The 55,352-nt window shown below is 52.0% G+C and carries 52 protein-coding genes, 5 tRNA genes and 1 pseudogene; 23 read left to right on the forward strand and 35 right to left on the reverse strand.

Annotated elements, in window-relative coordinates; translation table 11 throughout:
• Positions 1-140: 140 nt before the first annotated feature.
• On the reverse strand, positions 141-1,565 hold the full coding sequence (ascB, locus tag FTE26_RS09130; RefSeq protein ID WP_000110313.1) for a 6-phospho-beta-glucosidase AscB: 1,425 nt from the start codon (positions 1,563-1,565) through the stop codon (positions 141-143).
• A gap of 8 nt (positions 1,566-1,573) precedes the next feature.
• Positions 1,574-3,031, reverse strand: a complete 1,458-nt coding sequence (ascF, locus tag FTE26_RS09135; protein ID WP_001107856.1) for a PTS cellobiose/arbutin/salicin transporter subunit IIBC — start codon at positions 3,029-3,031, stop codon at positions 1,574-1,576.
• Between the two features lie 259 nt (positions 3,032-3,290).
• On the opposite strand from ascF, the gene ascG reads away from it, so the two are divergent.
• The 3 genes from ascG (at position 3,291) to hypF (ending at position 7,382) form a co-directional block, all read left to right on the forward strand.
• Positions 3,291-4,301 (forward strand): DNA-binding transcriptional regulator AscG, encoded by a 1,011-nt coding sequence (gene ascG, locus FTE26_RS09140; protein ID WP_001363554.1) that lies wholly within the window; start codon positions 3,291-3,293, stop codon positions 4,299-4,301.
• Positions 4,302-4,449: 148 nt separating this feature from the next.
• The gene (hydN, locus tag FTE26_RS09145) at positions 4,450-4,977 is read left to right on the forward strand and encodes an electron transport protein HydN (protein WP_001078777.1); all 528 of its coding nucleotides are present in this window, start codon (positions 4,450-4,452) and stop codon (positions 4,975-4,977) included.
• Positions 4,978-5,129: 152 nt separating this feature from the next.
• Positions 5,130-7,382, forward strand: a complete 2,253-nt coding sequence (hypF, locus tag FTE26_RS09150; protein WP_001107688.1) for a carbamoyltransferase HypF — start codon at positions 5,130-5,132, stop codon at positions 7,380-7,382.
• A gap of 127 nt (positions 7,383-7,509) precedes the next feature.
• Here hypF and norW read toward each other — a convergent pair whose 3' ends face one another.
• Both norW and norV read right to left on the reverse strand, forming a co-directional pair.
• Positions 7,510-8,643: an NADH:flavorubredoxin reductase NorW gene (gene norW, locus FTE26_RS09155; protein WP_000064749.1), complete on the reverse strand. Its 1,134-nt coding sequence runs from the start codon at positions 8,641-8,643 to the stop codon at positions 7,510-7,512.
• The gene (gene norV, locus FTE26_RS09160) at positions 8,640-10,079 is read right to left on the reverse strand and encodes an anaerobic nitric oxide reductase flavorubredoxin (RefSeq protein WP_000029622.1); all 1,440 of its coding nucleotides are present in this window, start codon (positions 10,077-10,079) and stop codon (positions 8,640-8,642) included. The genes norW and norV overlap by 4 nt, the downstream gene beginning before the upstream one ends.
• 186 nt (positions 10,080-10,265) lie before the next feature.
• On the opposite strand from norV, the gene norR reads away from it, so the two are divergent.
• Positions 10,266-11,780 (forward strand): nitric oxide reductase transcriptional regulator NorR, encoded by a 1,515-nt coding sequence (gene norR, locus FTE26_RS09165; RefSeq protein WP_000010779.1) that lies wholly within the window; start codon positions 10,266-10,268, stop codon positions 11,778-11,780.
• Here norR and gutQ read toward each other — a convergent pair.
• From gutQ to srlA, 7 genes are all read right to left on the reverse strand, one after another.
• A complete protein-coding gene (gutQ, locus tag FTE26_RS09170; RefSeq protein ID WP_001287410.1) occupies positions 11,777-12,742 on the reverse strand; it encodes an arabinose-5-phosphate isomerase GutQ in 966 nt (321 codons plus the stop codon). The two genes, norR and gutQ, sit on opposite strands and share 4 nt — an antisense overlap.
• Entirely contained in the window at positions 12,735-13,508 is a 774-nt protein-coding gene (srlR, locus tag FTE26_RS09175; protein WP_000804550.1) for a glucitol operon DNA-binding transcriptional repressor SrlR, read from the reverse strand. The genes gutQ and srlR overlap by 8 nt, the downstream gene beginning before the upstream one ends.
• 66 nt (positions 13,509-13,574) lie before the next feature.
• On the reverse strand, positions 13,575-13,934 hold the full coding sequence (gene gutM, locus FTE26_RS09180; protein WP_000252908.1) for a transcriptional regulator GutM: 360 nt from the start codon (positions 13,932-13,934) through the stop codon (positions 13,575-13,577).
• A 104-nt stretch (positions 13,935-14,038) separates the two neighbouring features.
• Positions 14,039-14,818: a sorbitol-6-phosphate dehydrogenase gene (srlD, locus tag FTE26_RS09185; protein WP_001077358.1), complete on the reverse strand. Its 780-nt coding sequence runs from the start codon at positions 14,816-14,818 to the stop codon at positions 14,039-14,041.
• Between the two features lie 3 nt (positions 14,819-14,821).
• Positions 14,822-15,193, reverse strand: coding sequence for a PTS glucitol/sorbitol transporter subunit IIA (gene srlB, locus FTE26_RS09190; protein ID WP_000216194.1), 372 nt, complete (start codon positions 15,191-15,193; stop codon positions 14,822-14,824).
• A 10-nt stretch (positions 15,194-15,203) separates the two neighbouring features.
• Complete coding sequence (gene srlE, locus FTE26_RS09195; RefSeq protein WP_000148875.1) at positions 15,204-16,163, reverse strand: PTS glucitol/sorbitol transporter subunit IIB; 960 nt, start codon at positions 16,161-16,163, stop codon at positions 15,204-15,206.
• A complete protein-coding gene (srlA, locus tag FTE26_RS09200; protein WP_000573321.1) occupies positions 16,160-16,723 on the reverse strand; it encodes a PTS glucitol/sorbitol transporter subunit IIC in 564 nt (187 codons plus the stop codon). The genes srlE and srlA overlap by 4 nt, the downstream gene beginning before the upstream one ends.
• Positions 16,724-16,978: 255 nt before the next feature.
• Between srlA and mltB the strand changes: the two genes are divergently transcribed.
• The 15 genes from mltB to luxS all read left to right on the forward strand — a co-directional run bounded on the left by mltB (position 16,979) and on the right by luxS (position 28,511).
• Positions 16,979-18,064: a lytic murein transglycosylase B gene (gene mltB, locus FTE26_RS09205; RefSeq protein WP_001295177.1), complete on the forward strand. Its 1,086-nt coding sequence runs from the start codon at positions 16,979-16,981 to the stop codon at positions 18,062-18,064.
• Positions 18,065-18,208: 144 nt separating this feature from the next.
• Positions 18,209-18,706 carry a nicotinamide-nucleotide amidase gene (pncC, locus tag FTE26_RS09210; RefSeq protein WP_000132231.1) on the forward strand — a complete coding sequence of 166 codons (498 nt, stop codon included), beginning with the start codon at positions 18,209-18,211 and terminating at the stop codon, positions 18,704-18,706.
• 79 nt (positions 18,707-18,785) lie between these two features.
• Positions 18,786-19,847, forward strand: a complete 1,062-nt coding sequence (gene recA, locus FTE26_RS09215) for a recombinase RecA (RefSeq protein WP_000963143.1) — start codon at positions 18,786-18,788, stop codon at positions 19,845-19,847.
• Positions 19,848-20,089: 242 nt separating this feature from the next.
• On the forward strand, positions 20,090-20,590 hold the full coding sequence (recX, locus tag FTE26_RS09220; RefSeq protein ID WP_000140506.1) for a recombination regulator RecX: 501 nt from the start codon (positions 20,090-20,092) through the stop codon (positions 20,588-20,590).
• A 127-nt stretch (positions 20,591-20,717) separates the two neighbouring features.
• Positions 20,718-23,348 carry an alanine--tRNA ligase gene (alaS, locus tag FTE26_RS09225; RefSeq protein WP_000047176.1) on the forward strand — a complete coding sequence of 877 codons (2,631 nt, stop codon included), beginning with the start codon at positions 20,718-20,720 and terminating at the stop codon, positions 23,346-23,348.
• Between the two features lie 234 nt (positions 23,349-23,582).
• Positions 23,583-23,768 (forward strand): carbon storage regulator CsrA, encoded by a 186-nt coding sequence (gene csrA / locus FTE26_RS09230; RefSeq protein WP_000906486.1) that lies wholly within the window; start codon positions 23,583-23,585, stop codon positions 23,766-23,768.
• A 315-nt stretch (positions 23,769-24,083) separates the two neighbouring features.
• Positions 24,084-24,176: transfer RNA gene (locus tag FTE26_RS09235), tRNA-Ser, on the forward strand.
• Between the two features lie 3 nt (positions 24,177-24,179).
• A tRNA-Arg gene (locus FTE26_RS09240) sits at positions 24,180-24,256 on the forward strand.
• Positions 24,257-24,453: 197 nt separating this feature from the next.
• Positions 24,454-24,530 (forward strand) — tRNA-Arg (locus FTE26_RS09245).
• 63 nt (positions 24,531-24,593) lie between these two features.
• Positions 24,594-24,670 (forward strand) — tRNA-Arg (locus tag FTE26_RS09250).
• 198 nt (positions 24,671-24,868) lie between these two features.
• Positions 24,869-24,945, forward strand: a tRNA-Arg gene (locus tag FTE26_RS09255).
• Positions 24,946-25,225: 280 nt separating this feature from the next.
• Positions 25,226-25,792: a fructose-1-phosphate/6-phosphogluconate phosphatase gene (yqaB, locus tag FTE26_RS09260; protein WP_000273305.1), complete on the forward strand. Its 567-nt coding sequence runs from the start codon at positions 25,226-25,228 to the stop codon at positions 25,790-25,792.
• Positions 25,789-26,217, forward strand: a complete 429-nt coding sequence (locus tag FTE26_RS09265; protein WP_001287457.1) for a YqaA family protein — start codon at positions 25,789-25,791, stop codon at positions 26,215-26,217. The genes yqaB and FTE26_RS09265 overlap by 4 nt, the downstream gene beginning before the upstream one ends.
• A 72-nt stretch (positions 26,218-26,289) precedes the next feature.
• Positions 26,290-27,846, forward strand: a complete 1,557-nt coding sequence (gene gshA, locus FTE26_RS09270; protein WP_000611802.1) for a glutamate--cysteine ligase — start codon at positions 26,290-26,292, stop codon at positions 27,844-27,846.
• A 149-nt stretch (positions 27,847-27,995) separates the two neighbouring features.
• Positions 27,996-28,511 (forward strand): S-ribosylhomocysteine lyase, encoded by a 516-nt coding sequence (gene luxS / locus FTE26_RS09275; protein ID WP_001130210.1) that lies wholly within the window; start codon positions 27,996-27,998, stop codon positions 28,509-28,511.
• 63 nt (positions 28,512-28,574) lie between these two features.
• On the opposite strand, the gene emrB is transcribed toward luxS, so the two are convergent.
• The 14 genes from emrB to FTE26_RS09345 all read right to left on the reverse strand — a co-directional run bounded on the left by emrB (position 28,575) and on the right by FTE26_RS09345 (position 42,591).
• Positions 28,575-30,113, reverse strand: coding sequence for a multidrug efflux MFS transporter permease subunit EmrB (gene emrB, locus FTE26_RS09280; protein WP_001295176.1), 1,539 nt, complete (start codon positions 30,111-30,113; stop codon positions 28,575-28,577).
• Positions 30,114-30,129: 16 nt separating this feature from the next.
• A complete protein-coding gene (gene emrA, locus FTE26_RS09285) occupies positions 30,130-31,302 on the reverse strand; it encodes a multidrug efflux MFS transporter periplasmic adaptor subunit EmrA (protein ID WP_001295175.1) in 1,173 nt (390 codons plus the stop codon).
• 126 nt (positions 31,303-31,428) lie between these two features.
• Entirely contained in the window at positions 31,429-31,959 is a 531-nt protein-coding gene (emrR, locus tag FTE26_RS09290; RefSeq protein ID WP_000378442.1) for a multidrug efflux transporter EmrAB transcriptional repressor EmrR, read from the reverse strand.
• A 90-nt stretch (positions 31,960-32,049) separates the two neighbouring features.
• Positions 32,050-32,385 (reverse strand): L-valine transporter subunit YgaH, encoded by a 336-nt coding sequence (gene ygaH / locus FTE26_RS09295; protein WP_000119767.1) that lies wholly within the window; start codon positions 32,383-32,385, stop codon positions 32,050-32,052.
• Entirely contained in the window at positions 32,375-33,112 is a 738-nt protein-coding gene (gene ygaZ, locus FTE26_RS09300; protein WP_000445658.1) for an L-valine exporter subunit YgaZ, read from the reverse strand. The genes ygaH and ygaZ overlap by 11 nt, the downstream gene beginning before the upstream one ends.
• 123 nt (positions 33,113-33,235) lie before the next feature.
• Positions 33,236-34,420 (reverse strand): MFS transporter, encoded by a 1,185-nt coding sequence (locus tag FTE26_RS09305; protein ID WP_000165722.1) that lies wholly within the window; start codon positions 34,418-34,420, stop codon positions 33,236-33,238.
• 191 nt (positions 34,421-34,611) lie between these two features.
• On the reverse strand, positions 34,612-35,604 hold the full coding sequence (proX, locus tag FTE26_RS09310) for a glycine betaine/L-proline ABC transporter substrate-binding protein ProX (RefSeq protein ID WP_001216521.1): 993 nt from the start codon (positions 35,602-35,604) through the stop codon (positions 34,612-34,614).
• A gap of 57 nt (positions 35,605-35,661) precedes the next feature.
• Complete coding sequence (gene proW, locus FTE26_RS09315) at positions 35,662-36,726, reverse strand: glycine betaine/L-proline ABC transporter permease ProW (protein WP_000774996.1); 1,065 nt, start codon at positions 36,724-36,726, stop codon at positions 35,662-35,664.
• Entirely contained in the window at positions 36,719-37,921 is a 1,203-nt protein-coding gene (gene proV / locus FTE26_RS09320) for a glycine betaine/L-proline ABC transporter ATP-binding protein ProV (protein WP_001297215.1), read from the reverse strand. The genes proW and proV overlap by 8 nt, the downstream gene beginning before the upstream one ends.
• A 354-nt stretch (positions 37,922-38,275) precedes the next feature.
• Complete coding sequence (nrdF, locus tag FTE26_RS09325; RefSeq protein ID WP_000777938.1) at positions 38,276-39,235, reverse strand: class 1b ribonucleoside-diphosphate reductase subunit beta; 960 nt, start codon at positions 39,233-39,235, stop codon at positions 38,276-38,278.
• 9 nt (positions 39,236-39,244) lie between these two features.
• Positions 39,245-41,389, reverse strand: coding sequence for a class 1b ribonucleoside-diphosphate reductase subunit alpha (gene nrdE, locus FTE26_RS09330; RefSeq protein ID WP_000246508.1), 2,145 nt, complete (start codon positions 41,387-41,389; stop codon positions 39,245-39,247).
• Entirely contained in the window at positions 41,362-41,772 is a 411-nt protein-coding gene (nrdI, locus tag FTE26_RS09335) for a class Ib ribonucleoside-diphosphate reductase assembly flavoprotein NrdI (RefSeq protein ID WP_000080947.1), read from the reverse strand. The genes nrdE and nrdI overlap by 28 nt, the downstream gene beginning before the upstream one ends.
• Complete coding sequence (nrdH, locus tag FTE26_RS09340) at positions 41,769-42,014, reverse strand: glutaredoxin-like protein NrdH (protein WP_001223227.1); 246 nt, start codon at positions 42,012-42,014, stop codon at positions 41,769-41,771. Before nrdH ends, nrdI begins: the two co-directional genes overlap by 4 nt.
• A gap of 247 nt (positions 42,015-42,261) precedes the next feature.
• Positions 42,262-42,591, reverse strand: a complete 330-nt coding sequence (locus FTE26_RS09345; protein ID WP_001295174.1) for a DUF883 domain-containing protein — start codon at positions 42,589-42,591, stop codon at positions 42,262-42,264.
• A gap of 151 nt (positions 42,592-42,742) precedes the next feature.
• On the opposite strand from FTE26_RS09345, the gene FTE26_RS09350 reads away from it, so the two are divergent.
• Positions 42,743-43,087 carry a DUF2002 family protein gene (locus tag FTE26_RS09350; RefSeq protein WP_000281321.1) on the forward strand — a complete coding sequence of 115 codons (345 nt, stop codon included), beginning with the start codon at positions 42,743-42,745 and terminating at the stop codon, positions 43,085-43,087.
• A 36-nt stretch (positions 43,088-43,123) separates the two neighbouring features.
• Here the strand turns inward: FTE26_RS09350 and alaE are convergent, their stop codons facing one another.
• Entirely contained in the window at positions 43,124-43,573 is a 450-nt protein-coding gene (gene alaE / locus FTE26_RS09355) for an L-alanine exporter AlaE (protein ID WP_000492656.1), read from the reverse strand.
• 667 nt (positions 43,574-44,240) lie between these two features.
• On the opposite strand from alaE, the gene stpA reads away from it, so the two are divergent.
• A complete protein-coding gene (gene stpA / locus FTE26_RS09360) occupies positions 44,241-44,645 on the forward strand; it encodes a DNA-binding protein StpA (protein ID WP_000115383.1) in 405 nt (134 codons plus the stop codon).
• Between the two features lie 46 nt (positions 44,646-44,691).
• On the opposite strand, the gene ygaP is transcribed toward stpA, so the two are convergent.
• Together ygaP and FTE26_RS09370 are read right to left on the reverse strand one after the other, a co-directional pair.
• The gene (ygaP, locus tag FTE26_RS09365; RefSeq protein ID WP_001229467.1) at positions 44,692-45,216 is read right to left on the reverse strand and encodes a thiosulfate sulfurtransferase YgaP; all 525 of its coding nucleotides are present in this window, start codon (positions 45,214-45,216) and stop codon (positions 44,692-44,694) included.
• 9 nt (positions 45,217-45,225) lie between these two features.
• Entirely contained in the window at positions 45,226-45,525 is a 300-nt protein-coding gene (locus tag FTE26_RS09370; protein WP_000137280.1) for an ArsR/SmtB family transcription factor, read from the reverse strand.
• A 182-nt stretch (positions 45,526-45,707) separates the two neighbouring features.
• Between FTE26_RS09370 and FTE26_RS09375 the strand changes: the two genes are divergently transcribed.
• Both FTE26_RS09375 and kbp read left to right on the forward strand, forming a co-directional pair.
• Positions 45,708-45,866 (forward strand): YqaE/Pmp3 family membrane protein, encoded by a 159-nt coding sequence (locus tag FTE26_RS09375; protein WP_000508177.1) that lies wholly within the window; start codon positions 45,708-45,710, stop codon positions 45,864-45,866.
• Between the two features lie 83 nt (positions 45,867-45,949).
• The gene (kbp, locus tag FTE26_RS09380; protein ID WP_000522424.1) at positions 45,950-46,399 is read left to right on the forward strand and encodes a potassium binding protein Kbp; all 450 of its coding nucleotides are present in this window, start codon (positions 45,950-45,952) and stop codon (positions 46,397-46,399) included.
• On the opposite strand, the gene csiR is transcribed toward kbp, so the two are convergent.
• From csiR to FTE26_RS09415, 7 genes and pseudogenes are all read right to left on the reverse strand, one after another.
• The gene (csiR, locus tag FTE26_RS09385) at positions 46,400-47,062 is read right to left on the reverse strand and encodes a DNA-binding transcriptional regulator CsiR (RefSeq protein WP_000156811.1); all 663 of its coding nucleotides are present in this window, start codon (positions 47,060-47,062) and stop codon (positions 46,400-46,402) included.
• A gap of 20 nt (positions 47,063-47,082) precedes the next feature.
• Positions 47,083-48,483 (reverse strand): GABA permease, encoded by a 1,401-nt coding sequence (gabP, locus tag FTE26_RS09390; protein WP_001295173.1) that lies wholly within the window; start codon positions 48,481-48,483, stop codon positions 47,083-47,085.
• A 310-nt stretch (positions 48,484-48,793) separates the two neighbouring features.
• Positions 48,794-50,074 (reverse strand): 4-aminobutyrate--2-oxoglutarate transaminase, encoded by a 1,281-nt coding sequence (gabT, locus tag FTE26_RS09395; protein ID WP_000097665.1) that lies wholly within the window; start codon positions 50,072-50,074, stop codon positions 48,794-48,796.
• Between the two features lie 13 nt (positions 50,075-50,087).
• The gene (gabD, locus tag FTE26_RS09400; RefSeq protein ID WP_000772837.1) at positions 50,088-51,536 is read right to left on the reverse strand and encodes an NADP-dependent succinate-semialdehyde dehydrogenase; all 1,449 of its coding nucleotides are present in this window, start codon (positions 51,534-51,536) and stop codon (positions 50,088-50,090) included.
• A 22-nt stretch (positions 51,537-51,558) separates the two neighbouring features.
• Positions 51,559-52,827 carry an L-2-hydroxyglutarate oxidase gene (lhgO, locus tag FTE26_RS09405; RefSeq protein WP_000271934.1) on the reverse strand — a complete coding sequence of 423 codons (1,269 nt, stop codon included), beginning with the start codon at positions 52,825-52,827 and terminating at the stop codon, positions 51,559-51,561.
• Positions 52,828-52,846: 19 nt separating this feature from the next.
• Positions 52,847-53,824 (reverse strand): glutarate dioxygenase GlaH, encoded by a 978-nt coding sequence (glaH, locus tag FTE26_RS09410; protein WP_000993087.1) that lies wholly within the window; start codon positions 53,822-53,824, stop codon positions 52,847-52,849.
• A gap of 335 nt (positions 53,825-54,159) precedes the next feature.
• A pseudogene (locus FTE26_RS09415) lies at positions 54,160-55,270 on the reverse strand (alpha amylase C-terminal domain-containing protein); the annotation flags it as partial.
• Positions 55,271-55,352: the final 82 nt, after the last annotated feature.

A 55,352-nucleotide genomic window follows, 5' to 3' on the forward strand; every position in this document is an offset into this window, starting at 1 on the left:
CGCCTGACGGCGCTGTGTCTGGCATGCCTGCAATCCGGGAAACCGGACCAGGAAAAAACTTGCAGGCCATAACAGTATCTACATGTCGCACGAACTATGTAGGCCGGATAAGGCGTTCACGCCGCATCCGGCACGGTTACTTACTCTAAATCTTCCCCATTACTGGCAATTACTTTTTTATACCACCAGAACGATTTCTTACGCGTGCGCGTCAGCGTGCCGTTGCCTGCGTCGTCACGGTCTACGTAGACAAAACCGTAGCGTTTGCTCATTTCACCCGTAGAGGCGGAAACTAAATCAATACAGCCCCATGTGGTGTAGCCCATCAGCGGAATGCCATCTGCAATCGCTTCGCCCATTGCGCGGATATGTTCGCGTAAATAGCTGATGCGATAGTCATCGTTAATCTCGCCATTGGCAGCAAGTTCATCTTTTGCGCCGAGGCCGTTTTCCACCAGAAACAGCGGCTTCTGATAACGGTCGTACATCATGTTCATGGTGATACGCAGACCGAGTGGATCAATACCCCAGCCCCAGTCGCTCACTTGCAGATACGGGTTACGCAGCGATTTCACTACGTTCGCCGCACTGCTATTGTTGGCGTTCATCTCCGCCGAGGCGCAGCGCGAGGCGTAATAGCTGAAAGAGACAAAATCGACGGTGTTTTTCAGGATTTCATCATCGCCCGGTGCTTTGTCGATGGTTACCCCTTTTTCGCGGAATACGCGGGCAGAGTAAGCCGGATACGCGCCCCGCGCCTGCACATCGATAAAAAACAGGTTTTCCCGGTCTTTCTCCAGCGCCGCCCAGACATCTTCCGGCTTGCAACTGTAAGGGTAGAAGTTACCGCCCGCCAGCATACAGCCCACCTGATTTTGCGGGTTAACCTCATGGGCGATTTTGGTGGCTAGCGCACTGGCAACCAGCTGGTGATGCGCGGCCTGATATTTCACCTGATCCTGATTTTCACCTTCTTCAAACACCAGACCCGCGCCGGAGAACGGGCTATGCAACATAATGTTGATTTCATTGAAGGTAAGCCAGTATTTCACCAGACCATCAAATGCTTCAAAGCAGGTCCGGGCGTAGCGGCTGAAAAACTCCACCAGCTTGCGGTTACGCCAGGAGCCATATTCGGTGACCAGATGCATCGGCACATCGAAGTGGCACAACGTGACCAGCGGTTCGATACCGTACTTTTTACACTCTTCAAAGACAGAACGATAAAAAGCAATGCCCTGCTGATTGGGCGTGATTTCATCGCCCTGCGGAAAGAGACGGCTCCAGGCAATTGAGGTACGGAAAACCTTGAATCCCATCTCTGCCATCAGGGCGATATCTTCTTTATAACGATGATAAAAATCCGTCGCCTCATGGCTGGGATAAAACTCGTCATCGCGCAACTGAAAACGTTTTTCCAGCCCCAGTTTCACCGCCATTCGATGCTCGCCGTGTGGGATCATATCGACAGTGGTCAGCCCTTTGCCACCTTCACGGAACGCACCTTCAGACTGGTTGGCGGCAAGCGCGCCGCCCCATAAAAAACCTTCTGGAAATACTGACATTTTCATCCTCAATTAAGACTTACTTCTTTGGCGACGGTCGGTTGTACGCTCTGATGCTTTCGCGCCTCGGCAGTCGCTTCCTCAACAGGAATATCCTCGAAGCCGAGCAACAGTGTGAGGATAAACGACAGCATGACCGCCAGCGCCATGACCGCGAACACCCAGACGATGCTCATTGGATTCGCCGGATCGAAGAACTGCACGCTGGTAAATAACCCCGGCGCTGCCATTGAGTGGCTGGCAAGCCCCGCCATACCGGCAACCGCGCCGCAAATAAAGCCGCTGATAAGACTGGCGATAAGCGGACGTTTCAGGCGGATCGCCACGCCGTATAACGCCGGTTCGGAAATCCCCGCCATAATGGCTGATGCCGCCGCAGCCAGCGCCGTCTGGCGCAGTTCCGGGTTTTTCGTTTTCCACGCCACCGCCAGTGATGAACCGCCCAGCGACAGGTTAGCGCCGATCTCTGACGGCATGACCATCCCTTCTTTGCCGGTTTCGGCAATGGTCTGAATGATGGTTGGCGTAAAGACGCGGTGCATCCCGGTCATTACCAGCAGAGGCCACAGCGCGCCCATAATGGCGACTGAAAGCCAGCCCAGATAACCATGAATGGTGTAAACCAGCGCCGAAATGGCGCTACCGATCCAGATACCAATCGGGCCAATCAGCAGGATTGCCAGCGGTGCGGCAATCAACACAATCAGCATTGGCTTGAGGAAGTTTTTGGTCACCGCCGGTGTAATGCGATCCACCCAGCGTTCGATATATGACAGGCACCAGGTCATCACCAGCGCCGGGATCACTGTGTAGGTGTATTTCACCGCGGTGACCGGAATCAGGGCAAATTCGACATGTTCACCCTGGGCCGCTTTCGCCATCAGTTCAATAAAACTCGGATGTACCAGCACACCCGCGATGGCAATCGCCAGCGACATATTGGTTTTAAATTTGATGGCGGCAGATGCCGCGACCATCAGCGGCAGGAAGAAGAAAGCACCGTCACCAATCACATTCAGAATGGTTAAGGTCGGCGATCCTTTTGTCAGCACGCCGCTCATCTCGAGGATCATCGCCAGCAGTTTGACCATCGATCCGCCGATAATCGCCGGGATCAGCGGTGACATGGTGCCGATCAGCGCATCGAGGATCCCTGCACCAATGCGACGCAGCGTGAGTTTGGGTTTACCCACGGGCTGTGCGGGCTGCATATCTCCCGGCAGCAGGCTGACGACTTCCTGAAAGGCTTGTGAAACGGTATTGCCGATAATCACCTGACACTGGTTGTCACTACGTACCACGCCGAGCACGCCGGGGATGGTTTTTAACGTCGGGCTGTCGATAAGCTGGTCATCTTTGATAACAAAGCGCAAACGCGTCATACAGTGCGTGACCGCCGAGATGTTATCAACGCCGCCCAGTGCCGCTATCACCGAGCGTGCCAGCGCCGCATAATTTTTGGCCATCGGATTTTATCCTGTTATCAGTAGGGTAGATGTAGTTGTTATCAGTCGACGTAACGGAAAAATGCCGATGCTGAAACGGAATTAGGAAACCGGTTTCACAAAATCATGAATAGTTGTCACTAAATAAGCAAGAGAGTTAATTGTTCATTTTTTATATTTGTGAAACCGGTCACCTGAATATTTTTCCCGCCGATTGCGCAAGGACAATCGGCAAACGGTGCAGTACACTGCGTTGATTGCGTGTAAAGGGATGAAAATGATGACGACGATGCTGGAAGTGGCGAAGCGCGCCGGGGTTTCAAAAGCGACCGTTTCCCGCGTGCTTTCAGGTAATGGCTACGTCAGCCAGGAGACTAAAGATCGCGTGTTTCAGGCGGTAGAAGAGAGCGGTTACCGCCCAAATTTGCTGGCCCGCAATCTGTCGGCGAAGAGTACTCAGACGCTGGGGCTGGTAGTGACCAACACGCTTTATCACGGCATTTATTTTAGTGAATTACTGTTTCATGCCGCGCGAATGGCGGAAGAGAAAGGGCGGCAGTTGCTATTGGCAGATGGTAAACACAGCGCCGAAGAAGAGCGCCAGGCGATTCAGTATCTGCTGGATTTGCGCTGCGACGCCATTATGATTTACCCGCGTTTTTTAAGCGTGGATGAGATTGATGACATCATTGACGCGCACAGTCAGCCGATAATGGTGCTTAATCGCCGCCTGCGCAAAAACAGCAGCCATAGCGTCTGGTGCGATCATAAACAGACCAGCTTTAATGCCGTGGCAGAGTTGATAAACGCCGGACATCAGGAGATTGCTTTCCTTACCGGCTCGATGGATTCCCCCACCAGCGTTGAACGTCTTGCCGGGTATAAAGACGCGCTGTCGCAGCATGGTATTGCGCTCAATGAAAAACTTATCGCTAACGGTAAATGGACGCCCGCCAGCGGGGCCGAAGGGGTAGAAACGTTGCTCGAACGTGGGGCTAAATTTAGCGCGTTAGTTGCCAGTAACGACGATATGGCGATAGGTGCGATCAAAGCGTTGCACGAGCGCGGCGTAGCGGTGCCAGAGCAGGTGTCGGTTATCGGATTCGATGATATCGCAATTGCCCCCTACACCGTTCCGGCGCTCTCCAGCGTAAAAATTCCGGTAACAGAGATGATTCAGGAAATTATTGGACGGCTGATTTTTATGCTCGATGGCGGGGATTTCTCACCGCCGAAAACCTTCAGCGGAAAACTGATCCGCCGCGACTCACTCATTGCCCTTTCGCGATAAACATTGTCATCACATGTCATCGTCACTAGTGTCGATGACATCTTTTTTCCTGCATTACAGAAATTAATTTCCTTAAATAACAGCAAATTAAAAACTGGCATGATTTGTGAATGTATCGGCGCATTAACTGTCATTGCTGGAGAATTTGATGAACCGTTTCATCATTGCTGACGCGAGTAAATGTATTGGTTGCCGTACCTGTGAAGTGGCGTGCGTGGTTTCTCATCAGGAAAATCAGGACTGTGCATCGCTGACCCCGGAAACCTTTTTACCGCGAATCCATGTCATTAAAGGTGTGAACATTTCCACGGCGACAGTCTGCCGTCAGTGTGAAGATGCACCGTGCGCTAACGTCTGCCCGAATGGTGCTATCAGCCGTGATAAAGGGTTTGTTCATGTGATGCAGGAACGTTGCATTGGTTGCAAAACCTGCGTGGTGGCTTGCCCGTATGGCGCGATGGAAGTGGTGGTACGTCCGGTGATCCGCAACAGCGGCGCGGGGCTGAATGTACGGGCTGACAAAGCTGAAGCCAATAAATGCGACCTGTGCAACCATCGCGAAGACGGCCCGGCGTGTATGGCGGCTTGCCCGACCCATGCGCTGATTTGTGTCGATCGTAATAAACTTGAACAACTGAGCGCAGAAAAACGTCGCCGTACGGCGCTGATGTTCTAAAAATCTTATAGAACTGTTCTGGCATCAAAGGAATTCCCGGAAATATTCGTAGAATACGGAGCTGGCGGTATCGCCGACCTGAGACTGCCGGATACGACGCAGTCGTGTCCGGCAGGGCGGGTTACGCAATTCATGATGGCGGGAATAACTCAATGGCAAAAAACACATCTTGCGGTGTCCAACTGCGTATTCGAGGCAAAGTGCAGGGCGTCGGTTTTCGTCCGTTTGTCTGGCAGCTGGCACAGCAATTAAATCTTCACGGCGATGTCTGTAATGACGGCGATGGCGTAGAAGTCCGGCTGCTGGAAGACCCGGAAACGTTTCTTGTTCAATTGCATCAGCACTGCCCGCCGCTGGCGCGTATTGATAGCGTCGAGCGTGAGCCGTACATCTGGTCACAACTGCCCACCGAGTTCACTATACGCCAGAGCACAGGCGGCACCATGAATACGCAAATTGTTCCCGATGCCGCTACTTGCCCTGCCTGTCTTGCCGAAATGAATACCCCAGGCGAACGGCGTTATCGTTATCCGTTTATCAACTGTACCCACTGCGGCCCGCGTTTCACCATTATTCGCGCCATGCCTTACGACCGCCCGTTTACCGTGATGGCGGCGTTTCCGTTGTGTCCGGCTTGTGACAAAGAGTACCGCGACCCGCTCGATCGTCGCTTCCACGCCCAGCCGGTGGCCTGCCCGGAGTGTGGCCCACATCTTGAATGGGTAAGTCATGGTGAACATGCAGAACAAGAGGCGGCATTACAGGCGGCTATCGCACAGTTAAAAATGGGCAACATTGTCGCCATCAAAGGGATTGGCGGATTTCATCTTGCCTGCGATGCACGTAACAGTAACGCGGTGGCGACACTTCGGGCGCGCAAACATCGCCCGGCGAAACCGCTGGCGGTCATGTTGCCAGTGGCTGACGGTTTACCAGACGCTGCGCGCCAGTTGCTTACCACGCCCGCCGCGCCGATTGTGCTGGTGGATAAAAAATACGTTCCTGAGCTTTGTGATGATATCGCCCCTGACCTTAACGAAGTCGGGGTAATGTTGCCTGCGAACCCGCTCCAGCATTTGCTGTTACAGGAACTGCAATGCCCGCTGGTGATGACCTCCGGCAACCTGAGCGGTAAACCACCGGCTATCAGCAACGAACAGGCGCTGGAGGATTTGCAGGGCATTGCCGACGGATTCTTGATACATAACCGCGACATCGTGCAGCGGATGGATGATTCGGTGGTGCGCGAAAGCGGCGAAATGCTGCGCCGTTCACGCGGGTATGTGCCGGATGCGCTGGTTTTGCCTCCGGGCTTTAAAAATGTTCCGCCTGTGCTGTGTCTTGGCGCGGATCTGAAAAACACCTTCTGCCTGGTGCGCGGTGAACAAGCGGTGTTGAGTCAGCATCTGGGCGATTTAAGTGACGATGGCATCCAGATGCAGTGGCGCGAAGCGTTACGCCTGATGCAAAACATCTACGATTTCACTCCGCAATACGTTGTGCATGACGTGCATCCGGGCTATGTCTCCAGCCAGTGGGCGAGCGAAATGAATATGCCGACGCAAACGGTGCTGCATCATCATGCCCACGCAGCGGCGTGTCTGGCAGAGCATCAGTGGCCGCTGGATGGCGGTGATGTCATTGCTTTGACGCTCGATGGTATCGGTATGGGGGAGAACGGCGCTTTGTGGGGCGGCGAGTGTCTGCGGGTGAACTATCGCGAATGTGAGCACCTGGGCGGCTTGCCTGCAGTGGCGCTTCCGGGTGGCGATTTGGCGGCGAAGCAGCCGTGGCGAAACCTGCTGGCGCAGTGCCTGCGCTTTGTGCCGGAGTGGCAGAATTATTCTGAAACAGCAAGTGTGCAACAGCAAAACTGGAGCGTGCTGGCGCGGGCCATTGAGCGTGGAATTAACGCGCCGCTGGCGTCATCGTGTGGGCGGTTGTTCGATGCCGTGGCGGCGGCACTGGGCTGTGCGCCAGCCACGTTAAGTTATGAAGGTGAAGCGGCTTGTGCTCTGGAGGCACTCGCAGCTTCGTGCCACGGAGTGACGCATCCGGTGACAATGCCGCTGGTGGACAATCAACTGGATCTCGCCACTTTCTGGCAGCAGTGGCTGAACTGGCAGGCACCGGTTAATCAACGCGCGTGGGCGTTTCATGATGCGCTGGCGCAGGGTTTTGCCGCGTTGATGCGTGAGCAGGCCACGATGCGTGGTATCACTACGCTGGTATTTAGCGGCGGGGTTATTCATAACCGTTTGCTGCGTGCACGTCTGGCGCATTATCTCGCTGATTTCACATTGCTCTTTCCACAGAGTTTACCGGCGGGTGATGGCGGTTTGTCTCTGGGGCAGGGGGTTATTGCTGCGGCGCGTTGGTTAGCGGGTGAAGTCCAGAACGGATAAAACGTGTTGCATTTGGACACCATTGCCGGATGCGGCGTAAACGCCTTATCCGGCCTACACATGCGTCCCCGTAGGTCGGATAAGACGCGCCAGCGTCGCATCCGACATTTTAGGCACAGTAGCCCACCTACATCGGCAATGTTTTCAACAATCCAAATGCCTCTTTCATCCGATCCTCACTGACCACAAAGGCGCGAAGCTGGTCAGCATCGTCAACACCGCGAGCCACCATTCCCTGGCGTTCGGTATTAATTTGCCAGCGTAAATCCTGACGCTGGGTTTCGCCTGCCAGATGCAGCGGTAATTCCGGCGTTTTGATTTTCACCAGCATCGCCGGTAGTTTCAGCGGCGTGTTATTGCCGAGAAGATTTTTTGCCAGCACCATCGCGCTAAGTTGAATCGGCTGCAGGAATGGCAGTACCTGACCGTTGATTTCCGCGCAATCGCCCAGCGCATAAATATCGTCATTACTGGTTTGCAGATAACTATCGACGCAAACGCCGCGATTAATCGTCAGCCCGGCGCGTCGTGCCAGGGCGGTTTCCGGGCGCAGTCCGGTGGCGGCAATTACCGCATCCACTTCGATGCTACGCTGGCGGTCCAGCGTTGCCAGAATGCCAGAATCCGTTTTTTCCAGCCCCTGTAACTGAGATTTCAACAGCAGATGAACGCCCATCTCCGTCAACCGATGCTGCAAGCGGCTGCTTACTTCCGGTGGCATTAACGACGCCAGAATACTGGCAGCGTTGTCGATTAGCGTGACCGCTTTGCCTGCACGACAAAAATCCATCGCCAGTTCGCTACCAATCAAACCACCGCCAACAATCAACACGCGTCGGGCATCCCGCAGTTGCGTTTCACAGGCGCGATACTCTTGCTGACTATTTAACGTCAGCATTAACTCACGCCCAGGCACAGGCGGGACAAAGGCACTGGCACCGGTTGCCAGTACTAGCTTGTCGTATTGCCACTGATTATTCTGGCTTTTCACCACACGGGCTTCGGCATCGATATCCGTCACCCAGGTTTGTGGAAACAGGTGCAGATTAAACTGCTCGGCAAATTCACCCGCCGTCTGGCGGGTAAGGTCATCGGCACGTTGCCCCTGACTGATAACATGGCTGAGGTCAGGTTTGTTGTACTCATCCATGCTGTCGGCGGCAATCAGGGTTAATGGAATAGTGGCGTCCTGTTTGCGAATATTTTTCACCAGTTGGCGGGCGGCGAAGCCCGAACCGATGATCACAATGCCGTTACTCATTTTGCCTCCGATGCCAGTTCGTCAAAGACGTCTTTGCCGAGGGAGCATTCCGGGCAGAGGAAGTTATCCGGGACTTCACTCCACGGCGTTCCTGGCGCAACGTCCTGCATTGGCTCGCCTTTTGCCGGATCGTAAATCCACTGGCAGACGCTGCACTGCATTCGTGGGCCGAGGTCAGCCGTCGTCGTGGCAGAGGTTTCTTCTTTAACTACCGTATTCACCGTGCTCTGCGGCAGCGGCGCGAGCGCCCACTGACGGGCGATTTCGCGACCGTGTTCACGGCATAACTCCAGAGCGTCCTGGTCTGGTCGCCATTTGGCTTTCAGGCTGAGCGACATTTCGAAACCCGCATCCTGCAGGCGCGTGGAAAGGCGATCCACCGCACCGCCGCTCCAGCCGTGAGAGCCGAAAGCACTGGCGCGTTTGTTACGGAAGCGTAAACCAGTCATCTCCTCCACCAGCCCGGCGATTTTCGGCATCATCACGTTATTCATCGTCGAAGTGCCGACCAGCACGCCTTTTGAGCGGAAGACATTAGTCAGGATTTCGTTTTTATCGCTTCGGGCGACGTTGAAAATTTTCACCGCCACGCGTGGGTCGGTTTCCGCAATCCCCTGGGCGATAGCGTCAGCCATCATGCGGGTGTTATTCGACATGGTGTCGTAGAAAATGGTGATTCTGTCTTCCTGATAATCAGCCGCCCATTTCAGGTACAGCTCGACAATTTGCGTCGGGTTATCGCGCCATACCACGCCGTGGGAAGTGGCTATCATATCGACTGGTAAGTTAAAGCCCAGGATCTCGGTAATTTTCGGCGTTACCAGGCGGCTGAACGGCGTCAGGATATTGGCGTAGTAACGCTGGCACTGCTCGAAAAGCTCCGTCTGATCCACTTCATCGTTGAACAGATGCTCGTCGCAGTAGTGCTGACCGAAAGCATCGTTACTGAACAGCACCGCGTCGCCTGTCAGGTAAGTCATCATGCTGTCCGGCCAGTGCAGCATTGGTGTTTCGACAAAAATGAGCTGTTTGCCGTTGCCGATATCCAGCGTGTCGCCAGTTTTCACCACATTAAAATTCCACTCCGGATGATGGTGATGACCATTTATCGAGTCGATAGCGTTGGCAGTACAGTAGATCGGCGTATCGGGAATTTGCGCCATCAGTTCGGTCAGCGCCCCAGCGTGGTCCTCTTCTGCATGGTTAATCACGATGTAATCGATATCCGCCAGATCGATTTCATTACGCAGGTTCTGCACAAATTCGCGGCTGAATTTATGGTCGACGGTGTCGATCAGCACGTTTTTTTCTTCGCGGATGAGATAGCTGTTGTAACTGCTGCCGCGCAGCGTTTTATATTCCGTGCCGTGAAAATCACGCACTTCCCAGTCACGTTGACCAACCCAATGAATGTTATTTTTCACCACAATAGACATAGCAACCTCAATTTATTCAGCGTGTTCTAAAAAGATGTCTTGCTAATTGCAGATTGCGTGCCAGTTTTTTATCTGATTGTTTTTACTATATAAATAAAAGTATGCTCATTAATGAGTAGTCAAAATGACTATCAATCAAATGGTCGATATGACAATATCTATAGTCAAATTGACAGTGAGGCAAAGATGAGTTTTTCCGTTGATGTGCTGGCGAATATCGCCATCGAATTGCAGCGTGGGATTGGTCATCAGGATCGTTTTCAGCGCCTGATCACCACGCTACGTCAGGTGCTGGAGTGCGATGCGTCTGCGTTGCTACGTTACGATTCGCGGCAGTTTATTCCGCTTGCCATCGACGGTCTGGCAAAGGATGTACTCGGTAGACGCTTTGCGCTGGAAGGGCATCCACGGCTTGAAGCGATTGCCCGCGCCGGGGACGTGGTGCGCTTTCCTGCAGACAGCGAATTGCCCGATCCCTATGACGGTTTGATTCCTGGGCAGGAGAGTCTGAAGGTTCACGCCTGCGTTGGTCTGCCATTGTTTGCCGGGCAAAACCTGATCGGCGCACTGACGCTCGACGGGATGCAGCCCGATCAGTTCGATGTTTTCAGCGACGAAGAGCTACGGCTGATTGCTGCGCTGGCGGCGGGAGCGTTAAGCAATGCGTTGCTGATTGAACAACTGGAAAGCCAGAATATGATGCCAGGCGATGCCACGCCGTTTGAAGCGGTGAAACAGACGCAGATGATTGGCTTGTCCCCTGGCATGACGCAACTGAAAAAAGAGATTGAGATTGTGGCGGCGTCCGATCTCAACGTCCTGATCAGCGGTGAGACGGGAACCGGTAAGGAGCTGGTGGCGAAAGCGATTCATGAAGCCTCGCCACGGGCGGTGAATCCGCTGGTCTATCTCAACTGTGCCGCACTGCCGGAAAGTGTGGCGGAAAGTGAGTTGTTCGGGCATGTGAAAGGGGCGTTTACTGGCGCTATCAGTAACCGCAGCGGGAAGTTTGAAATGGCGGATAACGGCACACTGTTTCTCGATGAGATCGGCGAGTTGTCGTTGGCTTTGCAGGCCAAGTTGCTGCGAGTGTTGCAGTATGGCGATATTCAGCGCGTTGGCGATGACCGCAGTTTGCGGGTCGATGTGCGCGTGCTGGCGGCGACTAACCGCGACTTACGCGAAGAGGTACTGGCAGGGCGATTTCGCGCTGACTTGTTTCATCGCCTGAGCGTGTTTCCACTTTCGGTGCCGCCGCTGCGTGAGCGGGGCGATGATGTCATTCTGCTGGCGGGGTATTTCTGCGAGCAGTGTCGTTTGCGGCTGGGGCTCTCCCGCGTGGTATTAAGTGCCGGGGCGCGAAATTTACTGCAACACTACAGTTTTCCGGGGAACGTGCGCGAACTGGAACATGCTATTCATCGGGCGGTAGTACTGTCGAGAGCCACTCGCAGCGGCGATGAAGTGATTCTTGAGGCGCAACATTTTGCTTTTCCTGAGGTGACGTTGCCGCCGCCAGAAGCGGCAGCGGTGCCCGTTGTTAAGCAAAATCTGCGTGAAGCGACAGAAGCGTTCCAGCGTGAAACCATTCGCCAGGCACTGGCACAAAATCATCACAACTGGGCTGCCTGCGCGCGAATGCTGGAAACTGACGTCGCCAACCTGCATCGGCTGGCGAAACGTCTGGGATTGAAGGATTAAATAATCCCGGCCTGATAGAAATCCTGCAAGTTAATTGCGCCGGTGAGTTTGCCGTTTTCATCTACCACCGGTGCGGCAGTGATTTTGCGCTTCATCAGGATCTCTTTGGCGTCGATGGCACGGCTTTGCGCCTGTAATGTGGTGCCGCCTGTCGTCATCGCTTCATTAACTGGCGTGGTGAGTGCGCCGCCGCCAACCAGCCAGCGACGTAAATCGCCGTCGGTAAAGACGCCTTGTACCTGTTGTTGAGCGTCACATACCGCCACCAGCCCCAGACCGGTGCGGCTGAGCTCCAGCATCGCATCCATCACGCTGGCGGCTAACGCTACCTGCGGGATAGCGTCATCACGGCGCATCAGATGATGCACTTTATTCAGCAAGCGAGCGCCCAGTGCCCCAGCTGGGTGGGAGCGGGCAAAATCTTCTTCATTAAAACCGCGCGCCTGCATGACCGCCATCGCCAGCGCGTCACCCATCATCAGGGTATTGACGGTGCTGGAGGTCGGCGCAAGGTGCATCGGGCAGGCTTCGCGTTCTACGGAGATATCCAGCACCGCTTTTGCCGCCAGGCCCAGCGGTGACGTCGGTTTGCCGGTCATCGCCAGCAGCGCGATAGATTTATCTTCCAGACGCGGAATAATCAGATCCAGTTCCTTCGCGCCACCGGAGTAAGAGATAAACAGCATCACATCGCGGCTTTCAATCATCCCCAGATCGCCGTGCAGTGCTTCTGCCGGATGGACAAAAAAAGCCGGTGTGCCGGTACTGGCAAGTGTTGCGGCGATTTTCTTACCAATGTGGCCCGATTTGCCAATTCCCGAAACCACCACTTTGCCTTCGCAGTGCAGGATGATATTGGCGGCGCGAACAAAATCATCGCCCAGACGTTCCGGTAAACGGCTTGCTTCCTGCAACTCCAGCATTAACGTCTGACGTCCCGCGTTCAGTAGTGCTTCACTCATTGCTCTCTCCGGTTATGATCACATCGATCCCTTTCTCTTCCAGCGCCTGACGAAACGCCGGATCGATACCTGCGTCGGTAATCAGCTTATCGACGCTTTCAAGACTGCAAACTACGTTGGGGCTTTTACGGCCAAACTTTGATGAGTCCGCCATTAAAATCACTTCGCGCGCGGCATTGCACATTGCCTTACTGACGGTATAGACCTCGTTGAAGGTGGTTACGCCCGCATTGAGATCGATGCCGTCAGTACCCATGAATAATTTGTCGAAGGTGAAATGCTCGAAGGCATTCTCTGCCAGTTGCCCGTGAAATGAGGCCGATTTTTTGCGAAATGTTCCGCCTGGCATCAGGATGGTTTGTTCGTTATCCAGTTCAGATAGCGCATTGACGATATGCAGACTGTTGGTCATCACCGTGATGTTATTAAAGCGCGAGAGCAGGGGGACCATCTGCAAAACGGTACTGCCAGCATCAAGAATTATTGAGTCGCCATCATGAATAAAACTAACGGCAGCTTCTGCAATCAGCTCTTTCTTGTGGGTGTTGATGAGCGTTTTATGATCGATAGGCGGATCGGATTCCTCTTTATTCAACACCACTCCGCCATAAGTACGAATGACGGTTCCGGCATGTTCCAGAATGACCAGATCTTTGCGAATGGTTGTGCCTGTGGTGTCAAAGTATTGCGCCAATTCTTCAACCGAGCATTTACCCTGCTTTTGCAGATACTCCAGAATGGCGGCCTGACGCTGACGAGGTTTCATGGGCGTGATTACCTGATTTAGGTTTCAAAATGATAACTTCGCAAGCAAGTAACATTCACAACGAAATTATCCACGTTTCAGTTTAAGCGCCAATGATAGAGCATTCTGTGATAGTGGATCATGGGGAAAGATCACATCGGGCTGTAAATCACCCGCATGCATACCGGTAATTGCGGGAATTTTTTGCGGTCGGGCGAAGACGGTCAGTCCTTTCATAAACAAGGTGTCGACGATGCGCTGCTGATCGTCCAGCGCGATGGCGACCACGACCCGCGGTTTAAAGCGCCCGCTGGAACGGCCCACGCCAACCCGCCCTTGCTGGCATAGTGTGTCGAAGGCACGGTTAAAACGAGAAATTTGCCAGCCGCCTAAGGCCAGTTGCGCACACCAGGCGATAACGGCGACGGTGATGAGTGCGGATACCATAACTTTTCCTTAATGTAGTGGCGGAAGTCCTGTATGCCTGATGAGCGTAGCGCATCAGGCATTCTATAGTCTCACGGAGATCCTTAATGGATCTCCGCTGTTGATCAGAACATCACCTGACCGCCGGTGACATTGATCGACTGTCCGGTGCAGTACGACGCCTTAGGACTGGCGTAGAACAGCAGCATATTCAGCACATCTTGATAATCGCAGCCGCGTTTGAGCGGTACTTTGTCGATGTAATACTGCTCGACTTGATCCGGTTTGATACCCAGCTTGGTCGCGTATTGTGGCAACAGTGACTGGAACATCGGCGATTTCAGCAGGTTACCGAGCATCAGTGAATGCACCGTAATGCCGTACTCCGCCAGATCCAGCGCCAGTGATTGAGTCAGCCCGACGCCACCAAATTTCGCTGCGCTGTAGCCAGAGTTGTGTTTGCTGCCCACTTTGCCGGATTTCGAGTTGATCTGAATAATGCGCCCCTGAATCCCGTCGCGGATCATCAAACGCGAAAATTCACGCGCACACAGGAAATAACCCACCAGATTCACCTGTAGCGAACGGTCAAAATCGCCGAGCTGGAAGTCGCTGATAAAGGCTGCTTTTGCTATTCCGGCGCTGTAGACCAGCAAATCCACGCGACCAAAGATTTCATCTACCCCACGAGAGAGCGCCAGAACGCTTTGCTCGCTAGTGGCGTCAGCACCAAAACCGTACGCCATACTTTCACCATATTCGGCGTTAATTTCTTGTGCCACATTTGCGGCTTTGTCGCTCTGAATATCGACAACCGCGACGCGATACCCCTCGGCAGCCAGACCGTGGCACAGGAACGCGCCTAAGGTTTGCCCACCACCGATGACAACGGCAACCTGATTCATTTTTTACTCCTTAACAGATTCAAACTTCAAAACCGATCCCGGCGCGATATCGTCGGGGACAGGGCCTGCCACATGGACAGTGCCCGGAAATTCCGCTTCGTTTAAACCATCGAAGCGCAGGGTGACATGACCCAGTTCGCGAAGGTTGTCTTCCGCCACGCTGCCAACAGCGGTCACCGGATAGCGATGCTGCCCGAGTGAAAATTGCAAACCGGGATGGAGTGCACCTTTCAACTCGCCGTGGCAATGAATGAAGCAATACTCTTCGAGGTCCGCAGGCGCGCCTTCACGAAAGGTGATGAGCATCTGGTCACTGAGGGCGTCAATGGCACTCGCGCCGATACGGGTGATGGTGGTCTGATAAATAACGGTCATGTTTCAGCCTCTATTGATAGATAAAACCGGAGACAAACCAGGCGATCAGTACAGTCGGCGCGCCGGTTAAAAAGCGGCTCACCAGTACAGAAGGGACACCGACGCGAACCGTGTCCTGACGGGCTTCCGCCAGCGACAAACCGACCGGGATGAAGTCGCAGGCCGCCTGCGCGTTGATGGCAAACAGTGCCGGTAAAGCCAGATGCGGCGGAATATTGCCGAGACCAATCTGCACGCCAATCAATACGCCGATAACCTGTGCGATAACTGCGCCTGGGCCGAGGAAAGGTGAAAGCAGTGGGAAGGAACAGATGAGCGCCAGCATGACCAGACCCAGTGGATGGCTCGCCAGCGGAGCAAGACCGTGGGCAATCCAGTCACCAAGGCCAGAAGCCATAATGATGCCAATGAGCGCCGAGACGAATGCCATAAACGGCAGAATGGTTTTTAATACAGTGTCGATGGTGTCACGACCAGATTGAAACAGCACCGCAACGGCGGACCCCATGCCCATTCCCACCTTCGCCAGTAAACCATCGCTTTGTTCGGTGATTTTCTTACTGGTGTCATAGTCACGGCCCACGGAAGAGGGTTGTGGTGTCGCATCACCTACTACAGTGATGTTTTCTTCTTTTACGCCAGAGACATAAATATCTTCCACAATGTACTGCGCCAGCGGACCGGACTTGCCCGTCGAGTGGATATTAATGGTGGGAATACGTCGTTTCGGATAGATGCCGCAGCGTAATGTGCCGCCACAGTCGATTACCGCGACACCAATTTCCGCCTCCGCGGGTTCACCTTCTTTAAATCCGTCAATAGCCTGCCAGCCAGTAAGCTGTGCCAGTTTGTCAACAATCGCAGGCCGGGTACCGGCGGTGATATAGACGATTTTTTTTCCCGGCGTGGCTTTCAGCTCAAGCGGGCCGCCCCAGCCACCCGTTCCTTTTTCGATCCGAATATGCGTCATGATGTTGCTCCTGCCAGGTGAACTTTTTGTTCAAGTTGAATGCCCATCTTTTTCTCAAAAATGGCGGTGGTCAGATCGGTCACCCAGCCGCGGAAGAAATTGGTGACCAGACCAACCAGCAGATAACTCACCGCCAGTGGGCCAAGTGGCAGGTTCAGCGTTGTCAGACCGCTGGCAATGCCAAGATAAACAAACAGTTCGCCAGGGTTGATATGGGGGAAGAGGCCATTCATTGAGTGGCAGCTATAAGAGGCCGCCGCGTAGTAGCTGGGTTTGTACTTTTCCGGCATAAAGCGACCCAGGCTTAGGGTCATCGGATTGCAAAAGACAAACGTGCCAATGCACGGTAACAGTAGGTAACGGGAAACAGGGTTACCGGCGCAACGTTGAGCAAAACGTTCAATACGATGCTGACCGATAAAATTAATCAGTGCGTTCATGATAACCAGCAGGCTAATCAACAGCGGAAGAATGCCGGTCACCATCCCGGTAAACACCTCTCCGCCCTTTTGGAACAGCCCGATAAACCACTCTGCACCATGAGTAATGGTTTCTATCATTGTTCTCTCCTTCAGGATTTATTGTTTTATTACCAAACGGCAACCTAATCTAATCAGATTGAAAGATTTAAAAGTGTTATTTTGATCGCAAAATGAAAGATAAATATTTTAATTTGAAAGTTTGAATAAAAGGATAGCGAGGGGAATGAGTTGAGTTATGTAAAGTCCGTATCGGGCAGTGACTACCGCTTCCTTGTGCGGGGCGTGATGCTTTACCATACTTGCCCCTGGTTGAATCTGTTAAATGGACCCCTCATGTTCAAGCGTCGTTATGTAACATTGCTTCCCCTTTTTGTGTTGCTTGCCGCCTGTAGCAGCAAGCCAAAACCTACTGAGACTGATACGACCACCGGAACGCCGTCTGGCGGCTTCCTGCTTGAGCCGCAGCACAATGTGATGCAGATGGGCGGCGATTTCGCTAATAACCCGAATGCCCAGCAGTTCATCGACAAAATGGTGAACAAACACGGTTTCGATCGTCAGCAGTTGCAGGAAATTCTCTCCCAGGCGAAACGTCTGGATTCGGTACTGCGGCTGATGGATAACCAGGCACCAACCACATCGGTGAAACCGCCATCAGGTCCGAACGGCGCATGGCTGCGTTATCGCAAAAAATTTATTACGCCGGACAACGTGCAGAACGGTGTGGTTTTCTGGAATCAGTATGAAGATGCGTTGAATCGCGCGTGGCAGGTGTATGGCGTACCGCCGGAAATTATCGTCGGGATTATCGGCGTTGAAACCCGCTGGGGGCGCGTGATGGGGAAAACTCGCATCCTCGATGCGCTGGCAACGCTGTCATTTAACTACCCACGCCGCGCGGAGTATTTCTCTGGCGAGCTGGAAACCTTCCTGTTGATGGCGCGCGACGAGCAGGACGATCCGCTCAATCTGAAAGGTTCCTTTGCCGGGGCGATGGGCTACGGACAGTTTATGCCGTCGTCTTACAAACAATATGCGGTAGATTTCAGCGGCGACGGGCATATCAACCTGTGGGATCCGGTTGATGCGATCGGTAGCGTGGCGAACTATTTCAAAGCGCACGGCTGGGTGAAAGGCGATCAGGTCGCGGTAATGGCAAACGGTCAGGCTCCAGGCTTGCCAAATGGCTTCAAAACTAAGTACAGCATTTCGCAGCTTGCCGCCGCAGGTTTAACGCCACAGCAGCCGCTGGGCAACCATCAACAAGCCAGCCTGCTGCGTCTGGATGTTGGCACCGGCTACCAGTACTGGTACGGTCTGCCGAACTTCTACACCATCACCCGTTACAACCACAGCACCCATTACGCAATGGCGGTCTGGCAGTTAGGACAAGCCGTGGCGCTGGCGCGAGTACAGTAGCTATTTACAAGAGGGGGGCGTGAGCTTCCCTCTGGCTAATCAGCTTTTTTCTGAATCCTCCTCGTAAAATTGCAACGCCAACACCATCTTCCTGACGAAAGTGCTATCTTGTCCGGCATAAATTTTTGACTGACAGAGGTTGTGATGACTGACAGTGAACTGATGCAGTTAAGTGAACAGGTTGGGCAGGCGCTGAAAGCCCGTGGCGCAACCGTAACAACTGCCGAGTCTTGTACCGGTGGTTGGGTAGCGAAAGTGATTACCGATATTGCCGGTAGCTCCGCCTGGTTTGAACGCGGATTTGTCACCTACAGTAACGAAGCCAAAGCGCAGATGATCGGCGTACGCGAAGAGACGCTGGCGCAGCATGGCGCGGTGAGTGAACCCGTCGTGGTGGAAATGGCGATAGGCGCACTGAAAGCGGCTCGTGCTGATTATGCCGTGTCTATTAGTGGTATCGCCGGGCCGGATGGCGGCAGTGAAGAGAAGCCTGTCGGCACCGTCTGGTTTGCTTTTGCCACTGCCCGCGGTGAAGGCATTACCCGGCGGGAATGCTTCAGCGGCGACCGTGATGCGGTGCGTCGTCAGGCTACTGCGTATGCATTGCAGACCTTGTGGCAACAATTTCTACAAAACACTTGATACTGTATGAGCATACAGTATAATTGCTTCAACAGAACATATTGACTATCCGGTATTACCCGGCATGACAGGAGTAAAAATGGCTATCGACGAAAACAAACAGAAAGCGTTGGCGGCAGCACTGGGCCAGATTGAGAAACAATTTGGTAAAGGCTCCATCATGCGCCTGGGTGAAGACCGTTCCATGGATGTGGAAACCATCTCTACCGGTTCGCTTTCACTGGATATCGCGCTTGGGGCAGGTGGTCTACCGATGGGCCGTATCGTCGAAATCTACGGACCGGAATCTTCCGGTAAAACCACGCTGACGTTGCAGGTGATCGCCGCAGCGCAGCGTGAAGGTAAAACCTGTGCGTTTATCGATGCTGAACACGCGCTGGACCCAATCTACGCACGTAAACTGGGCGTCGATATCGATAACCTGCTGTGCTCCCAGCCGGACACCGGCGAGCAGGCACTGGAAATCTGTGACGCCCTGGCGCGTTCTGGCGCAGTAGACGTTATCGTCGTTGACTCCGTGGCGGCACTGACGCCGAAAGCGGAAATCGAAGGCGAAATCGGCGACTCTCACATGGGCCTTGCGGCACGTATGATGAGCCAGGCGATGCGTAAGCTGGCGGGTAACCTGAAGCAGTCCAACACGCTGCTGATCTTCATCAACCAGATCCGTATGAAAATTGGTGTGATGTTCGGTAACCCGGAAACCACTACCGGTGGTAACGCGCTGAAATTCTACGCCTCTGTTCGTCTCGACATCCGTCGTATCGGCGCGGTGAAAGAGGGCGAAAACGTGGTGGGTAGCGAAACCCGCGTGAAAGTGGTGAAGAACAAAATCGCTGCACCGTTTAAACAGGCTGAATTTCAGATCCTCTACGGCGAAGGTATCAACTTCTACGGCGAACTGGTTGACCTGGGCGTAAAAGAGAAGCTGATCGAGAAAGCAGGCGCGTGGTACAGCTACAAAGGTGAGAAGATCGGTCAGGGTAAAGCGAATGCAACTGCCTGGCTGAAAGATAACCCGGAAACCGCGAAAGAGATCGAGAAGAAAGTACGTGAGTTGCTGCTGAGCAACCCGAACTCAACGCCGGATTTCTCTGTAGATGACAGCGAAGGCGTAGCAGAAACTAACGAAGATTTTTAATCGTTCGTTATTGATGATAATAGATAATGTGTGCACGGACGGTCCCCTCGCCCCTTTGGGGAGAGGGTTAGGGTGAGGGGAACAGGCCAGCACTGGCGTGAAAAATTACTCTCACCTCGATCCTCTAACGAATTGGGCCTGCGGGAACATTCTGCACACTCATTGACTATTAAATCTGTTTATCAGCAAAACCTGGGTCGCATCTGCGGCCCTTTTGCTTTTTTAAGTTGTAAGGATATGCCATGACAGAATCAACGTCCCGTCGCCCGGCATATGCTCGCCTGTTGGATCGTGCGGTACGCATTCTGGCGGTGCGCGATCACAGTGAGCAAGAACTGCGACGTAAACTCGCGGCACCGATTATGGGCAAAAATGGCCCAGAAGAGATTGATGCTACGGCAGAAGATTACGAGCGCGTTATTGCCTGGTGCCATGAACATGGCTATCTCGATGACAGCCGATTTGTTGCGCGCTTTATCGCCAGCCGTAGCCGCAAAGGTTATGGACCTGCACGTATTCGTCAGGAACTGAATCAGAAAGGTATTTCCCGCGAAGCGACAGAAAAAGCGATGCGTGAATGTGACATCGACTGGTGCGCACTGGCGCGCGATCAGGCGACGCGAAAATATGGTGAACCTTTGCCAACTGTCTTTTCAGAAAAAGTTAAGATCCAGCGTTTTCTGCTCTATCGTGGCTATCTGATGGAAGATATCCAGGATATTTGGCGAAATTTTGCCGACTGAACGCATACGGTATTTTACTTCCCAGTCAAGAAAACTTATCTTATTCCCACTTTTCAGTTACCAGCCCGGCGGTTAAGACACGCTGGAGCTGGTGGCGATATTTCGTTAGCTTGATTTCAGGATAATTATGAGCAAGAGCACCGCTGAGATCCGTCAGGCGTTTCTCGACTTTTTCCATAGTAAGGGACATCAGGTAGTTGCCAGCAGCTCCCTGGTACCCCATAACGACCCAACTTTGTTGTTTACCAACGCCGGGATGAACCAGTTCAAGGATGTGTTCCTTGGGCTCGACAAGCGTAATTATTCCCGCGCTACCACTTCCCAACGCTGCGTGCGTGCGGGTGGTAAACACAACGACCTGGAAAACGTCGGTTACACCGCGCGTCACCATACCTTCTTCGAAATGCTGGGCAACTTCAGCTTCGGCGACTATTTCAAACACGATGCCATTCAGTTTGCATGGGAACTGCTGACCAGCGAAAAATGGTTTGCCCTGCCGAAAGAGCGTCTGTGGGTTACCGTCTATGAAAGCGACGACGAAGCCTACGAAATCTGGGAAAAAGAAGTCGGGATCCCGCGCGAACGTATTATTCGCATCGGCGATAACAAAGGTGCGCCATACGCATCTGACAACTTCTGGCAGATGGGTGACACTGGTCCGTGCGGCCCGTGCACCGAAATCTTCTACGATCACGGCGACCACATTTGGGGTGGCCCTCCGGGAAGTCCGGAAGAAGACGGCGACCGCTACATTGAGATCTGGAACATCGTCTTCATGCAGTTCAACCGCCAGGCAGATGGCACGATGGAACCGCTGCCGAAGCCGTCTGTAGATACCGGTATGGGTCTGGAGCGTATTGCTGCGGTGCTGCAACACGTTAACTCTAACTATGACATCGACCTGTTCCGCACGTTGATCCAGGCGGTAGCGAAAGTCACTGGCGCGACCGATCTGAGCAATAAATCGCTGCGCGTAATCGCTGACCACATTCGTTCTTGTGCGTTCCTGATCGCGGATGGCGTAATGCCGTCCAATGAAAACCGTGGTTATGTACTGCGTCGTATCATTCGTCGCGCAGTGCGTCACGGCAATATGCTCGGCGCGAAAGAAACCTTCTTCTACAAACTGGTTGGTCCGCTGATCGACGTTATGGGCTCTGCGGGTGAAGACCTGAAACGCCAGCAGGCGCAGGTTGAGCAGGTGCTGAAGACTGAAGAAGAGCAGTTTGCCCGTACTCTGGAGCGCGGTCTGGCGTTGCTGGATGAAGAGCTGGCAAAACTTTCTGGTGATACGCTGGATGGTGAAACGGCTTTCCGTCTGTACGACACCTATGGCTTCCCGGTTGACCTGACGGCTGATGTTTGTCGTGAGCGCAACATCAAAGTTGACGAAGCTGGTTTTGAAGCAGCAATGGAAGAGCAGCGTCGTCGCGCGCGCGAAGCCAGCGGCTTTGGTGCCGATTACAACGCAATGATCCGTGTTGATAGTGCATCTGAATTTAAAGGCTATGACCATCTGGAACTGAACGGCAAAGTGACCGCGCTGTTTGTTGATGGTAAAGCGGTTGATGCAATCAATGCAGGCCAGGAAGCTGTGGTCGTGCTGGATCAAACACCATTCTATGCGGAATCCGGCGGTCAGGTTGGTGATAAAGGCGAACTGAAAGGCGCTAACTTCTCCTTCGCGGTGGAAGATACGCAGAAATACGGCCAGGCGATTGGTCACATCGGTAAACTTGCTGCGGGTTCTCTGAAAGTGGGCGACGCTGTGCAGGCTGATGTTGATGAGGCTCGTCGCGCCCGTATTCGTCTGAATCACTCCGCAACGCACCTGATGCACGCTGCGCTGCGCCAGGTTCTGGGGACTCATGTATCGCAGAAAGGTTCACTGGTTAACGACAAGGTGCTGCGCTTCGACTTCTCACACAACGAAGCGATGAAACCGGAAGAGATTCGTGCGGTCGAAGACCTGGTGAACGCACAGATTCGTCGCAATTTGCCGATCGAAACCAACATCATGGATCTCGAAGCGGCGAAAGCGAAAGGTGCGATGGCGCTGTTCGGCGAGAAGTATGATGAGCGTGTACGCGTGCTGAGCATGGGCGATTTCTCCACCGAGCTGTGTGGCGGTACTCACGCCAGCCGCACTGGTGATATTGGTCTGTTCCGCATCATCTCTGAATCGGGTACTGCTGCAGGCGTTCGTCGTATCGAAGCGGTAACCGGAGAAGGCGCTATCACCACCGTTCATGCAGACAGCGATCGCTTAAGCGAAGTCGCGCATCTGCTGAAAGGCGATAGCAATAATCTGGCGGATAAAGTGCGCTCAGTACTGGAACGTACGCGTCAGTTAGAAAAAGAACTACAACAGCTTAAAGAACAAGCTGCCGCACAGGAGAGCGCAAATCTTTCCAGTAAGGCAATTGATGTTAATGGTGTTAAGCTGTTGGTTAGCGAGCTTAGCGGTGTTGAGCCGAAAATGTTGCGTACCATGGTTGACGATTTAAAAAATCAGCTGGGGTCGACAATTATCGTGCTGGCAACGGTAGCCGAAGGTAAGGTTTCTCTGATTGCAGGCGTATCTAAGGACGTCACAGATCGTGTGAAAGCAGGGGAACTGATTGGTATGGTCGCTCAGCAGGTGGGCGGCAAGGGTGGTGGACGTCCTGACATGGCGCAAGCCGGTGGTACGGATGCTGCGGCCTTACCTGCAGCGTTAGCCAGTGTGAAAGGCTGGGTCAGCGCGAAATTGCAATAATATAAGCGTCAGGCAATGCCGTGGACTCGCTTCACGGCATTCGCATTAACGCTATCGACAACGATAAAGTCAGGTTGAAGTTGTGTATATCGGCTAAACTTAGGTTTAACAGAATGTAATGCCATGACTGCTTACATGTAATGTGTTTGTCATTGCTTACTTTTTGGCGTTATATGATGGATAATGCCGGGATACAGAGAGACCCGACTCTTTTAATCTTTCAAGGAGCAAAGAATGCTGATTCTGACTCGTCGAGTTGGTGAGACCCTCATGATTGGGGATGAGGTCACCGTGACAGTTTTAGGGGTAAAGGGCAACCAGGTACGTATTGGCGTAAATGCCCCGAAGGAAGTTTCTGTTCACCGTGAAGAGATCTACCAGCGTATCCAGGCTGAAAAATCCCAGCAGTCCAGTTACTAATCTTTCCGCGTCTCATCTTTATCGGTGAGACGCACCCTCAAAATTTCTCCTTCACTCTATAGTCTTTTCGCTTTACTCCCGTTCATTCAACTTAAGTCTCCATTTTTTTGCATTACTACTATCTGTCAGACCTCCATTTTTCTGTTGATAAAACACTCTTTTTGACGTTTTTACAGACTAATTGAACGTGAAGTGTGCAAACGATAAAAGTGTAGGAAAAATTGTTTGACTTATAAGTCTCAGAAAGTAATATGTGCGCCACGCAGCGACGATGAGCGATAAACAAGTTCTTCGAAGCACTCGTAAGAGGCGTGTGGTGAGGTGGCCGAGAGGCTGAAGGCGCTCCCCTGCTAAGGGAGTATGCGGTCAAAAGCTGCATCCGGGGTTCGAATCCCCGCCTCACCGCCATTTGCATCCGTAGCTCAGCTGGATAGAGTACTCGGCTACGAACCGAGCGGTCGGAGGTTCGAATCCTCCCGGATGCACCATATTCTACGTACTTTCAGCGATGAAGGTATGGAAGAGGTGGCGGTATAACCGCAGGCACCAGGGAGGATAACGTTGCTTTAGCAACGGCCCGAAGGGCGAGCCGCAAGGCGAGTAATCCTCCCGGATGCACCACCTCTTACTTGATACGGCTTTAGTAGCGGTATTAAAAAATCTGCAGTAAAGTAAGTTTCCCGATGCATCCGTAGCTCAGCTGGATAGAGTACTCGGCTACGAACCGAGCGGTCGGAGGTTCGAATCCTCCCGGATGCACCATCTCTTACTTGATATGGCTTTAGTAGCGGTATCAATATCAGCAGTAAAATAAATTTTCCCGATGCATCCGTAGCTCAGCTGGATAGAGTACTCGGCTACGAACCGAGCGGTCGGAGGTTCGAATCCTCCCGGATGCACCATATTCTCCGAAATCTTCAGCAATGAAGGTATCGAAGAGGTAGCGGAATTAACCGCAGGCACCAGGGATGATAACGTTGCTTTAGCAACGGCCCGAAGGGCGAGCCGCAAGGCGAGTAATCCTCCCGGATGCACCATCTCTTACTTGATATGGCTTTAGTAGCGATATCAATATCAGCAGTAAAATAAATTTTCCCGATGCATCCGTAGCTCAGCTGGATAGAGTACTCGGCTACGAACCGAGCGGTCGGAGGTTCGAATCCTCCCGGATGCACCATATTCTCCGTAACCTTCAGCAATGAAGGTATCGAAGAGATAGCGGTATTAACCGCAGGCACCAGGGAGGATAACGTTGCGTCAGCAACGGCCCGAAGGGCGAACGCCAGTGAGTAATCCTCCCGGATGCACCATCTTCTCCCAAAAATTTCCTTCAAAAATATCTCATTTCTAAATAACTACTTTATCCATTTCCTGAATTTTCTTCTCCTTCGCCATCAGCGACAAAATCAAGCAATTACGCTAAAGTAGCGTCATATTTTTCGACTTGCGAGAAGACCATGTACGAGCGTTATGCAGGTTTAATTTTTGATATGGATGGCACAATCCTGGATACGGAGCCTACGCACCGTAAAGCGTGGCGCGAAGTATTAGGGCACTACGGTCTTCAGTACGATGTTCAGGCAATGATTGCGCTTAATGGATCGCCCACCTGGCGTATTGCTCAGGCAATTATTGAGCTGAATCAGGCCGATCTCGACCCGCATGCGTTAGCGCGTGAAAAAACAGAAGCAGTAAGAAGTATGCTGCTGGATAGTGTCGAGCCGCTTCCTCTTGTTGAAGTGGTGAAAAGTTGGCATGGTCGTCGCCCAATGGCTGTAGGAACGGGGAGTGAAAGCGCCATCGCTGAGGCATTGCTGGCGCACCTGGGATTACGCCGTTATTTTGACGCCGTCGTCGCTGCTGATCACGTCAAACACCATAAACCCGCGCCAGACACATTTTTGTTGTGCGCGCAGCGTATTGGCGTGCAACCGACGCAGTGTGTGGTCTTTGAAGATGCCGATTTCGGTATTCAGGCGGCCCGTGCAGCAGGCATGGACGCCGTGGATGTTCGCTTGCTGTGAGTGAAGCGTTATCGCTTTTCTCGTTGTTTGCCAGTAGTTTTCTCAGCGCTACACTATTACCCGGCAACTCCGAAGTCGTGCTGGTGGCAATGTTGCTTTCCGGGATCAGTTATCCCTGGGTTTTAGTTTTAACAGCAACAATGGGTAATAGCCTTGGAGGGTTAACTAACGTTATCCTTGGGCGTTTCTTTCCATTGCGTAAAACATCGCGCTGGCAAGAGAAAGCTACCGGCTGGCTGAAACGCTATGGTGCAGTCACGCTATTATTAAGCTGGATGCCCGTGGTTGGCGATTTACTGTGTCTGTTAGCGGGATGGATGCGCATCTCCTGGGGGCCAGTAATCTTTTTTTTGTGCCTTGGTAAAGCGTTACGCTATGTTGCAGTTGCAGCAGCGACCGTTCAGGGCATGATGTGGTGGCACTAATTGTAGGCCTGCACATATGGTCACCATTACAGTTATGCTAATTAAAACGATTTTGACAGGCGGGAGGTCAATTTGATCCCGGACGTATCACAGGCGCTGGCCTGGCTGGAAAAACATCCTCAGGCGTTAAAGGGGATACAGCGTGGGCTGGAGCGCGAAACTTTGCGTGTTAATGCTGATGGCACACTGGCAACAACAGGTCATCCTGAAGCATTAGGTTCCGCACTGACGCACAAATGGATTACTACCGATTTTGCGGAAGCATTGCTGGAATTCATTACACCAGTGGATGGTGATATTGAACATATGCTGACCTTTATGCGCGATCTGCATCGTTATACGGCGCGCAATATGGGTGATGAGCGGATGTGGCCGTTAAGTATGCCATGCTACATCGCAGAAGGTCAGGACATCGAACTGGCACAGTACGGCACTTCTAACACCGGACGCTTTAAAACGCTGTATCGTGAAGGGCTGAAAAATCGCTACGGCGCGCTGATGCAAACCATTTCCGGCGTGCACTACAATTTCTCTTTGCCAATGGCATTCTGGCAAGCGAAGTGCGGTGATATCTCGGGCGCTGATGCCAAAGAGAAAATTTCTGCGGGCTATTTCCGCGTTATCCGCAATTACTATCGTTTCGGTTGGGTCATTCCTTATCTGTTTGGTGCATCTCCGGCGATTTGTTCTTCTTTCCTGCAAGGAAAACCAACGTCGCTGCCGTTTGAGAAAACCGAGTGCGGTATGTATTACCTGCCGTATGCGACCTCTCTTCGTTTGAGCGATCTCGGCTATACCAATAAATCGCAAAGCAATCTTGGTATTACCTTCAACGATCTTTACGAGTACGTAGCGGGCCTTAAACAGGCAATCAAAACGCCATCGGAAGAGTACGCGAAGATTGGTATTGAGAAAGACGGTAAGAGGCTGCAAATCAATAGCAACGTGCTGCAGATTGAAAACGAACTGTATGCGCCGATTCGTCCAAAACGCGTTACCCGCAGCGGCGAGTCACCTTCTGATGCGCTGTTACGTGGCGGCATTGAATATATTGAAGTGCGTTCGCTGGACATCAACCCGTTCTCGCCGATTGGTGTAGATGAACAGCAGGTGCGATTCCTCGACCTGTTTATGGTCTGGTGTGCGCTGGCTGATGCACCGGAAATGAGCAGTAGCGAACTTGCCTGTACGCGCGTTAACTGGAACCGGGTGATCCTTGAAGGTCGCAAACCGGGCCTGACGCTGGGTATCGGCTGCGAAACCGCGCAGTTCCCGTTACTGCAGGTGGGTAAAGATCTGTTCCGCGATCTGAAACGCGTCGCGCAAACGCTGGATAGCATTAACGGCGGCGAAGCGTATCAGAAAGTGTGTGATGAACTGGTTGCCTGCTTCGATAATCCCGATCTGACTTTCTCTGCCCGTATCTTAAGGTCTATGATTGATACTGGTATTGGCGGAACAGGCAAAGCGTTTGCAGAAGCCTACCGTAATCTGCTGCGTGAAGAGCCGCTGGAAATTCTGCGCGAAGAGGATTTTGTAGCCGAGCGCGAGGCATCTGAACGCCGTCAGCAGGAAATGGAAACCGCTGATACCGAACCGTTTGCGGTGTGGCTGGAAAAACACGCCTGACAGAAAAGAAAAAGGCCACTCGTGAGTGGCCAAAATTTCATCTCTGAATTCAGGGATGATGATAACAAATGCGCGTCTTTCATATACTCAGACTCGCCTGGGAAGAAAGAGTTCAGAAAATTTTAAAAAAAATTACCGGAGGTGGCTAAATGCCGTTGTTAGATAGCTTCACAGTCGATCATACCCGGATGGAAGCGCCTGCAGTTCGGGTGGCGAAAACAATGAACACCCCGCATGGCGACGCAATCACCGTGTTCGATCTGCGCTTCTGCGTGCCGAACAAAGAAGTGATGCCAGAAAGAGGGATCCATACCCTGGAGCACCTGTTTGCTGGTTTTATGCGTAACCATCTTAACGGTAATGGTGTAGAGATTATCGATATCTCGCCAATGGGCTGCCGCACCGGTTTTTATATGAGTCTGATTGGTACGCCAGATGAGCAGCGTGTTGCTGATGCCTGGAAAGCGGCAATGGAAGACGTGCTGAAAGTGCAGGATCAGAATCAGATCCCGGAACTGAACGTCTACCAGTGTGGCACTTACCAGATGCACTCGTTGCAGGAAGCGCAGGATATTGCGCGTAGCATTCTGGAACGTGACGTGCGCATCAACAGCAACGAAGAACTGGCGCTGCCGGAAGAGAAGTTGCAGGAACTGCACATTTAGTCAGTAAACTATCTTCACAATTAATTGAAAAAAGCCAGTTCAAATGAACTGGCTTAGTTGTACTTAGTGCGCACCGCCTCCGCCGCCACCTGCGCCAAATGGCGGTTTAGCAAACCACACCAGCCCCAGCAGGACGAGGAATATCCCGGCTGACATCCAGAAGATCTCATTGGCGGAAATAATCAGCCCCTGATTGGTGATCTGCTGGGCAATCCAGCCTGATGCCTGCTGTTGCGTCATCCCAAGCCCTTCCAGTTGACTGTACATCGCCTGGGCATTCGGGTTGAACGGGTTTACCGACTCAGTCAACTGCGCATGGTGCATCGACTCGCGGTTGGTCCACATGGTCGTGGTTATCGACGTGCCGATAGACCCCGCCAGCGTTCGCGTAAAGTTAGAGAGGCTCGATGCCGCCGCCAGTCGTTCCGGTGGCAAACCAGACAGCGTAATGGTGGTCAGCGGCATAAAGAAGCAGGCCACCGCAAACCCCTGGATAAACTGCGGCCAGGCCGACGCGCCAAAATCCATACCTGGTTCAAAGGTATAGGCACGCCAGTAGAAGCAGACGGCATACATAATAAAGCTGAAGGTTACCAGCCGCCGCATATCCAGTTTATGCGCGAAGCGGCCGATAATCGGCGACAGGATCACCGGAATAATCCCTACCGGCGCAGAGGCCAAACCTGCCCAGGTCGCCGTGTAACCGTAGACCTCCTGCAACAACTGCGGCAGCAGAACAATAGCGCCGAAGTAGAGCATATACGCGAGGCTGATACACAAGCAGCCGATGGTGAAGTTGCGCGACTTAAACAACGACAGATCGACTATCGGGTTATCGTCGGTCAGCTCCCAGACAATCAGGAAGCAGATAGCCACCACCGCCACCACGGTAAGAATGATAATTTCCTGTGATGAGAACCAGTCCAGCTCTTTACCGCGGTCGAGCATAATCTGCAGGCTGCCGATACCAATAACCAGCAGTGCCAGCCCCACGGCATCAATCCGCCGCCGTTCGGTGCGGGTTTCACGTCCGCGCAGAGTTTGCAGTGTCATCAACACCACCGCCACGCCAATCGGCACGTTGATGAAGAATATCCAGCCCCAGTGGTAATTATCGCTGATATAACCGCCGAGGATCGGGCCGCAAATTGGCGCGACAATCACCGTCATCGACCACAACGCCAGCGCGATCGAGCGTTTGGCTGGCGGGTAGTTATTCAGCAATAGACTTTGCGAAAGCGGGATCAACGGCCCGGCGACAATCCCCTGAATCACGCGGAAGAAGATCAGCATATTCAGGCTGCTGGAGACACCACACGCCCACGACGCAATAGCAAAGGCGATGGTGGACCAAAGGAACAGTTTCACTTCCCCGACGCGCTTTGCCAGCCAGCCGGTAAGCGGGATCGAGATGGCATTCGCCACCCCGAAAGAAGTGATTACCCACGTTCCCTGGCTGAGCGATGAGCCCAGATTCCCGGCGATAGTGGGGATCGCCACGTTAGCAATGGTGGAGTCCAGCACCTGCATGAATGTCGCCAGTGACAGCGCAATCGTCATAATGACCAGTTGCGCGCCTTCCAGCGGTTTTTGCTGTTGCATCACACGCACCTCTGGATTAGCCAGCGTTAGCTTTTACGATATCGTCGATCAGTTTATTGACAGGTGCCAGGCTGATTTCACGCGCGGTACTTACCGCGACCGGTGTTGAACGTACTTTATTTGCCAGTACCTGACCGTCACGGTTAGTGGTATTGACGCTCACCAGCGTGGACAAACCAATGCGCAGCGGGTATTGCTCCAGCTGTTTCTGGTCCAGTTCGATACGCACAGGTAGACGCTGAACGACTTTGATCCAGTTACCGGTCGCATTTTGCGCCGGAAGCAGTGAGAATGCGCTACCTGTGCCCATATCCAGACCAACCACTTTACCGGTGTATTTCACATCATCGCCGTAAATATCCGTGGTGATAGTGACCGGCTGACCGATACGCATATTGGCAATCTGCGTCTCTTTAAAGTTGGCATCCACCCACATATTGGTGGCTGGAACGACCGCCATCAGCGGCGTCGTTGGGCTAATTTGCGCCCCAGGCTGTACCGCGCGGCGGGAGACATAACCGGTCATCGGACTGACAATACGGGTACGCTCCAGCGCCAGCCAGGCGTTACGTACTTCGGTGGCAGCCTGTTGCACGGCAGGCTGATCTTCCAGTTTAGTCCCCAGAATCATCGCCTGATTGGCATTGTATTGTTGAATAGCGACGTCCAGTTGCGCCTGGGCACTGGTGACGGCGTCGCGGGCGTGTTGCAGCTCTTCGCGACCAATCAGGTTGGCATTGCCCAGCGGCACACGGCGGTTGTAGTCGCTTTGTGCTTTCGCGAGGGCGATTTTTTGCACCTCAATATTCGCCTGCAACTGTTTGCTGTTAATCATCAGCTGGTGGGTTTGGCGAACGCTGGAAGCCAGTGCAGTTTTGGCTTTTTCAAACGCCTGGCGAGCATCTGTCGGGTCGAGAGTGACCAGAACATCGCCTTCTTTTACAAAATCGGTGTTATCGGCCCAGACTTTCGTCACGCTGCCAGACACCTGAGACATAATTTGAATCTGATTCCCTGCCACGTATGCGTCATCGGTTTCTTCGAAATGACGCAGTACCAAAAACCAATAAATCCCTATCGCTACGGCAATAATTATAAAGAGCAAGGTGAGAAGGAGGAGCAGACGCTTACGTTTGCCGCTCTTCTTTACCGGTTGCTGCGGGGTTTGAGTCTCCGCATTTGCGCTCATATTGTTCTCCACGATCTTCTTAACTCATCGGCTGAGCCGACCTGCTTGCCAAAAAGGCCAGCATGTTGCGATGCTGGCCGGTCATTTTTTCTTTTATAAATCTGGATTTTTGAGCGAGATGACGCGTTAGCTCATCGCTTCGAGAACCACACCGTCTTGTTCCATCTGGTCGAGACGGGAGAGCAATTTGCGGGTGATTTGCTCGAGCTGATCTTTTTCTGTTGTGCTGAGCGCGGACCAGAGTTGATGCAGGCAGTTATGCTGCGGTGGTAAAACCTCGCGCAAAAACTCGTGACCTTTTTCCGTTAATTGCAGATGCAGGCAGCGGCGATCGTTATCGCTTTCACGACGTTCGATCCAACCGCGTTTTTCCAGTTCATCGGCAATACGCGTCGCGTTGGTACGGGATGATCCAAGAGCACAACTTAATTCAGAAGGCTGAATACTGTGGTTTTCCTGAGACTCCAGCGTAATCAACGCCATAAACAACGTCTCGTTAATCCCCTGAGCCTTCAGCATTTTATTGCGGTTCTCCAGCAGCTTGCTTTGCATGTGCATGCAAAGACGAGTCAGAAGGATCTCCTGATAAGGAAAATCTTCGTGGCGGCTGGCGCGAAATTTTAGCATTTGTTCAATGGGCGTAAACGAACTATCCATTTGGGTATGACCTCATTAATTTCAGCCGATATAGTAACGACAGTGACAAATAAAGTAAATGTATTGTTTTAGAAAAATGATTCTTGTGGGTTATATAATCGCCATCACTTTCCAGGCGAGCCCATAGGCCAGCGCACTAAGCAGTGTTGGGATGATAATGCTGCGTGTTTTATAGAAACTGTCACCCAGTACCGCGAAGCCGACCAGCGTGGGCACGAAACGGCGTGTATCGTGCATCACTTCTGGTGCGGTAGAGACAACCAGCAGAGCGCATATCGAGGCGATGCCAATGGTGTCGAGCAAAATACCTACCGCGCCACGTTTGGTTGGGCGGGCATTACCCACACGCAGGCGCAGCGGCAAATAGCGGAAGCAATAATTCGCCACGCCAACCAGTAACCCAAGCAGCAGAACCTCATAGCTCATCGGGCGCTCCTTGCCAGAATGCCTGGATTAACGCAGTGAGGCAGCCACAGACAATGCCTGCCAGAATGGCGACGGGAATAGAAAATAGCGTTACGCCTGCAAGGGCACCAACTAACGCTGCGGTAACGCAAAGAGATTGTTTGCGCTGGAAAGAGGCGAGCAGGAAACTCATAAAGAGTGCCGGAAGCATAAAACCTAATGCAGCTTCAACGGCGGGATAACCTTGCAGCAAGCCGCTGCCGGAGAATGCCCCTATTACCGTACCAAATACCCACGATGACCATGAACTGAAGGCAATGCCGATCATCCAGTTCTCGCTCCAGCGGCGATTATTGCGTACCAGTTTTGCGGTTGCGGCGGCAAAAACCTCATCCGTCAGGCCAAATGCCCACAGGGCGGTTTTCGATTTTTGCAGACGCTGAATAATACGGCTACGCAGTGACGGGCCATACAACACATGGCGAACATCCATTGCCATGACGGTCAGTGCAGCAACCCACAAACTACTCCCGGCTGCCAGCATCGCGGTAATGACGAACTGGCTCGCGCCTGCATAAATGATGCAGGAGAAAAAAACGCTTTCGAGAGGAGAGAATCCCAGACGGGTCGCATTCAGACCGAACGCAAAGGCCACCGGAATATAACTAATAACAATCGGTAAACTGTCTTTGCATCCTTCCATGAAGGTCGCCGAACCAGGAGCAGGCTGTGGAGTAGGGCTTTCCATAGAGTGTACGCTTAACGATTGTTAATATTATAAATAGACTGAATGAATATCTTAACCTTATCAGACTGATGGGCTTCTTAACACCCTTATAAGTGTAAAGCCACGAAAACGGTTGCTGATTGCTTAATTTGCGGCTTCCTGACGATGAAAACCTCGCCACCAGACCAGTAAGTTAACCAGGGCAATCGTCGCGCCAGCCAGACAAACGCCAGCCCAACCGCCATGTTGCCAGGCTGAGGCTGAAATTAGCGAACCGGCGGCACCGCCAATAAAGTAGCTGGTCATGTAACCTGCGGTCAGGCGATTACGCGCATCAGGGTGTATTCGATAAATTACCGTCTGGTTAGTGATATGCACGCCCTGTACGGTGAGATCCAGCACCAGGATTCCGATAATCAACGCCAGTACGGAAGTGTGACCAAACCAGATCGCCAGCCATGAAAGTAATAGCAGCAGCAGACCGAAAGTTGTGGTGTGGTGCGATTTACCCTTATCGGCAAAACCGCCCGCCGGACGAGCGCCCAACGCGCCGGCAGCTCCCGCAAGTCCAAACAGACCAATGACACCATCGCTGTAGTTAAAAGGTGGAGCGGCAAGCAAAAAGGCCATTGAGGTCCAGAGAATGCTGAAGTTGGCAAAGGTCAGGCAGCCAAGCAATGCGCGGGTGCGCAGGATCTTATCGTTGATAAACATGCTGAAAACGGAACCCAACAACTGTGGGTAGTTGAGGTGGGTTTCTGATTTCATTTGTGGCAGACCACGCCATAATGCTAGCGCCATCAGAGCCATTAACACCGAGGCAACCCAAAAGACGGTGCGCCAGCCGCCGAGGTTTGCCAGTAACCCGGCAACGGTTCGTGCCAGCAATATCCCCAACAGCAGACCGCTCATAATGGTGCCAACCACTTTGCCGCGTTTATCCGGTGAAGCCAGCGTCGCTGCCAGCGGAACCAGAATTTGTGCCACGACAGAGAATAAACCGGTTAATGCCGTACCGAGGAGCATCATCGCCAGCGACTGACTGCTGGCGGTAATCAACATACCGCCCGCTGCCAGTAAGGTCATCGAGACAATCAGGCGGCGGCGTTCAAACATATCACCGAGGGGAACAAGAAACAGCAGACCTGCTGCATAGCCCAATTGCGCGGCGGTAACAATAAAGCCTGCCGAACTGGCGGAAAGGGAAAAGTTACGCGCGATGGTGTCGAGTAGCGGCTGGGCGTAATAGTTACTGGCGACCGCCAGACCGGTGGCGATAGACATCAGCACGATCAGCGCCGGGCTAAGCTCATGATTAGGTTTAGTCATTATTTTTGTTCATCAGGTGATGATTAAGCTGGAAATCAATAATAGCGGATGTTGATGAATATGGGATGAAAGATAGCTTGTTGAAATGTGCGATGTGGTTTGTAGGCATGATAAGACGCGTCAGCGTCGCATCAGGCATTGTGTACAGAGCGGCGGATGAGGCAAAAACGCCTTATCCGCCCGAATAAAAATTACTTCTGCGCTGCCAGCGCCTCATTCACCCAGCCATCGAACTGCTGCTGGTGGGCTTTGATCCAGCCATCAACATGGCCCTGAATATCGCCTTCTGAGGCTTTGCCGTCATGCATAATGGCGTTCTGGGCGTTAATATCTGCCACTGGCAACTGCATAATGGCAAACAGTTTCGCTGCTGCCGGGTTTTTCTCGGCCCAGGCTTTGTTGGCAACGATATGCATGGTGCTGACCGGGAAGCCATAATTCGCACCATTCGGCAGTTTGGTATCGGCGTTTTTATCGCCCGGCAGTGCGGAGAACGGCACCTGCAACCAGACCACATCTTTCCCTGGCTTCAGCTCATTACTCACCCAGTACGGCGTCCAGGTATAATAAAACACCGGTTTGCCCTCTTTGTAGCGACTGATGGTGTCGGCCATCATCGCCGCGTAGTTCCCCTGATTATGCGTCACGGTATGGGTCAGTTCATACGCGGCAAGCTGGTGGTTGATGGCACCTTCGCAGCCCCAGCCAGGGTTACACCCGGTTAAATCCGCTTTACCGTCGCCGTTGGTATCGAACAGTTTGGCGATCTTCGGATCTTTCAGTTGTGCGATGTTGGTGATTTTATACTGGTCGGCGGTTTTCTTATCGATCAGGTAACCCTGTGCCGCGCCGTTAACAAATACCCCTTCACGATAAAATTTCTTATCGCCACCGGCAGCTTCGTACATGTTGTCATGCAGTGGCGTCCAGTTCACGGCGGTGAAGGTTGCATCGCCGGAAGCAAGCGAGGTGTAGCCAACGTTGTAATCTACTTCGCTGGGTTTGTTGACGGTATAGCCTAATTTCTCCAGCGCACGGCTGACCAGCAGCGTCTGGAAGGTTTCTTCGGTGATGGTGCTTTGAACTGGATTAACAGTAATACCTTTGCCCGGCAGATCGGCAGCAAAAGTTTGTGTAGAGATAAGCGTGGCAAACGCTGTCGCAAAAAGTACGCTATGTCGCATTGTTATTCCTTTTTTTGGCAGGGTGATAATGCCCGGCGTCACCGGGCAAGTGCAGAGTTACTTAATGAATGGGCGGGTCAGCAGACCAACAGGGCCAGTGGTGTACCAGCGACGGTTGCCGCGACTGCGTGAGTCGCGCCCAACGGCCTGCGTCAGGCGATCGAGGATAATGGCGAGGATCACAATCCCGACGCCGCCAACGGTGGCAAGCCCCATATCCAGACGACCGATACCGCGAAGTACCATCTGACCCAGCCCGCCGACGGCAATCATCGAGGCAATGACCACCATAGAAAGGGCCAGCATCAGCGTCTGGTTAACGCCCGCCATAATGGTCGGCATCGCCAGCGGTAACTGAACTTTGAACAGCATCTGGCGCGGGCTGGCACCGAATGAGCGCGAGGCTTCAATCAGATCCGCCGGAACCTGGTTAATCCCCAGAATGGTCAGACGGATAATCGGCGGCAGAGCAAAGATGATCGTCACCACCACGCCCGGCACGTTACCGATACCAAATAGCATGACGATTGGCACCAGATAAACAAACGCTGGCGTGGTCTGCATGGCATCAAGCAGTGGACGAATAATTTTCGCCGCTCGCGGACTTCTCGCCAGCCAGATCCCCAGCGGCAAACCAATGACGATACAGAACAGCAGGGCGGTTAACACCAGCGCCAGGGTAACCATGGCCTGCGACCAGGCACCGATTGCGCCGATGGCAATCAGCGAAACCAGCGTCGCCACGCCCATTCCGACCCCGGAAATCTGCCAGGCGATGAGAGCGAAAACGATAATCGCCACCGGTGCGGGCATACCCAGCAGCAATTGCTGGAAACCGTTGAGAATGTAATCAACCGGAACGCGCACGCCCTGGAAGACGGGACGGAAATGGGTAACAACCCAGTCGATCCCTTCAGTGACCCAACTGTCGAGCGGGATCAGCGTTTTATGGAACGGATCGAGAATATTAAAATGCTCGACGTTTGGCGCAGGCGTACTGGTCAGCCAGTCAGCACCACCGCCGTCAGTCGGTGCAGTCGCCGGTGTACCCCAGGCGTCTGCGGATTGCACGGCACTGTCCGCCGCTGGCGTGGTATCCCACGGATTATTTTGATCAGCCATTATTTCCCCCCTCACGATCTAAAGCACGCAGCAGCATTCCTTTCGAAATGATGCCGACATACTGTTGGTCCTCGTCGACCACGGGCACCGCACAGGGTGCCTGTCCGACATGAGAGAGCAACTCGCTAAGAGGCGTTTGTGCATCGACTGCTAACGGCGCATCAATCAGCGCCGCATCAAGACCTTGCTGCTGCGTTAACGCGGTTTTAAGCGAATCGATGGAAACTGCGCCGACAAACTTATTACCGCGTTCGATAACGTAGCCATATTCGCGATCTTCATCCTGCAATAATTTCAGTGCCGAACGTGGGCCGAAGCCAGGGGTTTTACGAATTAAGCCATTCGGTGTCCGGCGGGCAATATCTTTCGCACTGAATACCTGACTAATATCAACGCCACGGAAGAAGGTACGGACATAATCATTCGCCGGATTATTGAGAATTTCATCCGGTGTGCCGACCTGTACCACTTCACCATTTTGCATAATGGCAATTCGGTCGCCAATACGCATAGCCTCATCGAGATCGTGGGAAATAAAGACAATGGTGCGCTGATGTTTCGCCTGTAATTTTACCAGCTCATCCTGCATCTCGGTGCGAATTAATGGATCGAGCGCCGAGAAGGCTTCGTCCATTAATAATATATCCGGATTAATCGCTAACGCGCGGGCTAATCCCACACGTTGACGCATCCCGCCAGAGAGTTCATCCGGGTAGCTGTGGGCATAATTTTCCAGCCCGACCTGACGCAGTGCATCAAGGGCTTTTTCCCGGCGTTCTTCGGCATTAATTCCGGCCAATTCCATACCGAACGCAGTATTGTCCAGCACGGTCATATGCGGCATTAAGGCAAAGGACTGGAAGACCATCGCAATCTTTTTTCTGCGCACCTCACGGAGTTCGGCATCGGATATTTTGGCAATATCCACACCATCAATCAGCACTTGCCCGCGGGTGGGTTCAATCAGGCGATTGAGAAGGCGTACCATTGTGGATTTACCCGAGCCGGATAATCCCATGATGACAAATATCTCGCCTTCTTCAATGGCCAGACTGGCGTCTTTTACGCCAAGCGATAGCCCAGTTTTTTCCAGAATTTGTTCTTTCGAAAGTCCTTGTTCGATATATTTGAACGCTCGCTGTGGATGCTCGCCAAATATTTTATAAAGATTTTTAATTTCTAATTTAATTGCCATGCAATAGAAAGATTCCTTTATTTGTTTATGTCGATATATTACCCAATGGAAATAGTCACTTTTTTCTACCCTAACATACTGAGAATCTGAGGCAACCCCTGAGGGCAAATGTGGCATGAATATTGATGCGAGCAAATCGCCGGAATTTCCCGTGATATAAGGGCTGAGAGCAAATCGAGAAAAGTTGATATTTTTTGTCATAGATAGCGAAAAAACGCCTGAATATTGTAGTTTCAGGCGAATAATGCAACAGAGTATCAGTGTAGATCACTACAGAATATTTGCGTGATAAAAAGCTATTTGGCGGGAATTATTTCCCTGCTGCGGGTAGTGATATTTTTGAAAATAACACCCTCAGAAATTCCAGTCTTCATCTTCTGTTTCAACCGCTTTCCCCATCACATAAGAGGAGCCTGAACCGGAAAAGAAATCGTGATTTTCATCGGCATTCGGCGAAAGCGCGGCGAGGATTGCCGGATTCACTTCCGCCATTTCTGCGGGAAATAACGGTTCGTAGCCCAGATTCATCAAAGCCTTATTGGCGTTGTAACAGAGAAACGCTTTCACATCGTCAGCCCACGGGGTTTCGGCGTACAGCTCATCGGTGTATTGCAACTCGTTGTCGTAGAGTTCCAGCAACAAATCGAAGGCGAAACTCTTCAACTCTTCACGTTGTCCCAGAGATATCTTTTCCATGTTTTTCTGATATTTATAGCCTATGTAGTAACCGTGGACTGCTTCATCGCGGATAATCAGACGGATCAGATCTGCGGTATTGGTCAGCTTTCCGCGGCTGGAAAAATACATCGGCAGCCAGAAACCGGAATAGAACAAAAAAGATTCAAGAAACACACTGGCGATTTTCTTTTTCAGCGGATCATCACCGCGATAATGTTGCTGAATAATCTGAGCTTTTCGCTGCAACGGTGCGTTTTCTTCACTCCAGGCGTAGGCGGCATCGACATCTTTGGTCTGACACAGCGTCGAGAAAATCGAACTGTAAGAGCGGGCATGAACCGCTTCCATAAAGCTGATATTCGATAATACTGCCTCTTCATGAGGCGTGAGCGCATCGGGCATCAGCGAAGGCGCGCCGATAACATTTTGCAGCGTGTCGAGCAGCGTCAGGCCAGTAAAAACGCGCATTGTCAGTTGTTGTTCTACGACACTTAATGTCTGCCATGCAGGTATATCGTTCGACAGTGGCACCTTTTCTGGTAGCCAGAAATTGCTGGTCAGGCGATTCCACACCTCCAGATCTTTATCGTCAGATATCTTGTTCCAGTTGATGGCGCTGATACGTGAGAGTTTCATAGATATTCCTTAAAGTGCACAGGAGACGCAGCCTTCAATTTCAGTGCCTTCCAGCGCCATCTGACGCAGGCGAATGTAATAGAGCGTTTTGATACCTTTGCGCCAGGCGTAAATCTGCGCTTTGTTGATATCGCGAGTGGTGGCGGTATCGGGGAAAAACAGCGTCAGCGACAAACCCTGATCGACATGGCGAGTCGCTTCCGCGTAGGTGTCGATGATCTTTTCTGCGCCGATTTCGTAAGCATCCTGATACAGCGCCAGATTCTCGTTAGTCATAAACGGGGCAGGGTAGTAAACGCGTCCTGTTTTGCCCTCTTTGCGTATCTCTACTTTCGCCACAATCGGATGAATACTCGACGTAGCATGGTTGATATAAGAGATAGAACCGGTTGGCGGCACCGCCTGGAGATTCTGGTTGTATATGCCGTAGCGCATCACGTCGTCGCGCAGTTGCGCCCACATCTCACGGGTAGGTAACGTAATACCGCTGCGGGCAAACAGTTCGCCAACTTTCGCCGTTTTCGGCTGCCAGTTACCTTGCAGATATTGGCTGAAATATTCACCACTGGCATAGCGTGACTGTTTGAACCCGGCGAAGGTTTCACCGCGTTCGCGCGCCAGCAACATCGAGGTACGCAGTGCGTGCCAGGTGATGGTATAGAAATAGAGATTGGTGAAATCCAGGGCTTCCGGCGAACCATAAGCGATGCCTTCCCTCGCCAGATAACCATGTAAATTCATCTGCCCCAGTCCGATGGCGTGCGAGGCGGCATTTCCGGCTTCGATGGACGGCACGCTGCGGATATGACTCATATCTGACACCGCCGTTAAACCGCGTACGGCAGTCTCTACCGTGCGGGCAAAGTTGGGGGAATCCATGGTGTGGGCAATATTCAACGAACCTAAATTGCAGGAAATATCATGGCCTGTACGGGCATAGTCGAGATTCTCGTCATACTCTGAGGCGCTGTTAACCTGCAAAATTTCTGAGCAGAGATTACTCATATTTATGCGCCCGGCGATAGGGTTAGCACGGTTTACCGTGTCTTCATACATGATGTAGGGATAGCCGGACTCAAACTGGATTTCTGCCAGTCGCTGGAAGAAATCACGGGCGTTGAGGTATTTTTTGCGGATGCGTTCATCGGCAACCAGTTCGTCATAGTGTTCGCTAATGGCGATATCGGCAAACGGCTTGCCATAAACTCGCTCAACGTCATAGGGCGAAAACAGCGCCATCTGCGCATTCTCTTTTGCCAGATGGAAAGTGATATCCGGGATCACCACGCCAAGCGACAGTGTTTTAATGCGGATTTTTTCGTCGGCATTTTCCCGTTTCGTGTCGAGAAAACGCAGAATATCGGGATGATGAGCATGTAAATAGACTGCACCAGCCCCCTGACGCGCGCCGAGTTGGTTGGCATAGGAAAATGCGTCTTCCAGCATTTTCATCACCGGAATTACGCCAGAAGATTGATTTTCAATACGTTTAATTGGCGCGCCCGCTTCCCGCAGATTCGACAGCAAAAATGCCACGCCGCCGCCGCGTTTCGACAGTTGCAGTGCGGAATTTACCGCCCGGCCAATCGACTCCATATTGTCTTCAATACGCAGCAGAAAACAGGAAACCAGTTCGCCGCGCTGCTGCTTACCGCAGTTGAGGAATGTTGGCGTGGCTGGCTGAAAGCGTCCTGACAGCATTTCATCGGTCAGTTGCAACGCCAGCGTCGCATCGCCTTGTGCCAGCGTCAGCGCCACCATCGTGACTCGATCGGCAAAATCTTCCAGATAACGTTTACCGTCGAATGTCTTCAACGTATAGCTGGTGTAAAACTTCCATGCCCCGAGGAATGTCTGGAAACGAAAACCGCTGGTGTGTGCGTGGGCAAACAGCGTAATGACAAAGTCGCGAGAGTAGCGATTAAGAACGCTTTCATCATAGTAACCTTCGTTGACCAGCCAGTTCAGGCGCTGCTGCTGGCTACTGAAGGTCACACTGTTCGGACGCACATGCGTCGCAATAAAGGCGTCAACGGCCTGGCGGTCTTTATCGAACTGAATGCGACCTGCGCTATCGTAGAGGTTAAGCATCGCATTCAGCGCGTGGTAATCCATCGTTTCCTGCGTCAGGCATTCTGCGGTTGTCGTTGCCAAAATTCGGTTACTCCTTTACGAACGTTTTCGATATCGCTTTGCGTACCCATGAGTTCAAAACGGTACAGCCACGGCACGCCGCATTTCCGGGCAATCACATCTCCGGCGCGGCCATACGCCTCACCAAAGTTGCGATTACCAGAAGCAATAACGCCGCGAAGCAACGCCCGGTTGTGCTCGTCGTTTAAAAAGCGAATTACCTGTCGTGGCACCGCGCCAGCCGTACCGCCGCCGCCGTAAGAGGGCACGATCAGGATGTAAGGCTCGTCTACCTGAATCCGTTCCCGCTCATTGAGCGGGATGCGCACCGCGGGCAGACCTAAACGTTCGATAAAACGCTGCGTGTTTTCGGAGCTGCTGGAGAAGTAGACGAGCTGGCTCATGCACTGGCCGCGTGTGGCGCTGGATGCAGACGGTTAATCATGTCCGGACGGAAACCAGACCAGCTAAGATCGCCAGCAATCACTACCGGCAACTGACGAAAGCCCTGAGCACGCAACGCTTCCGCTGCTTCAGGAACGCGATCGACATTAATCATTTCAAAATCAAAGCCCCGGTTTTCCATCGCCCGTTTGGTGGCGTGGCACTGAACGCAATCGTTACGAGTGTAAATAGTAATGCGCATGATTCGTATTTCCGTTTAAAATGAAGATACGGCGCGATGATACGCGTCGGGTTGTCTCTCTGTTGATACAGAGATACTAGATGTAGTTGAAAAAAGATTCAACCACACAATATATAGCAAATAGTGGTCGAAATTACCCTGGATATGAGCGTGACGGGGTAGGGGGATTTTTGTGATTCACCAGGCAAAAAGAAACCCCGAAGCCAGGCTTCGGGGTCAAAGACGCGTATTTATTATCATTTTTGCACTACGATTTGCGCATGCTTAACAGTGCGCCGATAAAAATACCTACCGCAGCTGCTGTACCCACGCTACACCAGGGTCTTTCACGAACAAAAGAATCCGCGCAGCCAACGGCATCGCGTGCGGCTTGCTGGACGCGAGTACGACCATGCATTCGCGCCCTGGTTTCTTTCAGCAATGCCTGAGCTTTACTGCGTGCGGCTTCAGCTTCCCCTTTGGCGTCGCTGCCCCAGGACTTCAATACAGATTCGAGGCTGTCAGCTAATTGATTGACATCATTCTGGATATCCTGCACGCCATCATCAACGTCGTTGCGGTTCGGTCGGTTAAACATATGATCCCCCATTAGAATTCGATGTAATTTTCAGTGTAGACCATAATTTTCTTAACTGAGGTTCATCGCGGCTTTATGGACTTTTCTGAAAGCGTTGTGAATGCGCAATCAGGTAAGGTAGGCCCGCGGTTGATAATAACGAGGATCAAATATGTATTTACGACCAGACGAGGTGGCGCGCGTACTTGAAAAAGTCGGTTTTACTGTCGATGTGGTAACCCAGAAAGCGTATGGTTACCGCCGTGGGGAAAATTATGTCTATGTTAATCGCGAAGCGCGAATGGGACGTACCGCTCTGGTAATTCATCCAACATTAAAAGAACGCAGTTCAACACTGGCTGAACCCGCTTCCGATATTAAAACTTGCGATCATTACCAGCAATTTCCGCTCTATTTAGCAGGCGAGCGACACGAGCATTACGGTATCCCGCATGGCTTTAGTTCGCGTGTTGCGCTTGAACGTTATTTGAATGGTTTATTTGGCGAAACCAGTTAAAGACGCGACTGGCGATGCCAGTCGCGAAAAGAAGAGTCAGGCTTTTACCTGCTGGTAACGGCTGACTTTAAACAGTCGGCGGCAATAATCGAGGAAGTAGCCATAAACCGCCCCCATCAACATCGAAACAACGATGTTTGAACTGACCGCCGCCATAATCTGATGCCAGTCTGCGCCCACCACTAACAAGATCGCCACATACACCGGTGACTGGAACGTCACATAAGCCAGGATATCAGCCAGATTTTTTATCCAGCCCGACGGGCTAACTTTGCGTGCCGCGCGCATAAACAGATCGCGGTACATACCGTATGGCCATGCAATTAAGATGTTCACCGGAATCGCTACCAATCTGGAATAAAAAGACTGTTCGAAGCTCATTCCGGAGAGGAAAACTTCAATACACATGTTCACGACAGAACAGTAAACAACCATCGCGAACGTATCTGCAACTGCATGACGCAAGCGTGACTGCGGTGAGAACATGCTAATGCTCCTTAATAAAAGCGTAATGGGATGTTAATGGAGATGAAAGCAGTGGATCTCATTGCCATCTGCATTTTCGCATAGCGTATATCGCTGGCTATGACTATTCAATTAGTGAAAAATTTTTATTTAGTCAGTTTTTGTAGATAAAATATTCCGTAACGGCTCGTTTTTTGTACATTGTGGATTTTTACATGCCGATATGATTTATTTTCAATTAAATCAATTGGATATGACCTTTCCTTTAATTTCACTAATGAAAGTTTGGGGGTGAGGTAACGCTATAAGCGTAGAGAATTCGGTGTATGTCGTGACCGTGTCATTTACAGCATTTTTTATGCCAGAAAATGTACATTAACAGCAGAAAGCACCAGTGAGGGGTGTTTTCTTTTATTCTGTTATATTGCATTTTTATTCACTTCGGTTTTGTCAGGCTTGCGGAATTAGCGAGCAGAGAGCGCCACTCTGTTCACCAATAATCTAAATTACTCATCAAAATGGCTAATATATAATCTTGAAATTATTCTGAGAGTTTCAGAAAATAACAGCTGAAATAATCTCGCGCAGGACTGTAAATAGATTAAATTTTGTGGAAATATAATAAGTGATCGCTTACACTACGCGACGAAATACTTTTTTGTTTTGGCGTTAAAAGGTTTTCTTTATTATGTCCGTAATGTTACAAAGTTTAAATAACATTCGCACCCTCCGTGCGATGGCTCGCGAATTCTCCATTGACGTTCTTGAAGAAATGCTCGAAAAATTCAGGGTTGTCACTAAAGAAAGACGTGAAGAAGAAGAACAGCAGCAGCGTGAACTGGCTGAGCGTCAGGAAAAAATTAGCACCTGGCTGGAGCTGATGAAGGCTGACGGAATTAACCCGGAAGAGTTATTGGGTAATAGCTCTGCTGCTGCACCACGCGCTGGTAAAAAACGCCAGCCGCGTCCGGCGAAATATAAATTCACCGATGTTAACGGTGAAACTAAAACCTGGACCGGTCAGGGCCGTACACCGAAGCCAATTGCTCAGGCGCTGGCAGAAGGTAAATCTCTCGACGATTTCCTGATCTAATTACTGAGGCCGGATGTCGCTGCTAGGGCGCGTCCGGCGTCGCTTCTCAAGCTCGTTGGTTCCACGGCATCTTATCTAACAACCTTGCCATTCCACAAAAACCGCTGATTCCTGCAAACAGTAACCCGGCACCAACAAAGCCACTTAATAAGAAGAAACCGCTATTTACGGTATAACCCAGTACAACGCCGATTAATATTAAACCACCCGCAGCGATCTGCACCTGGCGCATTAACGGCAAGGGTTGAGATTTATTTACCGCTACTGGCAATCCAGCTCTTTTCCAGCCATCAATCCCATCTTCGAGTAAAAATATTTCTGCGGGGGCGGCAATCGCTGCTAATTTATCGGCGTTATTACTGGTGCGTTTACCTGCCTGGCAGTGGAATATAATTTGCTCGCGACGTAATTTAGGTGGAAGACCTGACTGTTCCAGCACGGATAATGGAGCCAGATCTGCTTCAGGAATATGTTCACGAAGATATTCATCAGCATCACGAATATCGATTAACTTTGCGCCGCGTGCGATTAATTCTTGTGCATCATGCGGCGAAATGGTTGTCAAAGCCATAGTGACTCCTTACGGACAATAGACATTTTTCAGGGTGGCGATAATGGCATTTACCGCCTCATTTTTAATGGAATATAGAATGCGTTGGGCATCCCGTTGGCTGTCGATAAGCCCTTCGTCCCGCATACGAGCGAGATGCTGTGATGTCGCAGAGGCACTCAGTCCGGTAATGCGCGTCAGCTCTCCCGCGCTGGTGCCGGGGGAACCGCTAAGCATGCACAGAATCAGCAATCGTTTAGGATGGCTCATTGCTTTCAATAAGGCCGCTGCCTGTTCGGCACTGGCCTGTAATTGCGCGAGTTCAGTCATATTTATTTAAGTATTTTCTAAATTAAGTAAACTCTAAACTAAAAATGCAACATATACCAGCATCAGCAGCGTAAATGAGAGTAAAAGCGTAAGCTGAAACTGGCAGGCTCCGCTAAAATTACTACGCTTAAGAGATAAAATCTCTTTTTAAACAATGAGTAATTTTCTTATAGGGAGTACATATGGGTTTCTGGAGAATCGTCATCACCATCATTCTGCCGCCTCTCGGCGTGCTGCTCGGTAAAGGGTTCGGTTGGGCGTTCATTATTAATATTCTGCTGACACTGCTTGGGTATATCCCCGGTTTGATTCACGCGTTCTGGGTGCAAACCCGCGATTAAACCTGTGCTCACCCCCGCGGCGTTAACGCGCCGCGTTCCTCTGCTACACTTTCTGAGTGTTTCCGTTAACGAATGAGGTAGCTATGGGTCTGTTCAATTTTGTGAAAGATGCCGGAGAAAAACTCTGGGACGCGGTTACAGGTCAGCACGATAAAGACGATCAGGCGAAGAAGGTGCAGGAGCATCTGAGCAAAACCGGTATACCTGATGCCGATAAAGTGAACATTCAAATTGCCGACGGCAAAGCGACGGTCACTGGTGACGGCCTGAGTCAGGAGGCGAAGGAGAAAATCCTTGTTGCGGTGGGGAATATTTCCGGTATTGCCAGTGTTGATGATCAGGTGAAAACGGCGACACCAGCCACTGCCAGCCAGTTTTATACCGTTAAGTCTGGCGACACTCTGAGTGCCATTTCCAAACAGGTCTACGGTAACGCTAATCTGTACAATAAAATCTTCGAAGCGAATAAACCGATGCTAAAAAGCCCGGATAAAATTTATCCGGGGCAAGTGTTGCGTATTCCGGAAGAGTAGTTAATTGCCAGCCATCGCCTGCTGGATAATGGGAATTGGCGTCAGTAAATGCTGGCGCATTAACTCACTGGCGCGCGCGGTATCTCGCGCCAGTACCGCCGCAGTCAGGGTCTGGTGCTGATCGTGTTTATCCTCCAGCATTTCTACCGAAAGCACCGTTCGCCGCAGCCAGATAAATCGATAGCGCGCCGCCAGATCAAACAACCGTTCACGCATTTGCAGCAAATAGTGAGAACCACAGCCCGCCACAATTGCTGTATGAAACGCCTGATGACGCAGATCCCACTCATCAAGCATTTTCTCGCTGGCGTCACAGGCCTCCAGCTTACTCAGCAGATGCGCTTTTGCGAGAACGTCTGCCTCCCATTCATCGCCACCGCGGGCAATCGCCAGACTGACCAGCATCGCTTCCATATTGGCGCGGGCGTCGAAAATATCGAGCAGCTCCTGCTCTGACATAGACGCCACCCGATACCCTTTTTGATTCACCACCGTGACCAGCCGTTCCGCCACCAGTTGCGAAAGAGCTTCCCGTAACGGCCCAACGCCAAGTGCATAACGCGATGTCAGCAAACTCATTCGTAATTTTTCATCCGGTTGAAAATTACCGCGAATAATATCGTTCTTCAGCCAGCGATAGCCATCCAGAGACGTAATGGTCATGGTGTGACTCCTGATCATTATCAGCGCGTATTATGAACGGGTGTTTTTTGCCACAATACCAGCTTTTTCCAGCGCGCCATAATCGGCACGGTACAGATAATCCCTATCGCTAATAAGCCGGTAGAGATCACTTCTAACTGTTGCGCCGGGCGGAATAACATCACCACCAACACAAAGGTAATAAAGCCTATTACCAGCCAGGTGAGCCACGGGTAAAGCCACATGCGCAAGCGAATTTCGCTTCCTTCTGCTCGCAGAATTTTACGCATCCGCAACTGTGAAACGGCGATGACTAAATAAACCAGCAGGGCGATAGCACCGGAGCTGTCTATCAGGAATTTAAACACTTTCGCAGGTGCGTAATAGTTCACCACCACCGTTAAAAATGCCGCTCCGGTGGAGAGTAACACCGCCACATACGGGGTTTTACTGCGGTTGATTTTGCCCATTACCGCGGGCGCATCACCGCGACGGCTTAAGGAGTAGAGCATCCTTGACGCGGTATACAGCGCCGAGTTCAGACAGCTGGTTACGGAAAGTAATATCACGCAGTCCATGATTAATTTCGCATGGGGAATATTGAGCAATTCCAGAACCGAGCGATAAGAACCAACGGCTTTCAGCCCCGGCATATTCCACGGTATTAACGCCACTACGACAAAAATAGAGCACAAATAGAAGATAGAAATACGCCAGATAACCGAGTTGGTAGCGCGGACAATATGTTTTTCCGGCGTGTCGGATTCCGCGGCGGCAATGGTGACAATTTCTGCGCCCATAAACGAGAACATGGTGATCAACATCGCGCTTAATACCGCACCGAAGCCGTTGGGCATAAAGCCGCCGCTATCCCACAATCTTGAGATCCCGCTCACTTCGGCATAAGGGTAAAAACCGCTAATTGCGACTGCACCAAGGAAAATAAAGGCCAGGATAGCGATGACTTTGCACAGCGCCAGCCAGAACTCAAATTCGCCGTAGTTTTTAACGCTTAATAAATTACTGCCAGTTAAGGCGAGGGTAATGACGAGGGAAAATAACCAGATGGGAATGCCTGGAACCCACGAGTGCAGGATCATAGCGGCGATGTTGGCTTCCAGCGGGATAACCAGTACCCAAAACCACCAGTACAGCCAGCCGATGGTATAACCCGCCCAGCGGCCAATGGCTTTATCGGCATAGGTGGAAAACGAACCGGTATCGGGCGTGGCAACCGCCATTTCCGCCAGCATTCGCATAATCATAACCACCAGTAATCCGGCGAACAGATAGGCCAGTAATACCGCCGGGCCCGCTTCGGCGATGGCGACGCTGGAACCGACAAACAGACTTGCGCCGATAACACCGGCAATAGACAACATGGTGACGTGGCGTGACTTCAGCCCGCCGCCTAACTCATGTGGTTGCGATGATTGCCCCATCCTGAATCCTCTCGAAAGTGTGTCACTTGGGAGAGCGCCCCGACATTTCCCGCGCCGGGTCACGCGTTTAATTGAGACGGTCAACAAAATCTTAAAAACGAAAGCGGGAGGGTTTTCTCCCTCTCCCTTAGGGAGAGGGCCGGGGTGAGGGTGTAGCCGCGTGATTACCCCTCACCCTAACCCTCTCCCCAGAGGGGCGAGGGGACAGTCCGCAGTCGTTTTTAACTTTGTCGATCGCCTCATCGTTATTATTTTTTACTGCATCGTTATCATTCCCTTAGCAACGTTTAACTCTTACAAACGGACATAGCTACTGCTTCGCCTCAGCAAAACACTGGCTGATGATCTCCAGACCCTGACGGATCTGAGCGTCTTCAATGGTGAGCGGTACAAGGATGCGCAGCACGTTGTAATACGGGCCGCAGGAGAGAAGAATCAGGCCTTTATCGCGGGCGCGTGCCACGATCTCGGCGGTGAGTTTTGCGTCCGGTTTGCTGTGATCGCCATCTTCAAACAGCTCGATGGCAATCATCGCTCCCAGCCCGCGTACGTCGCCGATCTCCGGGTGTTTTTCGGCTATCACCAGCAATCCGTCTTTCAACTTCTGCCCCAGATCGTTGGCTTTTTGCAGCAGATTTTCCTGCTCGAACACCTTCAACACTTCCAGCGCTGCCACGCAGGCAATCGGGTTACCGGCATAGGTGCCGCCCAGACCGCCTGGAGCGACGGCATCCATCACTTCCGCGCGCCCGGTGACGCCCGCCAGCGGGAAGCCGCCCGCGATCGATTTCGCAAAGGTGGTGAGATCCGGCGCAACGCCCATCTGCTCCATCGCAAACAGCGTGCCGGTACGCCCCGCGCCGCTCTGCACTTCATCGGCAATCAGCATGATCCCGTGCTCGTCACACAGCGCGCGTAAACGCTGCATAAAGGCTGGCGATGCGGCGTAGAAACCGCCTTCGCCCTGAACCGGCTCAATCACGATGGCGGCGATATCTTCCGGCGCGGCATCATTTTTGAAGATCCGGTGGATGCTGGCGATAGCGTCATCCTCGCTTATGCCGTGCAGCGGGCAAGGATAAAGCGCGCGATAAACATGACCCGGCATCAGCCCCATGCCCGCAGAGTACGGATTCACCTTGCCGGTCAGCGCCAGCGTGTAATGCGTGCGCCCGTGATACGCGCCGCTAAAAGCGATGGTGCCGCTACGTTTGGTGGCGGCGCGGGCGATTTTTACCGCGTTTTCCACCGCTTCGGAACCGGTCGTAACCAGCAGCGTTTTCTTGGCGAAATCGCCCGGCACCTTCTGATTCATAATCTCGCACAGCTCCAGATACGGCTCGTAAGCCAGCACCTGGAAGCAGGTGTGCGACAGTTTTTTCAACTGCGCTTCCACCGCGGCCACCACCTTCGGATGCAGGTGCCCGGTATTGAGCACCGCAATCCCGCCCGAGAAATCAAGATACTCACGGCCTTCAACGTCCCACACCCGGCAGTTTTCCGCGCGGTCAGCGAAAATCGGGTGAATTTGCCCAACGCCACGGGGAATCGCCTGACTGCGGCGCTGCATTAACTCTTTATTGCTGCTCATTCGCGTTCTCCAGTTAAAGACCGATGCACATATATTTGATTTCTAAGTAATCTTCGATGCCATACTTCGAACCTTCACGACCCAGACCCGAGGCTTTGATGCCGCCGAACGGGGCCACTTCATTGGAAATAATGCCGGTATTGATGCCGACGATGCCGTACTCCAGCGCTTCGCCCACGCGGAAGACGCGGCTTAAATCACGGGCGTAGAAATAGGCGGCAAGGCCAAACTCGGTGTCATTGGCTTGCGCAATCACATCGGCTTCATCTTTAAAGCGGAACAGCGGGGCGAGGGGGCCGAACGTCTCTTCTTTCGACACTTTGGCGTTGGCCGGCACGTCCACCAGAATGGTCGGCTGGAAGAAGTTGCCGCCGCGTTCATCCGCTTTACCGCCGCAAACCACACGCGCACCTTTCTCCAGCGCATCGGCAATATGCTCTTCCACTTTTGCTACCGCTTTTTCATCGATCAGCGGCCCGATGGTGACGCCTTTATCCAGCCCGTCGCCGATGTGCAGTTTGCTCACCGCCTGCTGTAGTTTTTCGGCAAAGCGGTCATACACGCCGTCCTGCACGTATAAACGGTTGGCGCAGACGCAGGTTTGCCCGGCGTTGCGGAATTTCGAGGCCAGCGCGCCTTCCACGGCTTTATCGAGATCGGCATCGTCAAAGACGATAAACGGCGCGTTGCCGCCCAGCTCCAGCGACACTTTTTTGATGTCTTTCGCGCACTGTTCCATTAAATGGCGGCCAATTTCGGTCGAACCGGTAAACGACAGTTTGCGTACCATCGGGTTGCTGGTCAGTTCATTACCGACCGCGCCTGCCGAACCGGTGACCACGTTAAACACGCCAGCCGGAATGCCCGCGCGAATCGCCAGCTCCGCCAGCGCCAGCGCAGAGAACGGTGTCTGACTGGCGGGCTTCAGCACCATGGTGCAGCCTGCCGCCAGCGCCGGACCGGCTTTACGGGTAATCATCGCCGCCGGGAAGTTCCACGGCGTGATAGCTGCGGTAACGCCAATCGGCTGCTTGATAACAATCAGGCGTTTATCGGCCTGATGACCGGGAATGGTGTCGCCATAAATGCGTTTGCCTTCTTCGGCAAACCACTCAATAAAAGAGGCGGCGTAGCTGATTTCACCTTTCGCTTCGGCCAGTGGTTTGCCCTGTTCGAGGGTCATCAGGCGCGCTAAATCGTCCTGATGCTCCATCATCAAATTGAACCAGTTGCGCAGAATGTTGGCGCGTTCTTTGGCGGTGAGCGCACGCCAGGCGGGCAGGGCGTGGTTGGCGGCGTCGATAGCGGCGCGGGTTTCATCAGCGCCCATTTTCGGCACGCTACCCAGCTTGTCGCCGTTCGCCGGATTGGTGACGTCGATGACTTCACCATTGTTGGCGTCCAGCCATTCCCCGTTAATCAACGCCTGCTGGCGGAATAAGTTACTGTCGTTAAGTTTCATTGTTACGTCCTGTTTTCAAAGGTTATTGATTAAATGCGGCGTGTAAGGCATCCACACTACGTGCCGCTCGCAGCGTGCGTCCGGGGTTACTCTGGCTTGCCAACAGCGTTTGTACCTTGCTGACAATATGCGCACCAATAGGAATTGCTGATGTCGCTGCCGGGGAGGGCGCATTGCAGGTGTGGATCGTGCGTGGGGTGGTGACAAACAGAAAATCGTCAATCAGCTTGCCGTCCGGCGATACTGCCTGCGCCCGCACACCGGCGGGCCAGGGCTGGAGATCGCTTAACGAAAGCCGGGGACAATACTTTTGCACCAGGCGCAGATAGCCGCTTTTGCACAGCGAGTTTTTCATCTCGCCCAGTCCTGAGCGTAGATGGTTTTGCAGCACCCGGCGAATCCCCGACGAGCCCAAAATCTCCAGCGTGTCGCTAAATGAGAAGTCGCGCTTGCGATAGCCTTCGCGTTTGAAAGCCAGCACCGCGTTTGGCCCGACGGTGACGCTGCCATCGATCATTCGGGTGAGATGCACGCCCAAAAATGGCATTGCCGGGTCGGGAATGGGGTAAATCAGATGGTTAACAATCTGGTTATGCTCCGGCGCAAGGCGGAAATACTCGCCACGGAACGGGCAGATAATAAAACCCGGTTCGAGGCCGAGCATTTTCACCAGCCGGTCAGCCATCAGCCCGGAACAGCTAATCAGCGTCGATGCTTCATATTCGCCGCCCTGACGGGTTCGGACGACCACGCCGTTTTTATGCTCACTGAGGGCGCTGACTTCGGCGTTATAAATAATCTCACCGCCTCTGGCCTGGAAGATTTTTGCCATTGCCGCTGTGACTTCGCGATAGCTGACAATGCCGCTGGACGGCACAAAAATGCCGCCGAGCCCGGTGATATTCGGTTCGCGCTCGCGCAGTTCCTCGGCGTTTAACCACTCGCGCTCGATACCGTTCGCCGCCGTGCGTTCCCACAACGCGCGCATCTGTTCCATTTCGAGATCGGACGTGGCGACCAGCATCTTGCCGCAGTTGTCATAGCGAATGTCGTTTTGATCGCAAAAGGCTTTGGTGGCGCGGTTTCCCGCCAGGCAAAACTGCGCCTTCAGGCTGCCGGGCGTGTAATAGACCCCGGCATGGATCACGCCGCTGTTGTGGCCCGTCTGGTGACAGGCCGGGCCGGACTCTTTTTCCAGCAACGCAATGCGGGCATCCGGATAAACATCAATCAGTTGCATGGCGGTCGACATGCCGATGATGCCGCCGCCAATAATCACAAAATCATACATCCGCTCAATTCCTTTGCGCTTACTGATGCGTCTGGTAGTGGTGAGTGGCGTAAGCGAAATAGCCACGCTGACGCATCAGTTCACGGCGCAGATCCGGGTGCGGAGTAAAGCGGTCGCGACCGTGCAGCCAGAACAGGTTGTTTATCAACAGGAATTTGCCAACGGGAACGGGTACAGAAAGAATGCCTTTGCTGGTTTCAATGGCATCGGAAAGCTCGCTCAACCACACGCCTTCTTCAAAATCTTTTGGCTGGACGAACTGGTCGATATAGCGCATCACCGGGCGACCCTGTTGATCAACGTCGAACACTGGATGGAAAACATCTTTGCTGACGTTTTTGCTCGGCGGCGCGGCAAAGCGCATCGGGCGACGCGCCAGTGGATGGCGGAAATAGTGGTCCAGATGTTCCCAGTCATCGAGATGCAGCAGCAACGAATTTCCACCCTGCATGTTTTGCTCATCGATTTTCATCATCAGCACGTAATCGGTGATCTCTTCGACATACGTGCCGTCGTTGTGCAGTTCCATCACGCGGTGCGGCTGACGCAGATAGCTGTCTGAGTTATCGACATTTTTCACCACGAAACGCGCGTAATACTGACCGCTCATCGCATCGAAATTTGAGCGACCAATCAGATGCGCTACCGCCGTTGCCAGCTTCACCATCTCATCTGCCTGCGCCACATCATCGATACCCACCGCATTGATCAACAGCGCACCTTCAGCACGGTTTAGCAGGGTCTTCAACAGCAATGGTTGCAGCTGATTCGCACACAGATCGTCAAGAATTTTGCCTACCCGAAAACGCAGAAACGATTTGTACTCCAGCGCCTGCACGGGCCATTCGGCAACCTGTTCGAGAAACTGTTTGGTCGTCTGTTCGGTGAAGGTGAGTTCCAGCAGACGCGGGGATTGCGCCGACGGGATGAGAGTGAATCCGCTATAGTCCTGGCCTGAATCGACAGCGTTATTGTGTACGGCGGTCAGTGCATTCATCAGAAGCGATCCTCTTATGAGATGTAGGGTGACATGGCGATGCTCATTTCGTAGCCATAATCTAAAAATATCTACATTTCTGAAAAATGCGCACAAAAGCGACATATTGTTTTCTTATTGTGATCAAAAGCAACAAATTAGTAACATTTAACGTAGGGTATTAAGGCAAAGTGAGACAGGAAATGAATAACTAAAGCAACAGGTTAGGGGGAGTTAACATTAGAGAACAGATTATCTGGTCGATAAAAAACAGTAAATGGCTTCACTGCAAAATGACCGTTAGTAAACTAAACATATTATCTGCCCCGTTTTATCGGGGCAGATATAACATTAAATTATAAATAGAGATAGTTCGGCGGTTCTCCTGTTTTCCCTAAAAGAAGAGCGCTACGCCCAGGAATATTGATATTTAGAGTTCCGCCTCTAAGCGTAAATACTTTACCAGGGGGGATAATTTTTCGGGTATTATTAATAATAATGTTAACGCTATTACTCCCCATGTTTTTGTATATTCCAGGTTGCAATTTGTTAGGCCAGGTACCTTCAACTTCTTCGTTTCCTTTATTTATTATAACTAGTCCATCATGAGGAGAGTGATTAATGTTCACAGAATCCCCACGACTAAAGGCCAGAACGTTTTTAGTTGCAGATACACCCTCAAATGCGCTCCATATTCCTGCTTTATCTATATATAATGCGTGGAATTCATTGTAGAGCTGCTGATAGGTAGAGCAACCTTTATTAAGCTACGCCTCACCGCCGACACGCGTGGACCCATCATAATTTTTAATTTCAGTCGTTGATTTTAATACTTGGCCATCCCAGTAAACTAAAGGCCTGCTGAACGGCAGAGCGGCTATATATGCCATTGCTAATTGTTCATCTTGTTGATGGTTAAATAGAAAGTCATTGAAAAGATTGCCATTGTTTGGAAAATCGTGGTTAATGATTAATCAATATCCGTCTTTCTGATGGGATACTTGAGATTGTGGAACCCGGTTTTGATGCAAGGGTTTGGAGATCGCCACCAAATGAAAAGGCTTTTATCGTTTTCATGAGCAATGAAAAATCAATGGCGCTTAAATCATCTCTTTCATAAAGCAGCGATGACATTTGTTGTTCATCCAACTGACAAGTTACCAGGTATTCCATGTAATTCATAACGGCTTTTTTTTGATATTTTGGGTTAAATAAATTAGTATTGTGTAACCGCTCATTATAATTTTTAAGCGGTGGAGTTATTGATCTTTCTATTTGTTCATGTTTTGAGTGTTTTGCTGCATCGTAACGTAAACCTCGTACGTCATATTTTCGCATTTCACGAACGTATTGATTTTGCAACATAATAACCTGGTCACTTTTGGGTGTTGTTTTAGGCATTCCATTTAAACGCTTTTCTTTTAATGCATGGAGGTTTTCCCATTCATCCTTAGAGATGTTATCTTGATCTTACCCAGCAATAGTGGACACGCGGCTAAGTGAGTAAACTCTCAGTCAGAGGTGACTCACATGACAAAAACAGTATCAA

The organism is Escherichia sp. S10b (assembly GCF_028421345.1).
Classification (GTDB): domain Bacteria; phylum Pseudomonadota; class Gammaproteobacteria; order Enterobacterales; family Enterobacteriaceae; genus ECMA0423.

Coding starts and splice junctions, on each gene's coding strand:
- ascB (WP_000110313.1), bottom strand. CDS start 1,565: ATGTCAGTATTTCCAGAAGGTTTTTTATGGGGCGGCGCGCTTGCCGCC.
- ascF (WP_001107856.1), bottom strand. CDS start 3,031: ATGGCCAAAAATTATGCGGCGCTGGCACGCTCGGTGATAGCGGCACTG.
- ascG (WP_001363554.1), top strand. CDS start 3,291: ATGACGACGATGCTGGAAGTGGCGAAGCGCGCCGGGGTTTCAAAAGCG.
- hydN (WP_001078777.1), top strand. CDS start 4,450: ATGAACCGTTTCATCATTGCTGACGCGAGTAAATGTATTGGTTGCCGT.
- hypF (WP_001107688.1), top strand. CDS start 5,130: ATGGCAAAAAACACATCTTGCGGTGTCCAACTGCGTATTCGAGGCAAA.
- norW (WP_000064749.1), bottom strand. CDS start 8,643: ATGAGTAACGGCATTGTGATCATCGGTTCGGGCTTCGCCGCCCGCCAA.
- norV (WP_000029622.1), bottom strand. CDS start 10,079: ATGTCTATTGTGGTGAAAAATAACATTCATTGGGTTGGTCAACGTGAC.
- norR (WP_000010779.1), top strand. CDS start 10,266: ATGAGTTTTTCCGTTGATGTGCTGGCGAATATCGCCATCGAATTGCAG.
- gutQ (WP_001287410.1), bottom strand. CDS start 12,742: ATGAGTGAAGCACTACTGAACGCGGGACGTCAGACGTTAATGCTGGAG.
- srlR (WP_000804550.1), bottom strand. CDS start 13,508: ATGAAACCTCGTCAGCGTCAGGCCGCCATTCTGGAGTATCTGCAAAAG.
- gutM (WP_000252908.1), bottom strand. CDS start 13,934: ATGGTATCCGCACTCATCACCGTCGCCGTTATCGCCTGGTGTGCGCAA.
- srlD (WP_001077358.1), bottom strand. CDS start 14,818: ATGAATCAGGTTGCCGTTGTCATCGGTGGTGGGCAAACCTTAGGCGCG.
- srlB (WP_000216194.1), bottom strand. CDS start 15,193: ATGACCGTTATTTATCAGACCACCATCACCCGTATCGGCGCGAGTGCC.
- srlE (WP_000148875.1), bottom strand. CDS start 16,163: ATGACGCATATTCGGATCGAAAAAGGAACGGGTGGCTGGGGCGGCCCG.
- srlA (WP_000573321.1), bottom strand. CDS start 16,723: ATGATAGAAACCATTACTCATGGTGCAGAGTGGTTTATCGGGCTGTTC.
- mltB (WP_001295177.1), top strand. CDS start 16,979: ATGTTCAAGCGTCGTTATGTAACATTGCTTCCCCTTTTTGTGTTGCTT.
- pncC (WP_000132231.1), top strand. CDS start 18,209: ATGACTGACAGTGAACTGATGCAGTTAAGTGAACAGGTTGGGCAGGCG.
- recA (WP_000963143.1), top strand. CDS start 18,786: ATGGCTATCGACGAAAACAAACAGAAAGCGTTGGCGGCAGCACTGGGC.
- recX (WP_000140506.1), top strand. CDS start 20,090: ATGACAGAATCAACGTCCCGTCGCCCGGCATATGCTCGCCTGTTGGAT.
- alaS (WP_000047176.1), top strand. CDS start 20,718: ATGAGCAAGAGCACCGCTGAGATCCGTCAGGCGTTTCTCGACTTTTTC.
- csrA (WP_000906486.1), top strand. CDS start 23,583: ATGCTGATTCTGACTCGTCGAGTTGGTGAGACCCTCATGATTGGGGAT.
- yqaB (WP_000273305.1), top strand. CDS start 25,226: ATGTACGAGCGTTATGCAGGTTTAATTTTTGATATGGATGGCACAATC.
- luxS (WP_001130210.1), top strand. CDS start 27,996: ATGCCGTTGTTAGATAGCTTCACAGTCGATCATACCCGGATGGAAGCG.
- emrB (WP_001295176.1), bottom strand. CDS start 30,113: ATGCAACAGCAAAAACCGCTGGAAGGCGCGCAACTGGTCATTATGACG.
- emrA (WP_001295175.1), bottom strand. CDS start 31,302: ATGAGCGCAAATGCGGAGACTCAAACCCCGCAGCAACCGGTAAAGAAG.
- emrR (WP_000378442.1), bottom strand. CDS start 31,959: ATGGATAGTTCGTTTACGCCCATTGAACAAATGCTAAAATTTCGCGCC.
- ygaH (WP_000119767.1), bottom strand. CDS start 32,385: ATGAGCTATGAGGTTCTGCTGCTTGGGTTACTGGTTGGCGTGGCGAAT.
- ygaZ (WP_000445658.1), bottom strand. CDS start 33,112: ATGGAAAGCCCTACTCCACAGCCTGCTCCTGGTTCGGCGACCTTCATG.
- FTE26_RS09305 (WP_000165722.1), bottom strand. CDS start 34,420: ATGACTAAACCTAATCATGAGCTTAGCCCGGCGCTGATCGTGCTGATG.
- proX (WP_001216521.1), bottom strand. CDS start 35,604: ATGCGACATAGCGTACTTTTTGCGACAGCGTTTGCCACGCTTATCTCT.
- proW (WP_000774996.1), bottom strand. CDS start 36,726: ATGGCTGATCAAAATAATCCGTGGGATACCACGCCAGCGGCGGACAGT.
- proV (WP_001297215.1), bottom strand. CDS start 37,921: ATGGCAATTAAATTAGAAATTAAAAATCTTTATAAAATATTTGGCGAG.
- nrdF (WP_000777938.1), bottom strand. CDS start 39,235: ATGAAACTCTCACGTATCAGCGCCATCAACTGGAACAAGATATCTGAC.
- nrdI (WP_000080947.1), bottom strand. CDS start 41,772: ATGAGCCAGCTCGTCTACTTCTCCAGCAGCTCCGAAAACACGCAGCGT.
- nrdH (WP_001223227.1), bottom strand. CDS start 42,014: ATGCGCATTACTATTTACACTCGTAACGATTGCGTTCAGTGCCACGCC.
- FTE26_RS09345 (WP_001295174.1), bottom strand. CDS start 42,591: ATGTTTAACCGACCGAACCGCAACGACGTTGATGATGGCGTGCAGGAT.
- FTE26_RS09350 (WP_000281321.1), top strand. CDS start 42,743: ATGTATTTACGACCAGACGAGGTGGCGCGCGTACTTGAAAAAGTCGGT.
- alaE (WP_000492656.1), bottom strand. CDS start 43,573: ATGTTCTCACCGCAGTCACGCTTGCGTCATGCAGTTGCAGATACGTTC.
- stpA (WP_000115383.1), top strand. CDS start 44,241: ATGTCCGTAATGTTACAAAGTTTAAATAACATTCGCACCCTCCGTGCG.
- ygaP (WP_001229467.1), bottom strand. CDS start 45,216: ATGGCTTTGACAACCATTTCGCCGCATGATGCACAAGAATTAATCGCA.
- FTE26_RS09370 (WP_000137280.1), bottom strand. CDS start 45,525: ATGACTGAACTCGCGCAATTACAGGCCAGTGCCGAACAGGCAGCGGCC.
- FTE26_RS09375 (WP_000508177.1), top strand. CDS start 45,708: ATGGGTTTCTGGAGAATCGTCATCACCATCATTCTGCCGCCTCTCGGC.
- kbp (WP_000522424.1), top strand. CDS start 45,950: ATGGGTCTGTTCAATTTTGTGAAAGATGCCGGAGAAAAACTCTGGGAC.
- csiR (WP_000156811.1), bottom strand. CDS start 47,062: ATGACCATTACGTCTCTGGATGGCTATCGCTGGCTGAAGAACGATATT.
- gabP (WP_001295173.1), bottom strand. CDS start 48,483: ATGGGGCAATCATCGCAACCACATGAGTTAGGCGGCGGGCTGAAGTCA.
- gabT (WP_000097665.1), bottom strand. CDS start 50,074: ATGAGCAGCAATAAAGAGTTAATGCAGCGCCGCAGTCAGGCGATTCCC.
- gabD (WP_000772837.1), bottom strand. CDS start 51,536: ATGAAACTTAACGACAGTAACTTATTCCGCCAGCAGGCGTTGATTAAC.
- lhgO (WP_000271934.1), bottom strand. CDS start 52,827: ATGTATGATTTTGTGATTATTGGCGGCGGCATCATCGGCATGTCGACC.
- glaH (WP_000993087.1), bottom strand. CDS start 53,824: ATGAATGCACTGACCGCCGTACACAATAACGCTGTCGATTCAGGCCAG.